53 protein-coding genes (2 of these 53 only partly in view) are annotated in these 56,643 nt (G+C 61.0%); 36 read left to right on the forward strand and 17 right to left on the reverse strand.

Annotation, left to right across the window (positions count from 1 at the left end):
• Window positions 1-176: the 3' end of an inorganic phosphate transporter gene (locus ACP7C6_RS15075; RefSeq protein ID WP_028619266.1), read on the forward strand. Its footprint begins 1,300 nt before the window's first position; 176 of the gene's 1,476 nt are visible here — the last part of the coding sequence; the start codon falls outside the window, past its left edge; it ends in the stop codon at window positions 174-176.
• Window positions 177-328: 152 nt separating this feature from the next.
• On the opposite strand, the gene ccoM is transcribed toward ACP7C6_RS15075, so the two are convergent.
• Both ccoM and ACP7C6_RS15085 read right to left on the reverse strand, forming a co-directional pair.
• Entirely contained in the window at window positions 329-445 is a 117-nt protein-coding gene (gene ccoM, locus ACP7C6_RS15080) for a cytochrome c oxidase subunit CcoM (protein WP_003172387.1), read from the reverse strand.
• A 143-nt stretch (window positions 446-588) separates the two neighbouring features.
• Window positions 589-750, reverse strand: coding sequence for a hypothetical protein (locus tag ACP7C6_RS15085; RefSeq protein ID WP_017137225.1), 162 nt, complete (start codon window positions 748-750; stop codon window positions 589-591).
• 133 nt (window positions 751-883) lie between these two features.
• On the opposite strand from ACP7C6_RS15085, the gene ACP7C6_RS15090 reads away from it, so the two are divergent.
• From ACP7C6_RS15090 to ACP7C6_RS15100, 3 genes are all read left to right on the forward strand, one after another.
• Entirely contained in the window at window positions 884-1,750 is an 867-nt protein-coding gene (locus tag ACP7C6_RS15090; RefSeq protein ID WP_028619265.1) for a LysR substrate-binding domain-containing protein, read from the forward strand.
• A gap of 90 nt (window positions 1,751-1,840) precedes the next feature.
• Complete coding sequence (locus ACP7C6_RS15095) at window positions 1,841-2,311, forward strand: RidA family protein (RefSeq protein WP_122686380.1); 471 nt, start codon at window positions 1,841-1,843, stop codon at window positions 2,309-2,311.
• On the forward strand, window positions 2,308-3,489 hold the full coding sequence (locus tag ACP7C6_RS15100) for an aminotransferase class V-fold PLP-dependent enzyme (protein ID WP_236318756.1): 1,182 nt from the start codon (window positions 2,308-2,310) through the stop codon (window positions 3,487-3,489). Before ACP7C6_RS15095 ends, ACP7C6_RS15100 begins: the two co-directional genes overlap by 4 nt.
• On the opposite strand, the gene ACP7C6_RS15105 is transcribed toward ACP7C6_RS15100, so the two are convergent.
• Window positions 3,486-3,827, reverse strand: coding sequence for a hypothetical protein (locus ACP7C6_RS15105; protein WP_016975077.1), 342 nt, complete (start codon window positions 3,825-3,827; stop codon window positions 3,486-3,488). The genes ACP7C6_RS15100 and ACP7C6_RS15105 overlap by 4 nt on opposite strands.
• A gap of 219 nt (window positions 3,828-4,046) precedes the next feature.
• Between ACP7C6_RS15105 and rapA the strand changes: the two genes are divergently transcribed.
• Window positions 4,047-6,893, forward strand: a complete 2,847-nt coding sequence (gene rapA / locus ACP7C6_RS15110) for an RNA polymerase-associated protein RapA (RefSeq protein WP_028619262.1) — start codon at window positions 4,047-4,049, stop codon at window positions 6,891-6,893.
• Between the two features lie 141 nt (window positions 6,894-7,034).
• On the opposite strand, the gene ACP7C6_RS15115 is transcribed toward rapA, so the two are convergent.
• Window positions 7,035-8,381 carry a spinster family MFS transporter gene (locus ACP7C6_RS15115; RefSeq protein ID WP_068935525.1) on the reverse strand — a complete coding sequence of 449 codons (1,347 nt, stop codon included), beginning with the start codon at window positions 8,379-8,381 and terminating at the stop codon, window positions 7,035-7,037.
• Window positions 8,382-8,632: 251 nt separating this feature from the next.
• On the opposite strand from ACP7C6_RS15115, the gene ACP7C6_RS15120 reads away from it, so the two are divergent.
• The 3 genes from ACP7C6_RS15120 (at window position 8,633) to ACP7C6_RS15130 (ending at window position 13,785) form a co-directional block, all read left to right on the forward strand.
• Complete coding sequence (locus ACP7C6_RS15120) at window positions 8,633-8,998, forward strand: YkgJ family cysteine cluster protein (RefSeq protein ID WP_016975074.1); 366 nt, start codon at window positions 8,633-8,635, stop codon at window positions 8,996-8,998.
• A 140-nt stretch (window positions 8,999-9,138) separates the two neighbouring features.
• The gene (locus ACP7C6_RS15125; RefSeq protein WP_426108943.1) at window positions 9,139-11,403 is read left to right on the forward strand and encodes a putative bifunctional diguanylate cyclase/phosphodiesterase; all 2,265 of its coding nucleotides are present in this window, start codon (window positions 9,139-9,141) and stop codon (window positions 11,401-11,403) included.
• A 204-nt stretch (window positions 11,404-11,607) separates the two neighbouring features.
• The gene (locus ACP7C6_RS15130) at window positions 11,608-13,785 is read left to right on the forward strand and encodes a hypothetical protein (RefSeq protein ID WP_068935521.1); all 2,178 of its coding nucleotides are present in this window, start codon (window positions 11,608-11,610) and stop codon (window positions 13,783-13,785) included.
• A 290-nt stretch (window positions 13,786-14,075) separates the two neighbouring features.
• On the opposite strand, the gene ACP7C6_RS15135 is transcribed toward ACP7C6_RS15130, so the two are convergent.
• Window positions 14,076-14,378, reverse strand: coding sequence for a DUF2288 domain-containing protein (locus ACP7C6_RS15135; RefSeq protein ID WP_017530446.1), 303 nt, complete (start codon window positions 14,376-14,378; stop codon window positions 14,076-14,078).
• Between the two features lie 340 nt (window positions 14,379-14,718).
• Here ACP7C6_RS15135 and ACP7C6_RS15140 point away from each other — a divergent pair, with 340 nt between their 5' ends.
• The 9 genes from ACP7C6_RS15140 to ACP7C6_RS15180 all read left to right on the forward strand — a co-directional run bounded on the left by ACP7C6_RS15140 (window position 14,719) and on the right by ACP7C6_RS15180 (window position 22,414).
• The gene (locus ACP7C6_RS15140; protein WP_028619258.1) at window positions 14,719-15,846 is read left to right on the forward strand and encodes a branched-chain amino acid ABC transporter substrate-binding protein; all 1,128 of its coding nucleotides are present in this window, start codon (window positions 14,719-14,721) and stop codon (window positions 15,844-15,846) included.
• 226 nt (window positions 15,847-16,072) lie between these two features.
• The gene (gene livH, locus ACP7C6_RS15145) at window positions 16,073-16,996 is read left to right on the forward strand and encodes a high-affinity branched-chain amino acid ABC transporter permease LivH (RefSeq protein ID WP_028619257.1); all 924 of its coding nucleotides are present in this window, start codon (window positions 16,073-16,075) and stop codon (window positions 16,994-16,996) included.
• Window positions 16,993-18,246, forward strand: coding sequence for a high-affinity branched-chain amino acid ABC transporter permease LivM (locus tag ACP7C6_RS15150; RefSeq protein ID WP_028619256.1), 1,254 nt, complete (start codon window positions 16,993-16,995; stop codon window positions 18,244-18,246). Before livH ends, ACP7C6_RS15150 begins: the two co-directional genes overlap by 4 nt.
• On the forward strand, window positions 18,243-19,010 hold the full coding sequence (gene livG / locus ACP7C6_RS15155) for a high-affinity branched-chain amino acid ABC transporter ATP-binding protein LivG (protein WP_010212365.1): 768 nt from the start codon (window positions 18,243-18,245) through the stop codon (window positions 19,008-19,010). The genes ACP7C6_RS15150 and livG overlap by 4 nt, the downstream gene beginning before the upstream one ends.
• Window position 19,011: 1 nt before the next feature.
• A complete protein-coding gene (locus tag ACP7C6_RS15160) occupies window positions 19,012-19,713 on the forward strand; it encodes an ABC transporter ATP-binding protein (RefSeq protein WP_017844798.1) in 702 nt (233 codons plus the stop codon).
• Between the two features lie 247 nt (window positions 19,714-19,960).
• Window positions 19,961-20,257, forward strand: coding sequence for a BufA1 family periplasmic bufferin-type metallophore (locus ACP7C6_RS15165; RefSeq protein WP_010212367.1), 297 nt, complete (start codon window positions 19,961-19,963; stop codon window positions 20,255-20,257).
• A gap of 23 nt (window positions 20,258-20,280) precedes the next feature.
• On the forward strand, window positions 20,281-21,159 hold the full coding sequence (locus tag ACP7C6_RS15170) for a DUF692 domain-containing protein (protein WP_426108944.1): 879 nt from the start codon (window positions 20,281-20,283) through the stop codon (window positions 21,157-21,159).
• On the forward strand, window positions 21,156-21,932 hold the full coding sequence (locus ACP7C6_RS15175) for a DNA-binding domain-containing protein (RefSeq protein ID WP_426108945.1): 777 nt from the start codon (window positions 21,156-21,158) through the stop codon (window positions 21,930-21,932). Before ACP7C6_RS15170 ends, ACP7C6_RS15175 begins: the two co-directional genes overlap by 4 nt.
• Complete coding sequence (locus ACP7C6_RS15180; RefSeq protein WP_028619253.1) at window positions 21,929-22,414, forward strand: DoxX family protein; 486 nt, start codon at window positions 21,929-21,931, stop codon at window positions 22,412-22,414. The genes ACP7C6_RS15175 and ACP7C6_RS15180 overlap by 4 nt, the downstream gene beginning before the upstream one ends.
• Here the strand turns inward: ACP7C6_RS15180 and ACP7C6_RS15185 are convergent.
• A complete protein-coding gene (locus ACP7C6_RS15185) occupies window positions 22,411-23,319 on the reverse strand; it encodes a LysR family transcriptional regulator (RefSeq protein ID WP_028619252.1) in 909 nt (302 codons plus the stop codon). The two genes, ACP7C6_RS15180 and ACP7C6_RS15185, sit on opposite strands and share 4 nt — an antisense overlap.
• A 104-nt stretch (window positions 23,320-23,423) precedes the next feature.
• Here ACP7C6_RS15185 and ACP7C6_RS15190 point away from each other — a divergent pair, with 104 nt between their 5' ends.
• The 3 genes from ACP7C6_RS15190 (at window position 23,424) to ACP7C6_RS15200 (ending at window position 26,512) form a co-directional block, all read left to right on the forward strand.
• Entirely contained in the window at window positions 23,424-24,023 is a 600-nt protein-coding gene (locus ACP7C6_RS15190; RefSeq protein WP_353631727.1) for a short chain dehydrogenase, read from the forward strand.
• 96 nt (window positions 24,024-24,119) lie between these two features.
• Window positions 24,120-24,791, forward strand: coding sequence for a COG3650 family protein (locus tag ACP7C6_RS15195; protein ID WP_028619250.1), 672 nt, complete (start codon window positions 24,120-24,122; stop codon window positions 24,789-24,791).
• A 107-nt stretch (window positions 24,792-24,898) separates the two neighbouring features.
• On the forward strand, window positions 24,899-26,512 hold the full coding sequence (locus tag ACP7C6_RS15200) for an NAD(P)/FAD-dependent oxidoreductase (protein WP_426108946.1): 1,614 nt from the start codon (window positions 24,899-24,901) through the stop codon (window positions 26,510-26,512).
• A gap of 93 nt (window positions 26,513-26,605) precedes the next feature.
• Here the strand turns inward: ACP7C6_RS15200 and ACP7C6_RS15205 are convergent, their stop codons facing one another.
• Window positions 26,606-27,700 (reverse strand): PLP-dependent cysteine synthase family protein, encoded by a 1,095-nt coding sequence (locus tag ACP7C6_RS15205; RefSeq protein ID WP_426108947.1) that lies wholly within the window; start codon window positions 27,698-27,700, stop codon window positions 26,606-26,608.
• Window positions 27,701-27,916: 216 nt separating this feature from the next.
• Here ACP7C6_RS15205 and nhaA point away from each other — a divergent pair, with 216 nt between their 5' ends.
• On the forward strand, window positions 27,917-29,104 hold the full coding sequence (gene nhaA / locus ACP7C6_RS15210) for a Na+/H+ antiporter NhaA (protein ID WP_028619247.1): 1,188 nt from the start codon (window positions 27,917-27,919) through the stop codon (window positions 29,102-29,104).
• 723 nt (window positions 29,105-29,827) lie between these two features.
• Here nhaA and ACP7C6_RS15215 read toward each other — a convergent pair.
• Window positions 29,828-30,292, reverse strand: a complete 465-nt coding sequence (locus tag ACP7C6_RS15215; RefSeq protein ID WP_003189251.1) for a glycine zipper 2TM domain-containing protein — start codon at window positions 30,290-30,292, stop codon at window positions 29,828-29,830.
• A 169-nt stretch (window positions 30,293-30,461) separates the two neighbouring features.
• On the opposite strand from ACP7C6_RS15215, the gene ACP7C6_RS15220 reads away from it, so the two are divergent.
• Window positions 30,462-30,710, forward strand: coding sequence for a hypothetical protein (locus tag ACP7C6_RS15220; protein ID WP_426108969.1), 249 nt, complete (start codon window positions 30,462-30,464; stop codon window positions 30,708-30,710).
• A gap of 36 nt (window positions 30,711-30,746) precedes the next feature.
• Here ACP7C6_RS15220 and pdxH read toward each other — a convergent pair whose 3' ends face one another.
• The 5 genes from pdxH to dinG form a co-directional block, all read right to left on the reverse strand.
• Entirely contained in the window at window positions 30,747-31,394 is a 648-nt protein-coding gene (gene pdxH, locus ACP7C6_RS15225; RefSeq protein ID WP_068931532.1) for a pyridoxamine 5'-phosphate oxidase, read from the reverse strand.
• Window positions 31,395-31,421: 27 nt separating this feature from the next.
• A complete protein-coding gene (locus ACP7C6_RS15230) occupies window positions 31,422-32,573 on the reverse strand; it encodes an OmpA family protein (RefSeq protein WP_426108948.1) in 1,152 nt (383 codons plus the stop codon).
• A 143-nt stretch (window positions 32,574-32,716) separates the two neighbouring features.
• Window positions 32,717-33,862 (reverse strand): EstA family serine hydrolase, encoded by a 1,146-nt coding sequence (locus ACP7C6_RS15235; protein ID WP_028619243.1) that lies wholly within the window; start codon window positions 33,860-33,862, stop codon window positions 32,717-32,719.
• An 82-nt stretch (window positions 33,863-33,944) separates the two neighbouring features.
• On the reverse strand, window positions 33,945-36,242 hold the full coding sequence (locus ACP7C6_RS15240; protein ID WP_426108949.1) for a beta-galactosidase: 2,298 nt from the start codon (window positions 36,240-36,242) through the stop codon (window positions 33,945-33,947).
• An 89-nt stretch (window positions 36,243-36,331) separates the two neighbouring features.
• Entirely contained in the window at window positions 36,332-38,476 is a 2,145-nt protein-coding gene (dinG, locus tag ACP7C6_RS15245) for an ATP-dependent DNA helicase DinG (protein WP_010212383.1), read from the reverse strand.
• 99 nt (window positions 38,477-38,575) lie between these two features.
• On the opposite strand from dinG, the gene ACP7C6_RS15250 reads away from it, so the two are divergent.
• Complete coding sequence (locus ACP7C6_RS15250; protein ID WP_028619240.1) at window positions 38,576-39,040, forward strand: CopD family protein; 465 nt, start codon at window positions 38,576-38,578, stop codon at window positions 39,038-39,040.
• Between the two features lie 143 nt (window positions 39,041-39,183).
• On the opposite strand, the gene ACP7C6_RS15255 is transcribed toward ACP7C6_RS15250, so the two are convergent.
• Together ACP7C6_RS15255 and ACP7C6_RS15260 are read right to left on the reverse strand one after the other, a co-directional pair.
• A complete protein-coding gene (locus tag ACP7C6_RS15255; protein ID WP_028619239.1) occupies window positions 39,184-39,942 on the reverse strand; it encodes a hypothetical protein in 759 nt (252 codons plus the stop codon).
• A gap of 160 nt (window positions 39,943-40,102) precedes the next feature.
• Entirely contained in the window at window positions 40,103-40,798 is a 696-nt protein-coding gene (locus ACP7C6_RS15260; RefSeq protein ID WP_426108950.1) for an OmpA family protein, read from the reverse strand.
• 190 nt (window positions 40,799-40,988) lie between these two features.
• Between ACP7C6_RS15260 and ACP7C6_RS15265 the strand changes: the two genes are divergently transcribed.
• The 4 genes from ACP7C6_RS15265 to ACP7C6_RS15280 are packed head-to-tail and all read left to right on the forward strand — an operon-like array spanning window position 40,989 to window position 42,661.
• Complete coding sequence (locus ACP7C6_RS15265) at window positions 40,989-41,486, forward strand: DUF6231 family protein (protein WP_028619237.1); 498 nt, start codon at window positions 40,989-40,991, stop codon at window positions 41,484-41,486.
• A gap of 4 nt (window positions 41,487-41,490) precedes the next feature.
• Complete coding sequence (locus tag ACP7C6_RS15270) at window positions 41,491-41,961, forward strand: YchJ family protein (RefSeq protein ID WP_068931526.1); 471 nt, start codon at window positions 41,491-41,493, stop codon at window positions 41,959-41,961.
• 20 nt (window positions 41,962-41,981) lie between these two features.
• Window positions 41,982-42,464 carry an LEA type 2 family protein gene (locus ACP7C6_RS15275; protein WP_311894921.1) on the forward strand — a complete coding sequence of 161 codons (483 nt, stop codon included), beginning with the start codon at window positions 41,982-41,984 and terminating at the stop codon, window positions 42,462-42,464.
• Window positions 42,461-42,661: an SEC-C metal-binding domain-containing protein gene (locus tag ACP7C6_RS15280; RefSeq protein ID WP_003189235.1), complete on the forward strand. Its 201-nt coding sequence runs from the start codon at window positions 42,461-42,463 to the stop codon at window positions 42,659-42,661. The genes ACP7C6_RS15275 and ACP7C6_RS15280 overlap by 4 nt, the downstream gene beginning before the upstream one ends.
• A 177-nt stretch (window positions 42,662-42,838) precedes the next feature.
• Here the strand turns inward: ACP7C6_RS15280 and ACP7C6_RS15285 are convergent, their stop codons facing one another.
• Both ACP7C6_RS15285 and ACP7C6_RS15290 read right to left on the reverse strand, forming a co-directional pair.
• A complete protein-coding gene (locus tag ACP7C6_RS15285) occupies window positions 42,839-44,224 on the reverse strand; it encodes an ATP-binding protein (protein WP_426108951.1) in 1,386 nt (461 codons plus the stop codon).
• Entirely contained in the window at window positions 44,221-44,931 is a 711-nt protein-coding gene (locus tag ACP7C6_RS15290; protein ID WP_028619233.1) for a response regulator, read from the reverse strand. Before ACP7C6_RS15290 ends, ACP7C6_RS15285 begins: the two co-directional genes overlap by 4 nt.
• A gap of 198 nt (window positions 44,932-45,129) precedes the next feature.
• Between ACP7C6_RS15290 and ACP7C6_RS15295 the strand changes: the two genes are divergently transcribed.
• The 9 genes from ACP7C6_RS15295 to ACP7C6_RS15335 all read left to right on the forward strand — a co-directional run.
• Window positions 45,130-47,511, forward strand: coding sequence for a TonB-dependent receptor (locus tag ACP7C6_RS15295; RefSeq protein ID WP_308908439.1), 2,382 nt, complete (start codon window positions 45,130-45,132; stop codon window positions 47,509-47,511).
• Between the two features lie 3 nt (window positions 47,512-47,514).
• On the forward strand, window positions 47,515-48,195 hold the full coding sequence (locus ACP7C6_RS15300) for a Fe2+-dependent dioxygenase (RefSeq protein ID WP_068931523.1): 681 nt from the start codon (window positions 47,515-47,517) through the stop codon (window positions 48,193-48,195).
• Between the two features lie 28 nt (window positions 48,196-48,223).
• Complete coding sequence (locus tag ACP7C6_RS15305; protein WP_068931522.1) at window positions 48,224-49,351, forward strand: ABC transporter substrate-binding protein; 1,128 nt, start codon at window positions 48,224-48,226, stop codon at window positions 49,349-49,351.
• A 131-nt stretch (window positions 49,352-49,482) separates the two neighbouring features.
• A complete protein-coding gene (locus ACP7C6_RS15310; RefSeq protein ID WP_028619229.1) occupies window positions 49,483-50,541 on the forward strand; it encodes a FecCD family ABC transporter permease in 1,059 nt (352 codons plus the stop codon).
• On the forward strand, window positions 50,538-51,323 hold the full coding sequence (locus ACP7C6_RS15315) for an ABC transporter ATP-binding protein (protein WP_198581459.1): 786 nt from the start codon (window positions 50,538-50,540) through the stop codon (window positions 51,321-51,323). The genes ACP7C6_RS15310 and ACP7C6_RS15315 overlap by 4 nt, the downstream gene beginning before the upstream one ends.
• A gap of 105 nt (window positions 51,324-51,428) precedes the next feature.
• On the forward strand, window positions 51,429-52,073 hold the full coding sequence (locus ACP7C6_RS15320; RefSeq protein WP_126569966.1) for a glutathione S-transferase N-terminal domain-containing protein: 645 nt from the start codon (window positions 51,429-51,431) through the stop codon (window positions 52,071-52,073).
• Window positions 52,074-52,290: 217 nt separating this feature from the next.
• The gene (locus tag ACP7C6_RS15325) at window positions 52,291-54,732 is read left to right on the forward strand and encodes a penicillin acylase family protein (RefSeq protein WP_426108952.1); all 2,442 of its coding nucleotides are present in this window, start codon (window positions 52,291-52,293) and stop codon (window positions 54,730-54,732) included.
• Between the two features lie 248 nt (window positions 54,733-54,980).
• Window positions 54,981-55,985 carry a ligase-associated DNA damage response exonuclease gene (locus ACP7C6_RS15330; protein WP_028619225.1) on the forward strand — a complete coding sequence of 335 codons (1,005 nt, stop codon included), beginning with the start codon at window positions 54,981-54,983 and terminating at the stop codon, window positions 55,983-55,985.
• A protein-coding gene (locus ACP7C6_RS15335) for an ATP-dependent DNA ligase (protein WP_308908437.1) crosses the window boundary here: on the forward strand, window positions 55,982-56,643 show its 5' end (the start). The gene runs 973 nt beyond the window's last position; only the first 662 of its 1,635 coding nucleotides appear in the window; the start codon lies at window positions 55,982-55,984; its stop codon lies beyond the right edge, outside the window. The genes ACP7C6_RS15330 and ACP7C6_RS15335 overlap by 4 nt, the downstream gene beginning before the upstream one ends.

The following is a 56,643-nucleotide window of genomic DNA, read 5'->3' on the forward strand; positions in this document are numbered from 1 at the left end:
TGTCGACCACCCACGTGCTGTCTTCCGGCGTGGCCGGCACCATGGTCGCGAACAAAAGCGGCCTTCAAGGCGGCACCGTGAAAACCATCCTGATGGCCTGGGTGCTGACCCTGCCGGCGACGGTAGGCTTGTCGGCCGGGTTGTTCTGGTTGGCGTCGAAGGCGCTGGGTAGTTGATAACCCTGCCGCAATAAAAAAGGTGCGATCCGCGAGGGTCGCACCTTTTTTTATATTCGTATTTCTGTAGAAACCGACTCAAATAGCAGGCAAAAAAAAGGGCGACCGAAGTCGCCCAAAATGCCTTGCGTGCTCATGTAACCTGGAAAAACCTAAGGTTTTTTACGCTTGTTTGCGTCTTTCCAGATAAAAATTCCAAACCCTACAAAAAACAGCACCATGAGGCTTACAGTCAGCACTCCGGCAAATACCACATTATCGATAAACATGACCGGCCTCCTGTGCTTGCCCTGTTGCGATAGGGCTAAGTTAATGGAGAAGCCGGATTGGAAAATTGACGGGGATCAATGTCGCCCGCGACGGGGCGTAAAGAAGGGCAATAACTGACCTGCATCAAGGGATGCAGGTTGTTTCAACGCTTTTTCGGTTTGTTCTTCGGCTTTTTCTTCACTTTGCCGAGTGGCATCGCTTGTTCAAATGCCTGGCGCACTTCATTCAGGCGCTTGTCATTGAGGTCATGCACACGCTTGGCGCGTTCGGCATTCAGGTCGATCAGCTTGTCGTCTTCACTCATGGCTTGGCTTACGTCGTGGAAGGGAATGGCTCAATAATGCGGCCTCGCCCGCTCAACGGCAAATCAGCGGGCGACAAAAGGCAGGGCATCGCACAAAATCGAGGCCTTTCCCCGAACCCGGAGACGCTCTCAGGTGGCACTGCACAAGGACCTTCCACCATTGCTGGCACTGCGTGCCTTCGAAGCCGTGGCGCGGCATTTGAGTTTTATCAAGGCTGCCGGTGAGTTGTCGGTAACCCAGAGCGCCCTCAGTCATCAGGTGCAGAAACTTGAGCAGCATCTAGGCAAACCGCTGTTCATCCGACGCACCCGCGCGATCGATCTGACCGCCGAAGGCCAACAGTACTACGACGAAATCCGCCCTGCCCTCGTTGCCATAGCCGCCGCCACGCGTGCCCAACGGGTTGCACCCAGCTCCACCGTATTGCGCATCGGTTTGCTGGCATCTTTCGCCACGCTGTGGCTGGCGCCGCGTTTGGCGGATTTTCTCAACCGTTACCCGCATATCCAGGTGGAGTTGTTGCCGGCGATTCAGTTGGCAGATGTCGCGGGCGCCGAGGTCGACCTGGCCATCCGCTACGGCAAGGGTGATTGGCCCGATGTCCAGGCCACGCGACTCATGCCCGAGGTTATCTCCCCGGTGTGCAGCCCGTCATTCAAGGCACGCCAGGACAGTCCGTTGCTGATGGCCACTTCGCACCGCCCCTTTGAATGGACCGACTGGTCTGCGCACTACCAGGTCGACCTCACCCACCATCCCCGCGTAATGCTGCACGACTACAACATCGTGGTCGAAGCCGCGGTCGCCGGACAAGGCATCGCCATGGGCCGCCATCGCCTGATCGAGCGCCGATTACAGGACGGCAGCCTGGTGGAAGCTTTCGACTGGCCGCCCTATCACAGCGACATCGGCTACTGGCTCATCGCGCCCGAAGGCCCCGCCACTGCAGCCACCGCGTGTTTCAGCCAGTGGCTGAAGGAAGCCTGCGCCGACGCGTGAGCTATTTCGATACATCGCGTGAGATCTATCCGTTTGTCGCCCCTCGATGCAGCCAACATGCTGAAACCTCCTGAACCCAGAGGATTCATCATGAGCGACTCCATCCGCGAACGCGTGCAAACCCTTGGCCTCACGCTGCCTACCCCCAGCCAGCCAATTGCCAACTACATCAACCACGTCATCAGCCAAAACCACCTGTTCGTTTCCGGGCAAATTCCGCTGGTCGATGGCAAACCCGCCTACGTCGGTCGCTTGGGCGAATCCCTCAGCGATGAAGAAGGCGCACAGGCTGCGGAATTGGCGGCTTTGGGCCTGCTGGGGCAATTGAGCAATGCCTTGAATGATGACCTATCGCGCCTGGTGCGCACCGTGCGCCTGGGTGTATTCATCGCCAGCAGCGCTGATTTCAAGCAACAGAGCGTGGTCGCCAACGGTGCCTCCAACCTGCTGGTCAACGCCCTTGGCGAACAAGGCCGACATGTGCGCACCGCCGTGGGCGTCTCCAGCCTGCCGGCCGGCGTAGCCGTGGAGGTGGATGCCCTTTTCGAGTTACGTCCGTGAGCCCGCTCGAAGTCCAGCAGCTGCGGGACGACACACCGGGCTGCCAATCCGGCATCGTGCACTTCAACCCTGCCGGCGCCTCCCTGCCCAGCCAGGCGACCCTCGATGCAATCATCGAGCAACTGCAACGCGAAGCCCGCGACGGCCCGATGGAAGCCGGCGAACATGGCGCGGTGCTAGTGGAAAAAGCCCGCCGCGCCGCCGCGCAACTGCTCAATGCACCCGCCGCCTCGATCGCCTTTGCCAGCAGCGGCTCGACTGCCTGGAGCCTGGCGTTCCAGGCATTGGCGCCTTGGCAGCCGGGCGATCGCATTCTGGTGGGCCGCCATGAATGGGGCGGCAACCTGGCCAGCATGGAGCTGGCAGTGCAGGCCGGCGCCCGAGTAGAAACCATCCCTTGCGATGAGACCGGCGCGGTCTGCCCGCTGGCGCTGGAATCGATGATCGATGCACACGTCAAGCTGATCGACCTCACTTGGCTCCCAGCCAATGGCGGCCTGATCAACCCCGCCCAGGCGATCGGTAAAGTGGCCAGGCGTCACGCTATCCCCTACTTCATCGACGCAGGGCAAGCCGTCGGCCAGGTGCCCGTGGATGTTCAAGCGTTGCAGTGCGACGTGCTCAAGTCGGCCGGACGCAAACACCTGCGTGGCCCACGGGGCACCGCGCTGCTGTATGTGCGACCGGACTTTCTTGAACGCTTGAGCCCGGCCCAGCGCGACGTGTTTTCAGCGCCATGGACCGCCCAGGGTTTCGATCTGCGCAATGACGCCCGGCGCTTTGAGACCAGCGAGACCTCCTTCGCCTTGCTCGCAGGCCTAGGCAATGCGCTACAGGAGATGAATCGCCTGGGCATCGATCGCGTCTGGGAAAGGGTGTCGCAAACCGCTGAGCGAATCCGCGACGAATTGCGTGGGATTGCAGGTATTACCCTGCATGACCTGGGCACGCAGCAATCAGGCTTGATCGCCTTCAACCTGGCCGGCTGGGATGCATTCGAACTGAAGCGGCGCCTGGGTCTGAAGCGCATCAATATCGGCGCCAACGGCGTGGCCTACACGCCATTGGATATGCAGGCACGGGGCCTGGAAAGCGTGGCGCGGATCTCGGTCAGCCCGCTCAACACCGAGCACGATATCGAGTTGCTGATGGCCGCGCTGCGCGAGTTGCGCGACTAAACCTCGACGTCCACCCACAAGCCCTGGCGCGGGGCATCTTCGATCAGCGGCACCACCGGCACGGTGTTGTCGGCGTTGAGCACATCCCCCGGAATGGCCAGGTGCTGCTCCGGGTCTTCATCGGCTTCACGCCGGCGTTTCTGTTGTTCCTGCTGACGGCGTTGTTCTTCGCGCAGCAAAAAGGCCGACGTCTCGGCGTCGCCCTTTTTCAGGTCGATAGTGCTCTCGTTGGAGCCCGGTTGAACTGGCACCACGGGCGGGATATCCGGCTTCTGTCGCACCGGATCGAGTTGTGACGTCACCGGCACAACGCTGACGGGCAGCATGGGTGGCAGCATAGTGATTATTCTCCTGATCAACAGGCTGTCGGCGGGTTGCAGGGCGACTTGAGCACAGGGTTGCCAAGCTGTGACCCAGTCGACACTCCCAAGTGCCCGCCACCCGTCGATTCGGCCTCCGGCCCCCCACGTATACGGAGTAGTTTTTGTCAGAGTCCTTGGGCGTGGGGGCTTGTTCCGTTAAGATAGTCGGCTTTTTCACGGCGGGAGTCAGGCAGCATGGCGCAGCAGTATCAACCGGGGCAACGCTGGATTAGTGACAGCGAAGCAGAGCTGGGGTTAGGCACCGTTCTGGCACAGGACGGCCGCTTGTTGACCGTGCTCTATCCGGCCACTGGCGACACCCGCCAGTATGCGCTACGGAATGCGCCCCTCACTCGCGTGAGGTTTTCGCCGGGTGACAGCATCACCCACTTCGAAGGCTGGAAAATGACCGTACAGGAAGTCGACGACGTCGACGGCCTGCTGGTGTATCACGGCCTCAATGGGCAGAACGAGCAGGTCACCCTGCCGGAAACCCAACTCTCCAACTTCATCCAGTTCCGCCTGGCCAGCGACCGTCTGTTCGCCGGGCAAATCGACCCGCTGGCCTGGTTCTCGCTGCGTTACCACACGCTTGAACACACCAGCCGCCAGTTGCAGTCCTCGCTGTGGGGCCTGGGTGGCGTGCGTGCGCAACCTATTGCTCACCAACTGCACATCGCCCGCGAAGTCGCTGACCGTATCGCGCCACGGGTGTTGCTGGCCGACGAAGTGGGCCTGGGCAAGACCATCGAAGCTGGCCTGGTGATCCATCGCCAATTGCTGTCGGGCCGCGCCAACCGCGTGCTGATCCTGGTCCCGGAAAACCTGCAGCACCAATGGCTGGTGGAAATGCGCCGCCGCTTCAACCTGCAAGTTGCCCTGTTTGACGAAGAACGCTTCATCGAAAGTGATGCCACCAACCCGTTCGAAGACACACAGCTTGCGCTGGTAGCCCTGGAGTGGCTGGTGGACGACGAGAAGGCCCAGGACGCACTGTTCGCCGCCGGCTGGGACTTGCTCGTGGTCGACGAAGCTCACCACCTGGTATGGCACGAAGACAAGGCCAGCCCCGAGTACTCGCTGGTCGAACAACTGGCCGAAGTGATTCCTGGCGTACTGCTGCTCACCGCCACCCCCGAGCAATTGGGCCAGGACAGCCACTTCGCACGCCTGCGCCTGCTCGACCCGAACCGTTTCCACGACCTCGCCGCCTTCCGCTCCGAAAGCGAGAACTATCGCCCGGTGGCTGAAGCCGTGCAGGAGCTGCTGGACAAGGGGCGTCTCTCCCCTGCCGCACATAAGACCATCCAGGGTTTCCTCGGCAACGAAGGTGAAGCCCTGCTGACCGCCGTCAACGATGGCGACACCGAAGCCAGCGCACGCCTGGTGCGCGAGCTGCTCGACCGTCACGGCACTGGCCGCGTGCTGTTCCGCAACACCCGCGCCGCCGTGCAGGGTTTCCCGGAGCGCAAGCTGCACGCCTACCCGCTGCCAAACCCGGACGAATACCTCGAGTTGCCGCTGGGCGAGCACGCCGAGCTGTACCCGGAAGTCAGCTTCCAGTCGCAGCCGGATATTGAAGAAGAAAACCGCTGGTGGCGCTTCGACCCGCGCGTCGAGTGGCTGATCGACCAGCTGAAAATGCTCAAGCGCACCAAGGTCCTGGTGATCTGCGCCCACGCCGAAACCGCGATGGACCTGGAAGACGCGCTGCGCGTGCGCTCCGGTATTCCGGCCACGGTGTTCCACGAGGGTATGAACATCCTCGAACGTGACCGCGCCGCCGCCTACTTCGCTGATGAGGAGTTTGGCGCCCAGGTGCTGATCTGCTCGGAAATCGGCAGTGAAGGCCGCAACTTCCAGTTCTCCCATCACTTGGTGCTGTTCGACCTGCCGTCCCACCCCGACCTGCTGGAACAGCGGATCGGCCGTCTGGACCGGATCGGCCAGAAACACGTGATCGAACTCCACGTGCCGTACCTGGAAACCAGCCCGCAAGAGCGTCTGTTCCAGTGGTACCACGAAGCGCTGAACGCCTTCCTCAACACCTGCCCGACCGGCAACGCCCTGCAGCATCAGTTCGGCCCACGCCTGCTGCCGCTGCTGGAGAACGCCGACGACGGCGAGTGGCAAGCCCTGATCGACGAGGCCCGTGCCGAGCGCGAGCGTCTTGAAGAAGAGCTGCACACTGGTCGCGACCGCCTGCTGGAACTCAACTCCGGCGGCGCGGGTGAAGGTGATGCGCTGGTCGAGGACATCCTGGAGCAAGACGACCAGTTCGCCCTGCCGATCTACATGGAAACCCTGTTCGACGCGTTCGGCATCGACAGCGAAGACCATTCGGAAAACGCGCTGATCCTCAAGCCCAGCGAAAAGATGCTCGACGCCAGCTTCCCCCTGGGCGACGACGAAGGTGTGACCATCACCTACGACCGCAACCAGGCGCTGTCGCGCGAAGACATGCAGTTCATCACCTGGGAACACCCGATGGTACAGGGCGGCATGGACCTGGTGCTGTCCGGCTCCATGGGCAACACCGCCGTGGCGCTGATCAAGAACAAGGCGCTGAAGCCGGGCACCGTGTTGCTGGAACTGCTCTATGTCAGCGAAGTGGTTGCCCCACGCTCGCTGCAACTGGGCCGCTACCTGCCGCCGGCCGCCCTGCGCTGCTTGCTGGATGCCAATGGCAACGACCTGTCGAGCCGTGTGTCATTCGTGACCCTCAACGATCAGTTGGAAAGCGTGCCACGGGCCAGCGCCAACAAGTTCATCCAGGCCCAGCGCGACCAACTGACGCCACGGATCAACGCGGGCGAAGAGAAGATCACCCCGCAACATGCCGAGCGTGTGGCCGAGGCCAAGCGTCGCCTGGCGGCGGACACCGACGAAGAACTGGCGCGCCTGACCGCGTTGCAAGCGGTCAACCCGACCGTACGTGACAGTGAGTTGGTGGCCCTGCGTACCCAGCGTGAGCAAGGTTTGGCCATGCTGGATAAGGCGGCGCTGCGACTGGAAGCGATTCGAGTCCTCGTAGCCGGTTAATTTACTGTAGTGAGCGGGCTTGCCCCGCGCTGGGCGGCGAAGCCGCCCCAAAACCAGACGCCGCATTCTTTCAGAGAGAATGCGGCGTTTTTTATGGGGGCGGCTTCGCCGCCCAGCGCGGGGCAAGCCCGCTCACTACAATCAGGCAGGGACGCTAGCAGCCGGCACCTCCACCCCGCTCAACCCCTCCTTCATCTTCTTGGCATCGCGCACAAAACTGCGTGACGCCTGGAACAGAAACAGCATGGTCAAGAACAGCGCCACCGGAATCAGGTACATGGCGTCATGCAACCCCACCGCTTTATAAGCTTCGGTCATCTGCTCCGCCCCAGCCGCATACATCGCCGAGTGGGCGAAATGATCGGAAAGCCCGCCCACCACGATCGGTCCCATCCCACCGCCCAGCAAATACAGCCCGGCAAAAAACAGCGCCATGGCCGTGGCCCGCAGGCGCGGCTCGACCACGTCCTGAATTGCCGTGTACACGCAGGTGTAGAAGTTATAGGCAAACAACCAACCCACGCTGAACAGCGCCACGAACACGCCAATCTCGATGCGCCCGGCGTGCAACGCCCAGGCGGTGGTCACGGTGGAGATGATCAAGCTGAACGCGGCGAACAACAGGCGACCATTGGCAACACGCTGGTGGATCTTGTCAGCGACCCAGCCGCCGAGGGTCAGGCCCACCAGGCCGGTCAGACCGACGATCACACCCGTGGCAACGGCGGCTTCCTGCAACGGCATCAGGAAATAACGCTGCAGCATCGGCACCAGGAACGAGTTGCAGGCATAGGTCGCAAAGTTGAAGCACAACCCGGCCAGCACCAGCCACAGGAAGGTCGGCACCGCCAGTACGCGGCGGATCGGGCGGTCGACGCGCTCCTGGGAGACTTGCACGGTTTCGGCGGCGCCGCGCTTGGGCTCCTTGATATAGAACATGAACACCGCCAGGATCATCCCGGGTACCGCCGCGATAAAGAACGGCGCGCGCCAGCTGTCGAACGCCTTGACCATCCAGCCGATGGTGAAGAACGCCAGCACCAGCCCCAACGGCAGGCCCAGCATGAAAATGCCCATGGCCCGCGCGCGACGGTGCGCCGGGAACAGGTCGCCAATCAGCGAGTTGGCCGCCGGCGCATAACTGGCTTCGCCAATGCCAATGCCCATGCGCACCAGCAAAAACGTCCAGAAACTGCCGACCATGCCGTTGACCGCCGTCAGCCCGCTCCAGGCAAACAGGCCCCAGCCCATCAGTTTACTGCGCGAGCCGGTATCGGCCAGGCGCCCGAGAGGCAAGCCGGCAATGGCGTAGACGATGGTGAAGGCGGTACCGATGATGCCGAGCTGGAAGTCGCTCAGGTGCCATTCCATACGGATTGGCTCGATGATGATCGCCGGAATCGTGCGATCGAAGAAGTTGAACAGGTTGGCCAGGAACAGCAGGAACAGAATGCGCCAGGCATTCGCCGCTTGGGTCGAGTTCTGCATGGGTCCGTCTCTTTTATTGTTATGAGAGCTGCGATGCCCGATGCATCCTGCCCGGTACCTGCAACATAGTCAGACGGCACCCGGTTGTCTGTAATGATTCGTAAAGCTGATAGGGCATGATTTCGCCCGGCAGCACGGGACTTCGCCTACAAAAATATAAGTTCCTGCCCCCCTTCCCAACGGCCATGGCCCGGATAGAATGGCGAGCCTTCCGTAACACCCCACTCCTACTTTTCTTATCGATGACGCCCATGTCCGAAGCCAGTCCGTGTCTGAATTGCGGTGCCTGCTGTTCACACTTCCGTGTGTCTTTCTTCTGGGGAGAGTGCGCCTCGTCGGGGGGCACGGTGCCCGATGACCTGGTGGTACAGATCAACCCCACCCGCGTGGCGATGATCGGCACCGACCAGAAACCGGCGCGCTGCTGCAGCCTTGAAGGTGAAGTAGGCCAAGGCACCCGATGCACGATTTACGAGCAACGCTCCAGTGTGTGCCGCGAGTTCGAGTCCTCCTGGTATGAGGGCGTGCACAACGCCGATTGCGATGCAGCCCGCGCCGCGTTTGGCCTGGCGCCGCTGGAAGCACCGTTCGAACTGGACCTGCCCATCAGCGCTTAGCATCAAACGCTATGGGTGGCATGACAAAATCGTAGACAAGCAAAGTGCCATTACTCCTTGGCGAATTCTCCTACACGTCTACACTCGTCCACATAGGTCATCGCCGTAGGCAGTGACGTGACTCTATGACGGGACATGCTATGGAATGGCTGGGTCTGCATTTTTTTACCGAGCTTCCAGAGAGCGGGCACTTATTACTCAATTGCAGTCATAACCCCTTCCTGGTACTGCTCGCTTATCTGGTCGCGTGCGCGGCGGGTTTCGGCACGCTGGACATGGCCGAACGCGTCGGCCATGTCGAAGACCCTACCGCGCGGCGCCATTGGCGCTGGCTCGGGGCGGGTTGCCTGGCAGGCGGCATCTGGTCCACCCACTTCATCAGCATGTTGGCCTTCCAGGCCCCGATTGCGATCCATTACGAACTGTTCATGACGTTCGCCTCCTTGCTGATCGCACTGATCGCGTCGTTGATCGCCATGCAAACCCTCAGTCACTCCAACCTGCGCTTCCACCAGTACTTACTGGCGTCGCTCTGGATGGGCATCGGCATCGCCCTGATGCATTACGTCGGCATGTCGGCCATGCGTTCCCAGGCCCAGGTGTATTTCGAAACGCGGCTGTTCTTGGCCTCGATCGGCATTGCCATCGGCGCCAGCCTGGCGGCCTTGCTGCTGTCGAGTTACCTGCGCAACGGTGCCGGAGTGTTCCACCAGTTGCTTAAATATGCCGCCAGCCTGGTGCTCGGCGCCGGCATTCTCAGCATGCACTTCACCGGCATGGCCGCCATGCGCCTGATGGTGCCGAACGGGGCGGACCTGTCGCTGCCGCTGGACAACAACCCGATTCAACTGGGCCTGTCGGTCGCCGTTATCACCCTGCTGGTGATCGGCAGCAGCATCAGCGCCGCCTTGGCCGACAAGAAGCTGCAGCACAAGGAACGTGACCTGCGCCGGGTCAATGCGCTGCTCAGCGAACTCGATCAAGCCCGCGCTTCACTGCAACAGGTGGCCCACTACGACGCCTTGACCAGCCTGCTCAACCGCCGGGGTTTCAACCAGATCTTTGCGGAAAAGCTCGCCGAAAAAACCGCCTCCCACGGCATGATGGCGGTGATTTTCCTCGATATCGACCACTTCAAACGCATCAACGACAGCCTCGGGCATGACGCTGGCGACCAATTGCTCACCGTGCTGGCCGGACACATCAAGAGCTCGGTGCGCAGCCACGCCGATGTGGTCGCGCGGTTTGGCGGCGATGAGTTCTGCATCCTGATCAGCATCCACCACCGCGACGAAGCCCGGCACTTGGCCCAGCGCATCATGCAACAGATGAAAGAACCCATCGAGCTGGCCGGCCGGCGCATGGTGATGACCACCAGCATCGGCATCAGCCTGTTCCCCGACGACGGCCTGACTTGCGAAGAGTTGTTGAAAACCGCCGACCTGGCGCTGTATCAGTCCAAGGATGCCGGGCGCAACAGCCTGAACTTCTTCAGCTCCAACCTGAAAACCCGCGCCTTCCTCGAACTGCAACTGGAAGAGGAACTGCGCGGCGCCCTGCGCACCCGTAACCAACTGGTGCTGTTCTATCAACCGATCTTCGACATGAAACTGGGCAAAGTCACGCGGCTGGAAGCCTTGGTGCGCTGGCAACATCCACAGCATGGCTTACTGGCCCCGGACCGCTTTATCGGCATCGCCGAAAGCAACGGCCTGATTGCCGAATTGGACCACTGGGTCCTGCGCCAAGCCTGTCACGACCTGAGCCTGCTGTCTGAACGGGGTTATACCGACCTGACCATGGCGGTGAACTGCTCGGCCCTGAACCTGGCCCGTGATGAGCTGGCGGATGAAATCGAAGACGCGTTGCGCTTCAGCGGGATCGGCGCCAACCGCCTGGAGCTGGAAGTCACCGAAAACGCCCTGATGGGCAATATCAGCAGCACCTTGGCGTTGTTGCGGCAGATCCGCGCGTTGGGCGTGTCGTTGGCCATCGACGACTTCGGCACCGGCTACTCGTCCCTTGCTTACCTCAAGCGCTTGCCACTCAACACGCTGAAGATCGACCGCTCATTTATCCAGGATATTCCCAAGTCCACCGCCGATATCGAGATCGTCCAGGCGGTGATTGGCATGGCCCACACCCTGCACTTGCAGGTGGTGACCGAGGGCGTGGAAACCCAGGCCCAACTCGAGCTACTGCACAAGCATGGCTGCGATTACGTGCAGGGTTATCTGCTCAGCCCGGCGGTACCGGCCAGTGACATCATCGGCGTGATGCAGGGCATCAACCAGCGCAACCCACTCCCCCCGCCTAGAGGGTCTGGTACCAAGGACGGCAGTTCGCCGCAAGACGCCTCCCCAAACCGTGGCAGCTCCACGTCCATTGTCAGGCCAATTCGCTGACGCCGAATCTTTGGCATTTCGCCATCATCTACCTAAAGAACGCCGACGAACGGCCGATTCATCAGAGTCCGGCCAGGTTTTCCCTGAAAACACTAGGGTTCATCCCACTCGACCAGGACAAGGACGCACTGTAAAGTCGCGAACTCTCATTCCGTGATGGCTATTTGATACCTTCCAGCCATCCGCCCAGGCACATGGCGCACAATGACTTCTAAAAATAACTCTGCCACCGTGGTATCTGACGTGTTGCTCCCAGCTCCTGCGGACAAGCCCTCAGGTTCAAAGTCATTGAGCACCGCCCGCCCGCTGGCCACCCAGCAATACCTGTACTTCACCGAAACCAATACCGACCGCATCCTCGACAACCTCGACGGCCTGCGCGACATGGTGTTCCCGCGCCCGCCCCACTTGGAAGGCGACAACGATCCGCGCAACGAGCAAGAATTTCCCTCGGTGTGCCTGATCGGCCTGGGCCGTTGTGGTTCGAACATCGCACTCGACGTCGCGGAGCTGGTTTACAACGCACGCAAGTTCTACCTGAACGAATTCAGCAACGAAGACAAATCGCAGGACAAGGGCTACAGCCCGGCCCAGTGGATCCGCAATAACCTGCGCCTGGGCGGCGGCAAGGCCACCAAGCCGGTGTTCCTGGTGGAACCACTGGTGATGCTCGGCGACCTGGACAAGGATATCGCCGGGCGCATCCGTTTCTCGCGCAAGGGCGAAAAAAGCGGCTTCCTGCGCGACTACAGCAAGATGAAAATCATGGACCTGTCGGAAGTCCATGCCGGTGGCGCCGGTAACGCGCCGATCCTCGGCCAGTACCTGGCCAAGATCATCCTCAATAAAGACACCCAGCGTTTTTCCAGCCCTGACTGGAAGATGATCCACTCGTACCTCATCGACTCCTGCGGCATCAAGGCTAACCAGTCGCGCCTGTACTTCTCGATCTTCAGCGCCGGTGGCGGCACCGGCTCAGGCATGGCCTCGGAGTTCGGCCTGGCCCAGCAGCACTCGTACATGAACAAGACGTTCGACACCAAGCCCGCCGACGAGCACGACAGCAAAAGCGGCCATGCCTTTGTGTTCGAACCGATCTTCACCAGCGGTATTTGCGTGCTGCCGAACATCTCCGACCACCGCAGCGAAATGTCCGAGGCGCTGCACATCAACGCCGGGCGCCTGCTGTGCAAATACCTGTCGGAAGAATGGGACTTCTCGTACAACTTCGCCAATGAAGACAGCAGCGAAGCCAGCGTGAAGGGGCGTATCCGGCCGTGGAACGCAATGATGTTGATCTCCAACGACATCATGCGTTATGCCGAAGAAAGCGATGACGGCAATATCCAGAACATTGACGTCAATGCCATGGAAAAACACGCCAACCAGTACATTTCCCAGCAGATCTTCAACATCCTCACGGCCCAGGCCGTGACCACCGACTACGACCAGAACTACTTCCGTCGCGCCGGGATCGACATTGGTGAAACCATTCGCCTGGATGCCAACGACCTGTTCATGAGCCTGGCCGGCCCTGTGGCAATTGCCTATGCCGAGTCCGTCGTCCCGGAAACCCCGGCGCCGTCGAGTGACAAGTTCAAGGTGTTCGAGAAAGAACCGCAACGCCTGAACATCGACGACCTGTTCTTCCGCTCCATCGACCTGCCACACTTCAACAAGGTCACCCAGGCCATCGAAGGCATCAGCCTGCTGCCGATCGAGTCCAAGCGCTACAAGGCGTCGCTGGAGCAGTACAAGAATTCGGGCTACGACGCGGCCGCATTGCACGACCTGCACTTCTTCAAGAACTGCTCGTCGGTGGTGTCGATTGTTTCGTTACCCAAGGACTACAAGCTGTCCTACATGGACCTGAACCGGCTCAAAACCCACCTCAACAGCCTGTTCCCCAACACCACCCTCAAGCGCTATGCCCTGGTGATTGGCGCATCGGCCAACTTGTCGCTGACCACCTTGATCGCCAAGAGCCCATGCCTGTCGGATGATTTCCTCACGCTGATCGTAGCCTTCATCAAGCGCTGCTTTGCGCGCAACCCGTACCGCTTCGATGACACGCTGGACAACTCGATCCTGGACTTCATTATCCACGAGGACTTCGACGAAGACCGTATCGACGAACTGCTCAACGAGTTCGAAAACCCGGCGAAGATCCTCGACACCAACTGGTACGCGATCAAGCCGATGTATGAGAAGAAGTACCGGGAGCTGATCAACGACAAAGACAAGTTCGTTTCGATCAATGACATTCGCCTGTCACGGGATTGCGTGAAGAAGGCGATCAAGTACCTGCGTGAGATTTACCGTCACCGGATTGGCAAGACCAAGGTTATCTCCTTGAACAACCATACCGGCAAGACGGCTTAGACCGAGCCGCGCCCATCGCAGGCAAGCCAGCTCCCACACTTGGAATGCATTTCAAATGTGGGAGCTGGCTTGCCTGCGATGACGGTCTGTATTGCAAAAAATGTATAGCCCTGCCACACCACGAAACAATTCTGCAGCCGTTTAGCCGCCCACCCAACTGTTCCCGTGACGTGCACGTCACCCTCGGCTGTGACCTTTCTCTACGGCAAGATGCCATCACCGCTTCAGCGGTTACTCCGCTACACACTTCCCTCGGCAAAAAACGCGCACCTTTTTCGTGCAGACTTTTCTCACGCCGCCCTTTCCTGGATCAGAATCCACGGCGAGACCACCACCGCCCACAGGCTCGGATCACGCTCCACCAGGTCCAATGCCCGCGTCGCAGACACTTCGCCAAGGCTACCCGCGGCCAGCCAGGCAGCGACTTTGTCACGGTTGTCCTCGGCCATTCCCTCGGCGGCTTCGATCAAATCCAGGCCGGCGTCGACCCACAATAGGGCACCCTTGGCAAAGAACGGCTCAAGCTCCTTCCAGGATATTTCGGCGGTTTCACCGAGCAGCTTGGCATAGAGGGTGCTAGGTTCTTGCGTCATGGGAGTTCACCTGAGTAAAAAACGGCGCAATCATAACGTCGTGGCTCTTGTAGAAAAACCCAGTTGCAAATGAGTTACCGAGAGAAAGTGTCAGGAAAGCCAAGGATTGCCCGAAACTCTGGCATCGCCCCGCCGCAATTCTGTCTTTTTCTTTCATTTAAGCGACACACCCGGGTTTTGCCCCCAGCAGCCAGCTTTTCAAGCGATCAACCGGCGCTCTACACTGTACCGGTACAGTTGCCAGGGCACTGCCGGGGGGATATCCGAGATATCTGATCCGGTTCTGCAGCTCACAAGGCCGCTAGAACTATAAAAAATACAACAGTAAGAGTGGAGCACTATGAATAAGGCTACTAAGCAGATTTCCAAACTGTTTGCCGCTATGGTCCTGGCTGGGGTTGCCGGCCATTCGTTCGCAGCCGACACCATCAAGATCGGTATCGCAGGTCCTAAAACCGGTCCAGTGACGCAATACGGCGACATGCAATTCATGGGTGCCAAACAAGCCATCGCCGACATCAACGCCAAGGGCGGCGTCGACGGCAAGATGCTTGAGGCCAAGGAATACGACGACGCTTGCGATCCTAAACAAGCCGTTGCCGTCGCCAACAAAGTGGTCAACGACGGCGTCAAGTTCGTGGTCGGTCACCTCTGCTCCAGCTCCACTCAACCCGCCTCCGACATCTATGAAGACGAAGGCGTGATCATGATTACCCCGGCTGCCACCAGCCCGGAAATCACCGCCCGTGGCTACAAGCTGATCTTCCGCACCATCGGCCTGGACAGCGCCCAAGGCCCGGCGGCCGGCAACTACATCGCCGATCACGTGAAGCCGAAGATCGTTGCCGTACTGCACGACAAGCAGCAGTACGGTGAAGGCATCGCCACCGCCGTTAAACAGACCCTCGAGAAGAAAGGCACCAAGGTTGCCGTCTTCGAAGGCCTGAACGCCGGCGACAAAGACTTCTCCTCGATCATCCAGAAACTCAAGCAAGCCAACGTCGACTTCGTCTACTACGGCGGCTACCACCCTGAGCTGGGCCTGATCTTGCGCCAAGCCAAGGAAAAAGGCCTGAACGCCAAGTTCATGGGTCCAGAGGGCGTCGGCAACGACTCTATCTCGCAAATCGCCCAGGGCGCATCCGAAGGCCTGCTGGTGACCCTGCCTAAATCCTTCGACACCGACCCGGCCAACAAGGCCATCGTTGAAGAGTTCGCCAAGAACAAGCAGGACCCAACCGGTCCGTTCGTGTTCCCAGCCTACTCGGCCATTGAAGTGATCGCCGGCGGTATTACCGCTGCGAAGAGCGAAGACACCGCCAAAGTGGCAGCCGCCATCCACGCGGGCACCTTCAAGACCCCTACCGGCGATCTGAGCTTCGACGCCAAGGGCGACCTGAAGGACTTCAAATTCGTGGTCTACGAATGGCACTTCGGTAAACCAAAAACCGAAGTTTCCCCTCAGTAAGCCAGGCGTTACTGGTCCAACAAGCCCACTGTGAGAGCAGTGGGCTTTGTTTTACGAGGTTTATGGGCCTGTCACCCGCGATCCGGGCGCTGGCTCACCTGAAAATCTTAAAACCGTCACCAGCGGTTCGCTGGCAAACGCTTTGTGCAACCTGGTCAAAGAACAGGGCACAGGCCGGAAATGACTCCACCAGTGAAATGCGTATCGGGTTTTTAGGAGCGCTGTAATGCCTGAGATCTATCATTTTTTCCAACAGCTGGTTAATGGCCTGACCATTGGCAGCACCTATGCCTTGATAGCCATTGGCTACACAATGGTTTACGGCATCATTGGAATGATCAACTTCGCCCATGGCGAGGTGTACATGATTGGTTCCTACGTGGCCTTTATCGCCCTTGCCGGGTTGGCCATGATGGGTATCCACTCCCTGCCGCTGTTGATGACCGCCGCGTTCCTTGCGTCGATCGTCGTGACCAGTGCCTATGGCTACAGTATCGAGCGCGTTGCGTATCGTCCCTTGCGTGGCAGCAACCGTTTGATCCCGCTGATTTCCGCCATCGGCATGTCGATTTTCCTGCAGAACACCGTATTGCTGTCCCAGGACTCCAAGGACAAGTCCATTCCCAACCTGATCCCGGGGAGCATCTCCTTCGGCCCAGGTGGCGCACAAGAAGTGCTGATTTCGTACATGCAGATCCTGGTCTTTGTCGTCACCCTGGTGGCGATGCTCGGCCTGACCCTGTTCATCTCCCGCTCCCGTCTGGGGCGCGCCTGCCGGGCTTGTGCCGAAGACATCAAGATGGCCAACCTGCTGGGCATCAACACCAACAACATTATCGCCCTGACCTTCGTGATCGGCGCCGCATTGGCAGCCGTTGCGGCGGTGCTGCTGAGCATGCAGTACGGCGTGATCAACCCCAACGCCGGTTTCCTGGTAGGCCTCAAGGCCTTTACTGCGGCGGTTTTGGGCGGCATCGGCAGTATCCCGGGCGCGATGCTCGGTGGCCTGGTGCTGGGTGTGGCCGAAGCCTTTGGCGCCGATATCTTCGGCGACCAGTACAAGGACGTCGTGGCGTTCGGCCTGTTGGTTCTGGTGCTGTTGTTCCGTCCGACCGGCATCCTGGGCCGTCCGGAGGTTGAGAAAGTATGAGCAGATATCTTAAATCGGCGTTCTTCAGCGCGCTGTTGGTTTGGGCGGTTGCGTTCCCCGTACTCGGCCTCAAGCTGAGCATTGTCGGCATCAACCTGGAAGTGCATGGCACCGGTCCCGTGACCCTGACCATCATCGCCCTGTGCTCGGTGCTGATGTTCCTGCGTGTGCTGTTCACCCAGCAGGTCGGTGCCTTGTTCAAGGGCAACCGTGGCCCTCTGGTATCGCCTAAGGTCAGTCAATTCCTGACCCTGCCGCGTACCCAGCGCTACATCATCATCGGCCTGATCGTGGCCGCGTTGATCTGGCCGTTCTTCGGCTCGCGCGGCGCGGTCGATATTGCCACCCTGATCCTGATCTACGTGTTGCTGGGCCTCGGCCTTAACATCGTGGTCGGCCTGGCCGGCTTGCTCGACCTGGGTTACGTGGGTTTCTACGCCGTAGGTGCCTACACCTACGCGCTGCTCTCGCACTACCTGGGCTGGGGCTTCTGGATCTGCCTGCCCTTGGCGGGCATGGCGGCGGCAACGTTCGGCTTCCTGCTGGGCTTCCCGGTACTGCGCCTGCGCGGTGACTACCTGGCGATCGTGACCCTGGGCTTCGGTGAAATCATCCGACTGTTCCTGCGTAACCTCACGGATATCACCGGCGGCCCCAACGGTATCAGCAGCATCCCCAAGCCGACGTTCTTCGGGCTGACGTTCGACCGTAGCGCCGCAGAAGGCATGCAGACCTTTCACGAGTACTTCGGGATCGACTACAACCCGGTGAGCAAAGTGGTGTTCCTGTACCTGGTGGCACTGCTGCTGGCACTGGCTGCACTGTTCGTGATCAACCGCCTGCTGCGCATGCCGATCGGCCGTGCATGGGAAGCGCTGCGTGAAGATGAAATCGCCTGCCGTGCACTCGGCATGAACCCGACAGTCATCAAGCTTTCGGCCTTCACCCTCGGGGCAACCTTTGCCGGTTTCGCCGGCAGTTTCTTCGCCGCTCGCCAAGGCCTGGTAACGCCGGAGTCGTTCACCTTCATCGAGTCGGCAATTATCCTCGCTATCGTGGTACTGGGTGGCATGGGCTCGCAATTGGGCGTGATCCTGGCAGCAATCGTGATGATCCTGCTGCCGGAATTGATGCGTGAGTTCAGCGAATACCGCATGTTGATGTTCGGCGCCATGATGGTGCTGATGATGATCTGGCGTCCTCAAGGCCTGCTGCCCATGCAACGTCCACACATGGAGCTGCGCAAATGAGCCGCGAGATCCTGAAAGTCGAAAACTTGAGCATGCGCTTCGGCGGCTTGCTGGCGGTCAACGGCGTGGCCCTGACCGTGAAAGAAAAACAGGTTGTGGCACTGATCGGCCCGAACGGCGCCGGCAAGACCACGGTGTTCAACTGCCTCACCGGTTTCTACAAGCCGAGCGGTGGCAGCATCCTGCTGGACGGCCAGCCGATCCAGGGCCTGGCCGGTCACGAAATCGCCCGCAAGGGCGTGGTGCGGACCTTCCAGAACGTACGGTTGTTCAAGGACATGACGGCGGTCGAAAACCTGCTGATCGCCCAACACCGTCACCTGAACACCAACTTCTTCGCAGGCCTGTTCAAGACCCCGGCGTTCCGCAAGAGCGAGCGCGAGGCCATGGAGTACGCCGAGTACTGGCTGGACAAGGTCAACCTGACCGAGTTTGCCAACCGCCCGGCCGGCACCTTGGCCTACGGTCAGCAACGTCGCCTGGAAATCGCCCGCTGCATGATGACCCGTCCGCGGATCCTCATGCTCGACGAACCAGCCGCCGGCCTGAACCCCAAGGAAACCGAAGACCTCAAGGCGCTGATCAGCGTGTTGCGTGAAGAAAACAACGCCACCGTGCTGTTGATCGAACATGACATGAAACTGGTTATGAGCATTTCCGACCACATCGTGGTGATCAACCAGGGCACACCGTTGGCCAACGGGACGCCGGAGCAGATCCGCGACAATCCTGAAGTGATCAAAGCCTATTTGGGGGAAGCGTAAAATGCTGCAATTCGAAAACGTTTCCACTTTTTACGGCAAGATCCAGGCCCTGCACAGCGTCAACGTCGAAGTGCGCCAGGGTGAGATCGTCACGCTGATCGGCGCCAACGGTGCCGGCAAATCGACCCTGTTGATGACCCTCTGCGGTTCGCCCCAGGCCCACAGCGGCAGCATCCGCTACATGGGTGAAGAACTGGTGGGCCAGCAATCCTCACACATCATGCGCAAGAGCATCGCGGTGGTACCGGAAGGCCGTCGTGTGTTCTCACGCCTGACGGTGGAGGAGAACCTGGCCATGGGTGGGTTCTTCACCGACAAGGGCGATTACCAGGAGCAGATGGACAAGGTGCTGCACCTGTTCCCTCGGCTCAAGGAGCGCTTCAGCCAGCGCGGCGGCACCATGTCCGGCGGCGAGCAGCAAATGCTCGCCATCGGCCGGGCGCTGATGAGCAAACCCAAGCTATTGCTGCTGGATGAACCTTCACTGGGCCTGGCACCGATCATCATCCAGCAGATCTTCGACATCATCGAACAGCTGCGCAAGGACGGTGTGACGGTGTTCCTGGTGGAACAGAACGCCAACCAGGCGCTGAAAATCGCTGACCGTGCCTATGTGCTGGAAAATGGCCGGGTGGTGATGCAAGGCACTGGCGAGCAGTTGCTGACCGATCCAAAGGTGCGCGAGGCATATCTGGGCGGCTAAGGTTTTCTTGCTGAAGGAACCGGCTTGAACAATGTGGGAGCGGGCTTGCTCGCGAATGCGGTGGATCAGTCAACGATGCAGTGACTGACATACCGTATTCGCGAGCAAGCCCGCTCCCACATTTGTTTTGCGTGAAGCGAAATTTTTAATTTTTTTGAAGCCGGTGTAACGAATTCCATCCCCCCCTCTCTAGTGGTACAAGCAGGCATTCAAGCCCGCCAACTCAACCCACTGCTGGAGATACACCATGACTACCAAACTGTCCGCCGCCACCCTCGTCCTGGCCCTCGGTTCCGCCCTGAGCCTGTCCACCCTGGCCACCACCGCCCACGCTGCCGACGACATGCAGAAATGTTTCGGCGTCGCTGAGGCCGGCAAGAACGATTGCGCCGCGGGTGCAGGCACTTCCTGCGCCGGCACCTCAAAAACCAAGGATCAAGCCAACGCCTGGAAACTGGTCCCGGCCGGCACCTGCCTCAAAACCCCAAGCTCCACCTCGCCGACCGGCTTCGGCCAGGAAGCAGCCTTCACCGCCAAGTCCTGAAACCTCGCAAAACCTGAGTACTGATGATGACCCTTTCATCCCTGCAAGCCGTCTCCCAGGCTCAGGCGCCCGGCCTCCCCCGTCGGGCCGGGCTGGGGCTCAAGCATGAGCATTTCATGGACGTGCTGGAGACCTGGCCCGACATCGGTTTTTTTGAAGTGCACGCCGAAAACTACATGGTGGCCGGCGGCCCGTTTCATCATTACCTGGGGTTGATCCGAGAGCAGTACCCGCTGTCCTTGCACGGCGTGGGCCTGTCCATCGGCGGCGATGGCCCGCTGGACCGTGCGCACCTGGCACGGTTGGCCGCGCTGATCGAACGCTATCAACCCCACTCTTTTTCCGAACACCTGGCCTGGTCAAGCCACGGCCCGGTGTTCCTCAATGACCTGCTGCCCCTGGCCTACGACAGCGCGACCCTGCAACGGGTATGCGAACACGTTGACCAGGTGCAGAGCACCCTCAAGCGCCCCATGCTGCTGGAAAATCCGTCGACTTATCTGCAATTCCAGCGCTCAACCCAGGACGAGACTGACTTCATCAGCGAAATTATTCGCCGCACTGGCTGTGGTTTGCTGCTGGATGTAAACAACGTTTACGTGTCGTGCATCAACCATCAACGCGATCCACTTGCCTACATCGACGCGTTGCCATTGCACGCGGTGGGCGAGATTCATCTGGCCGGTTTTGCCGAAGACACTGACAGCCTCGGTGATCGCTTGCTGATCGATGATCACGGCGCACCTATCGATAACGCCGTGTGGCAGCTGTACGAAAAAGTACTGGCGCAGGTCGGCTCGGTAGCAACCCTGATCGAGCGGGATAACCAGGTGCCGGCGTTTGGCGTACTGCTGGCCGAGGCTCAACGGGCTGACTGGCATCTGTCGCAGGTGAACCCATGAGCCTGCATGACGATTTCGCCGAGGCATTATTGGCGCCGGACCTGGCCTGTCCCGATGGCCTGTTCAGCAGCAATGGTGCCGACCCCGCCAGCCGCTTCGTGGTGTATCGCAACAATGTGCACAGCTCGTTGATCAACGCGCTGGCAACGGCTTATCCGGTGACATTGCAACTGGTGGGCGAAAATTTCTTCCGAGCGATGGCCGGCCTGTTTGTACAGGTTTGCCCACCCACCACCCCGTTGATCAGCGAGTACGGCAGTGCGTTCGCGGCGTTTATCCAGGATTTCGAGCCTGCCGCCAGCGTGCCCTACCTGGCCGATGTCGCGCGCCTGGAACGCTTGCGCGTACGGGCCTATCACGCAGCGGATACCCCGCCGATGGACCAGCAGACGGTTCTCCAAGCGCTGCAAGGCCAGACAAACCTGGGGACATTGCGCCTGCAACTGCATCCCTCCCTCGCCACTTTGACTTCAGCCTATGCGGTGGTATCCATCTGGGCCGCGCACCAGGCCGAGGGCGGCTTGGCCACTCTGAATCCCTGGCACGCCCAGGGTGCGCTGGTCATGCGTCGGGGCCTGGAAGTTCAGGTGTTAGCGATCGACCACGGCTCAGCCACGTTTATCGACAGCCTGGCCCAGGGCACGCCTTTGGAAAAAGCCGTGGAGCAGACGCTTGAAACGTCCGCCGAGTTTGACCTGCACCAATGCCTGACGCTGCTGATAAACCACAGCGCCATCACTCATTTGCATCCAGAACAAAAGGTGTCGCCATGAATACTCGTCCGTCGTGCCTGATCAACCGGGTCATCGCGCTTTTCGAACAGATCCCTTACAGCCTGATCGCTTTTCTCGCGCGCTTTTCCATCGCCGCGGTGTTCTGGAAATCCGGGCAAACCAAAGTCGAAGGCTTCGCGATTGATTTGATCAGCGGCACCTTCCAATTCGGCGAACCCAAATTGGCGGCCTCGACATTGCCGTTGTTTCGTAGCGAATACCACGTGCCGTTGCTGTCACCGGAAATCGCGGCGCACATGGCGGCATTTGCCGAGCATTTTTTCCCGGTGTTGATTCTGGTGGGCTTCGCTACACGCTTCTCAGCCTTGGCCCTGATCGGTATGACCCTGGTGATCCAGTTGTTCGTCTACCCGGACGCCTACCCGACTCATGGCACCTGGATCGCGTTGCTATTGCTGCTCGTGGCCAAAGGGCCGGGACGTCTGTCCATCGATCACCTGATCGCCCGTCGCTGCGCTTAAAGCCGATCCAGCGCCTCGCCGCTACGCTTGAACCAATCCACCAGGTAATCGGCCAACACCTGGGTGCGGCGCGGCAAACCACCCTGATAGGGATGCACCAGGTACATCGGCATGCTCCGTGTCTGATAATCGCGCAGGAGCCAGCGCAAGCGGCCGTCAGCCAATTCTGCAGGAAGCACATAGGACGGCAGCCGCGCGATACCGGCGCCCACCAGCGCGGCCTTTTTCAGCAGGTTGTAATGGTTTGAGGCAAACGTGCCGCTGACCCGCACCCGCAGCAACTCGTGCTGCTGGTGGTACAGCCACTCTTCACGCCCGCTGTAATGGCTGTTGAGCAGGCAAGTATGCGTGGCCAGGTCGGCCGGGGTCTGTGGCTCGCCATGTTGTTCAAGGTACGCCGGGCTGGCGCATGTCATCTCATGCCAGGCCAGCAGCGGCTTGGCCACCAGGCGCTCGTTTTCAATCGCGCCTGAGCGTACCCCCAAATCAAAACCATCCCGCGCCAGATCGCGATAACTGTTGTTGAGCTCCAACTCGATCTGCACCTGCGGGTACTGCTTGGAAAACTCCAGCAACAACCCGTCGAAGAAGGTCTCGCCCAACGACACCGGCACCGTCATGCGCACCGGTCCGGCCAGGTCGTCCTTGAGCCGCGCCAATGCCTGTCGGGCGCGATCCACCTGCACCACCAATGCCTGGGCCTGGGGCAGCAACGCCGCACCCGCGGCTGTCAGGCTGAGTTTGCGCGTGGTGCGGTGCAGCAAGACCACGGAAAACCGCGCTTCCAACTGGCTGATCCGCTTGGACAACTGCCCTTTGCTGCAGCCCAGTTGCTCAGCAGCCACGGTGAAACTGCCGGCCTCGATCAGCACGGCAAACGCCGCCAGGTCATCCATCTCACTCATGGATTGTTTCCATTTGAAAACCAAAGGTTGCCTATTAGCGCGTTTATCCGCAGAAAAAGCCACTCTAGACTGAACCCTCACTTACCCCCTGGAGGAACAGCACCATGAAGATCCTATTGATTGGCGCCAGCGGCACAGTCGGCTCGGCGGTCAAGGCAGAACTGGCTCAGCGTCACGACGTGATCAGCATCGGCCGCAACAGCGGCGACTTCCAGGTGGATATCAGCGACAACGCGTCGATCCGCACACTGTTCGAGCAGACAGGCAAGTTCGATGCCCTGGTCTGCGCAGCGGGTAGCGTGAACTTCGTACCGTTGGGCGACATGAGCGAAAGCGACTTCGAACTGGGCCTGCGTGACAAGCTGATGGGCCAGGTCAACCTGCTGCTGATCGGCCGCGAATACGCCAACGATGGCGCCTCGTTCACCTTCACCAGTGGCATTCTGAACCGCGACCCGATCCGCACCGGCGCCTCGGCGGCACTGGTCAATGGCGCGCTGGATGCCTTCGTCAAAGCGGCGGCAATCGAGTTGCCACGTGGCCTGCGTATCAACTCGGTGAGTCCGACGGTCCTGTTGGAAGCCATGGACAGCTACGCGCCGTACTTCCGTGGCTACAAACCGGCGCCAGGCGCCGATGTGGCGTTGGCCTACGCAAAAAGCGTGGAGGGCCTGCAAACCGGTCAGACCTTTATCGTGGGGTGATCAGGCTGCCTGTCAGAATTGCCTGAACCTCGCGGGCAGGGTTGTGGTACGGCGCAGGCCTGCGTAACGTGGCGGCACTTGTCTGGAGACTCGATGATGCGTGCCGCCCATACCCTTGCTCTACTTGCCTTGCTTCCCCTGTTTGGCGCCTGCCAGATGTTCGATAACGCTCCGGCCAAGCCTTCTACGGCCGGGCTGACCCGCATGCAGGGCGAGCTCACGGCGGTCGGCGGCAAACTGCTGTTCCAGCCGTGTGGCGACAAACGCAGCTATGTAGTCAAAGACACCGGCGGCACCAGCATCCTGCAGGAAGCGGCTTCGCTTGCCGGCGAGCAAGGCGCGTTGTTTGCCGACCTGCGTGGCCAGTTCTCCGGGGTTGCCAGCGGCACCGAGGGCAGCGTCGACCTGCAACAACTTTACCGCGTCGAGCGCTCGACTTCGGCCTGCAACGACCCGGACTTCAAACGCATGATCCTGCGCGCCAACGGCCACAAACCGACCTGGGTGATGAACGTCACCGCCAAGGGCCTGGTGCTGGAACGCGAAGGCCAGCCGCCATTGGCGGTGCCTTATGTGGAAGAGCAAATCGGCGATGGCCGCTTCAACCTGATGACCGAAGCCAATAATCAACACGTGGAATTGTGGGTCGCCCCGCAGCGTTGCGTCGACCCGGTCAGCGGCAGCCTGCAACACATGACCGCCGAGCTGCGCGTCAACGGGCAGGTGCAGCGCGGTTGTGCGTCGTTCGGCGGCTCGCGCGACGACTGACGCCACGCCGTGCTGTTTTAACATGACGGGAAACCACCATTGGGGCTTATAATCGCCGGTTTGCAAAAACTGCCGGCCTCCGAGCCCGCCGCCTACCGGATCCTGTCATGTTACGAATCACCGAACTCAAGCTGCCCATCGACCATCCCGAAGAAGACCTGCGGCCCGCCATCGTGCAGCGCTTGGGCATCGCCAGTGATGACTTGCTCGATTTCACCCTGTTCAAGCGTAGCTACGACGCCCGCAAGAAATCCTCGGAGCTGTGCTTCATCTACACCATCGACTTGAACGTGAAGGGTGAAGCCGCCCTGCTGCTCAAGTTTGCCGATGACCGCAACGTCAACCCGGCGCCGGATGTCAGCTACAAAGTCGTGGGCCAGGCGCCGGAAGGCCTGAAGCAGCGTCCAATCGTAGTGGGTTTCGGCCCGTGCGGGATCTTCGCCGGCTTGTTGTTGGCGCAGATGGGCTTCAAGCCGATCATTCTCGAACGCGGCAAGGAAGTGCGCCAGCGCACCAAGGACACCTGGGGCCTGTGGCGCAAAAGCGTGCTCAACCCCGAGTCCAACGTGCAGTTCGGTGAGGGCGGCGCCGGGACCTTTTCCGACGGCAAGCTGTACAGCCAGATCAAGGACCCGAAATTCCACGGCCGCAAAGTCCTGCACGAATTCGTCAAGGCCGGTGCGCCGGAAGAAATCCTCTACGTCAGCAAGCCGCACATCGGTACGTTCCGCCTGACCGGCGTGGTAGAGAACATGCGCGAGCAAATCATCGCCCTGGGCGGTGAAGTTCGCTTCGAGCAGCGCGTAACCGACGTGCTGATCGAAGACGGCCAGTTGAACGGCGTCGTCGTCGATGGCGGCGAGCAGATCCTGTCCAAGCATGTGATCCTGGCACTGGGCCACAGCGCCCGCGACACCTTCCGTATGCTCCACGGCCGTGGTGTGTACATGGAAGCCAAGCCGTTTTCGGTGGGTTTCCGTATCGAGCACCCACAATCCTTGATCGACGCCGCGCGACTGGGCAAATACGCCGGCCACCCAAAACTTGGCGCCGCCGACTACAAGCTGGTGCACCACGCCAAGAACGGCCGCTCGGTCTACAGCTTCTGCATGTGCCCAGGCGGCACCGTGGTCGCGGCGACTTCCGAGCCGGGCCGTGTCGTCACCAACGGCATGAGCCAGTACTCGCGTAACGAGCGCAATGCCAACTCCGGCATCGTGGTCGGTATCACGCCTGAGGTGGATTACCCGGGTGGCCCGCTGGCGGGTATCGAGCTACAGGAGCGCCTGGAATCCCACGCTTATGTCCTCGGCGGCAGCAACTACGAGGCGCCGGCGCAACTGGTGGGTGACTTCATCGCCGGCAAGCCGTCCACGGCGATCGGCAGCGTGGAACCGTCTTATAAGCCTGGCGTATCCCTGGGCGACTTGGCGCTGGCTTTGCCCGATTTTGCCATCGAAGCGATCCGTGAAGCCTTGCCGGCATTCGAGAAGCAGATCAAGGGCTACTCGCTGCACGACGCCGTGTTGACCGGTATTGAAACGCGCACCTCGTCGCCGCTACGAATTACCCGTAACGAATCGATGCAGAGCCTGAACGTGAAAGGCCTGTTCCCGGCCGGTGAAGGTGCCGGTTATGCCGGAGGGATTCTGTCGGCAGGCGTGGATGGGATTCGGATTGCCGAGGCGTTGGCACGGGATATGTTGGGCATCGAGGCCTGACACCTTCCCTTGTAGGAGCCCGGCTTGCCGGCGATGGCGATCTTGAGGACGCTACCGCCGGCAAGCCAGCCCCCCCCCGGTTTTTGCCGGGTGTCAGATATTCGCGCGCAGGATGCTGTCCGGCAACGGCTCGCCCCGCTCGACACTGGCCGCAACGGCCGCAATCAAGTCCTCCAACCCGTACCCCTGCGCTGCCAACCAGGCCTGATCGTAGTAAGTCGTGGCATAGCGTTCACCGCCATCACACAAGATCGCCACGATCGAACCCGATTCCCCCGCCGCTTTCATCTGCTGCGCTGCCACCAAAGCGCCAATCAGGTTGGTCCCGCTGGAACCACCAACTCGCCGCCCCAAGCGCTCCGCCAGGTAGTGCATGGCCGCCAGCGACAGCGCATCCGGTACCTTGACCATCGCATCAATCACCTTGGGCAGAAACGATGCCTCAACCCGTGGTCGGCCAATACCTTCGATGCGTGAACCGCAGTCCAGGCGCAAGCTGGCGTCGCCGCTCTGATAGAAATCAAAGAACACTGAACGCTCTGCATCGGCACACAACACGCGGGTGCAGTGCTGGCGATAGCGCACATAACGACCAAGGGTCGCGGTCGTGCCGCCAGTGCCGGGGCTGGAGATCAACCAGCTCGGTTCCGGATGCTGCTCGAAGCGCATCTGCTGGAAGATCGACTCAGCGATGTTGTTGTTTGCCCGCCAGTCGGTGGCGCGCTCGGCATAGGTGAACTGGTCCATGAAGTGACCGCCACTTTCCCGCGCCAGACGTTCGGATTCGGCGTAGATCTGCGTGGGATCTTGTACCAGGTGGCTTTTGCCGCCGTAGAAGGCAATCTGCGCGATTTTCTCCTGGGAGGTGGTAGCCGGCATCACCGCGATAAACGGCAAACCGAGCAAGCGCGCGAAGTAGGCTTCGGAAATCGCTGTCGAACCACTGGAGGCCTCGATCACTGGCGCGCCCGGCTTGAGCCAGCCATTGCACAACGCGTACAAAAACAGCGAACGCGCCAACCGATGTTTCAGGCTACCGGTGGGGTGGCTGGACTCGTCCTTGAAGTACAACTCGATACCCGGCAACCCCGGTAGCGGCAAGGGAATCAGGTGCGTGTCGGCGCTGCGCTGGAAGTCTGCTTCAATGATACGAATGGCTTCGCGTGCCCAGGGTCGTTGATCGCTCATGGAGAGTTTCTCTAAAGGTGTAAGCCCTGATTTTAGGGGGTTTCCTACGCCTCACACAGATACAGTGCCGACTCAATCGGACACACAATTGCTAGGCTTAGGCACAACGTCATGCCAAACAGCTGCTTATAACAAATAAGAATATAACTTTTGTTTTAACAACTAACCGTACGGGTTAGGGTACCCACCTATTGAATCTGGATTGGAGAGCATCCCTTGCCTCTGCGTAGCACTTTTACCCGTTTCTTCCAGCTGGAAGCCGCCAGCGGTCTGTTGTTGATCGCGGCTGCCGCCCTGGCGTTGATCATCAACAATTCACCTTTGTCGCACTTGTACGCTGCGTTTCTCGACGTACCGGTGGTGGCCCAGATCGGCGCGTTGAAAATCGCCAAACCGGCCTTGCTGTGGATCAACGATGGCCTGATGGCCCTGTTCTTCCTGCTGATCGGCCTGGAGGTCAAGCGTGAATTGCTCGACGGCCACCTGTCCAAGCCCTCGCAAGTGGTGCTGCCAGGCGCGGCGGCTATCGGCGGCATGGTCGTGCCGGCGCTGATCTACTGGGCGATCAACAAGGATTACCCCGCCGCACTCTCCGGCTGGGCGATCCCCATGGCCACCGACATCGCCTTCGCATTGGGCGTGCTGGCCTTGCTGGGCAAGCGTGTGCCGGTGTCGCTGAAACTGTTCCTGATGACCCTGGCAATCATTGACGACCTGGGCGCGATCATCGTCATCGCGGTGTTCTACTCCGCCGACCTGTCCGGCGCTGCCCTGGCGGGCGCGGGTGCCTGCTTGATTGCCTTGATTGCCATGAACCGCCTGGGCGTAATCAAGCTCGGGCCGTACCTGATCATTGGACTGATCCTGTGGGTGTGCGTACTCAAGAGTGGTGTTCACGCGACGCTGGCCGGTGTGACGTTGGCCTTCTGCATCCCGATGCGCACCAAAAACGCCGAACCCTCGCCACTGCTCACACTGGAACATGCGCTGCACCCGTGGGTGGCCTACGGCATCTTGCCGCTGTTTGCCTTCGCCAACGCCGGCGTATCCTTGACTGGTGTCAGCCTGGAAAGCTTCACCCATCACGTGCCCATGGGCATCGCCGCTGGCCTGCTGATCGGCAAGACCGTGGGTGTGTTTGGCCTCACCTGGTTGGCGATCAAGACCGGCCTTGCCGCCCTGCCCAGCGGCGCGAACTGGGGCCAGGTGTTTGGCGTGGCGATCCTCTGTGGCATCGGCTTTACCATGAGCCTGTTTGTCGGTTCGCTGGCGTTTGTGCCGGGTGCCAGTGAGTTTGCCGGTGAGGACCGGATGGGGATTTTGACGGGATCGATTCTGGCGGCGTGTATCGGTTATGCGGTGACGGCGATGGCGAGTCGTAAGAAGGCCACGCTTCAGGGTTGAACTGACAGACCGAAAACCAAAAAGCCGCCTCGGATTGACCGAGGCGGCTCCACTCCTCAGACCTTACAGGTCATCGAAGCTGTCTCGCAGGAACGTCCATACGTGATAAGCACGCAGGCAGTTCACTACGAGGTTCCACATACGCCGTGCAAACTTCGACATACTCGGCCCCATTACTTTGGGCCTACCTCCAGCACACTTACCGGAACACGTGGCCTTTGGATGCAGGTCAATGCATCTTTGAGGCGGCCGGGTTGATGGGCCTTCCGCGTGAATCCGGCACGGATTACTAGCCCGTGGCGGTCAGTCCGAAAATTCGCGTGCGTACCCGGCTCACCTAAAAGCAACAAATGTAGAACAGGGAAGAGCCTAACGAATATCCCGAATGAAGGTGTGACGAACAGTGATCAAATATCCAGTATTGCTTGCGAGATCTATTGCAATTTTTTGCAGTGAAATCAAAAACAGAAAAGCTGCAGGAATCGCCCTCGTGGACTATCTCCCAACCTTGCATGACCGTATGACCAGGGGTAACATCCGGCTGCAGGTCAATGCATCTTTGAGTCGCATCCCCAGCCGATAGTTGGGTATGCAATAAAAAACCGCCCTACTAAGGCGGTTTTTTATTGCCTGCGTTTTTTGCTTTTAACCTGGCCGCCGCCCATAAAACGAAAAACCCCAACCAGTCACCCGGTTGGGGTTTTGTGTTTCTACAACCCGCGCTTAGCGAGTAACGCGACTGGTACCATCAACGGTCATAATGCGCACGCGGTCACCAATGCGGAAGATTTCATTCTCCTGCACGGCCTGCACGTAGGCGCGCATGCTGCCGTCGTCTTCGCGAACGGTGATTTCCACACCCTGGGTGCGGGTCAGGCCTTCTTCGGTGGCCGAACCCAACAGGCCGCCAGCAACAGCACCGATCACGGCGGTCACGATGCTGCCACGGCCGCCGCCGATGGCACTGCCACCAACGCCGCCAATGACTGCGCCAGCAGCGCCACCAATTGGGGTCTTGGTGCCTTCGATTTTCACCGGACGCAGGGATTCGATGGTCCCCATGCGCACGGTCTGTACACGACGCGCTTCGTCACGGGAGTACGAGTCGCCGGTCAGACTCGAGGCGCAGCCACCCAGCAGCAACGACAGGGTGGTAAAGCAGGCAACCAGTAAAACGGACTTACGCATAGCATCAACTCCAAAGGACAGGTGGTCATTAAACGCTGCAGCTTGACGCCTGTCACGGCAAGCACCGCAGAAAATTGCTTTCATTCAGCCTCAGTACAGACTGCCCGCACCAGAAAAATCGACGAACGGTGGCACTTAACGTCCAACCAGGATCTTCATGGATTAGTTCATCATTGTAGTCACAACCCTTGCCGGCCTGTATTTCCATGGCTGGCTGTACCTGCGCATCAGGCGCTGGGTGGATCGCGATCTGGCGCTTTCCCTGGCGGGCAATGATGCGCACAAGCGTGCCTTCATGCTCAGGCAGCTGGAAAAGGCCCGCAACTTGAAAATCAAACGGTCCGACCTACCGCATTGGCTGAAGAATGCCGCGCAGCAGTACACGCCCGAAGCCTCTGGTGTAGAGACTTCAGGGTGACGGGCAACATTCAGGTGAAGTGACGAAAGGTGCAGCTCAGGGTGCCAAGCGCTCGCGCACCCAATCGGCCCCTTGCAGGCGATAGTTCAGCCGGTCGTGCAAGCGGCTGGCACGACCTTGCCAGAACTCGATGCGCTCCGGCAGCAAGCGGTAGCCACCCCAATGCTCGGGGCAGTCGGGCTGGGTATCGCTGAAACGCTGTTCGGTGGCCTTGAGCAGGTCCTGCAGCTCTTCGCGGTCGCGGATGACCTGGCTCTGCGGAGACGCCCAGGCGCCCAGGCGGCTGCCCAGCGGGCGGACCTGATAATAAGCGTCCGACTCTTCAGCCGTGACCTTCACCACCCGCCCTTCGATACGCACTTGGCGCTCCAAGGTCGGCCAGAAGAAGGTCATGGCCGCAAACGGCCGCGCCGCGAGCTGCTGGCCCTTGGCACTCTGATAGTTGGTGAAGAAGGTAAAGCCCTGCGCATCCAGCCCCTTGAGCAACAGGATGCGGCAGTGCGGACGACCATCCTGGTCGACGGTGGCCAAGGTCATGGCATTGGCTTCCACCGGTGGCTGCTCGGTTTTCACCGCGTCAGCAAACCACTGATGGAACAAGGCAAACGGCTCGCTCGGGGCCTGGGCCTCGCTCAAACCATCCCGTGTGTAGTCACGGCGCATATCGGCCAGTGCCTGGGTCATGCGGCTTTATCCTTGTGGTTCAGCGGATCAGTTTTTTGCCTGGTCGTTGGCCGGGGCTGCAGCCTTGGCTTTGGCCGGTGCTGGCTTTTTGGCAGCAGGCTTGGCCGGGGCTTTTTTGGCGGCTGGCTTGGCAACGGCTTTCTTGGCGGCTGGCGCCTTTTTAGCGGCGGCTTTGGCCGCTGGGGCCGGTGCCGGAACGTCCTGCACTGCAACCATCTCGGCGACAGGCGGGGTTTTGCCCGACTGATATTTGCTCAACAGCGCCAGCATGGTGGTGCGCTGAGTGAACATGATTTCCATACGACGGTTCAGGGCACGGCCCTGGTTGCTGTCGTTGGCGGCACGTGGCATCAGGTCGCCCATGCCACGCAGCATCAGACGGTCCTGCTTCAGGCCGCTGAGGCTGAAGATCGACGCGATGGATTGTGCACGTTCCTTGGTCAGCGCCTGGCTGGCTGGGGCGGTGCCCGTTGCGTCGACGTGGCCCAGTACCAGTACGGCGGTCTTCGGATCGGCTTCAACGGCCTTGGCGACGCGGGTGAACGGACCCAGGGTGACCGGCAGCAACATGGCTGGGCGTTTCGGGTTGTAGGAACCGTCTACCGGCGCGATCACGACGAGCACGTTGTCACGACGTTCCAGTTGCAGGTTGCTGTCCTTGATGGCGGCGCGCAGGCGTGGCTCATAGTCATCCAGCCAGGCCTGAGTGATTTTCGGGTCAGGCATCGGCACGTTGGTCACGTCGACCTTGGCCAATGGCTTGGGTTTGCTTTCGAACGGCCACCACCATTTGGTTTCGGTGTCGTTCTTGGCGACGGCTGGAGTGGCGGCAGGTGCGGGCTCGGCGGCCTTGAGATCGGCTTTCAGGTCGGCCTTGGCATCGGCGGCCTTTTCGTCGGCAGTCTTGGACGAGAACGGCCACCAGCTGGAGCCGGTGTCAGCCTTGGCGGCTGGGGCGGCAGCGGCGGCTACCGGGGCGGCAGGCTTGGCGCCGGCAGCGGGCTTGGCGTCCGGTTTAGCCTCCGGCTTGGCATCGGTTTGGGTCACTGCGTCCTTGGTCGCGGCCTTATCAGATCCAAATGACCACCAATGCCCGCCCTCGGCATCATTTTGTGGAGTTTGTGCGCAGCCGGTAATAGTGAGGCATAGCGCCAGTGCCAAGGACTTGTTCGATAACATGAGATATCCACAAAATGAGAAAAGAAACGGGGGTCTGGATGACCCGTTAAACAGACGCTTACAGAACATTAAAGTTACATCATTTCGTTCAGCGCCTTCTTATAGTTGCCTTTGTAACAAAAAAACGTGAAACAGCAAGGGGTTTACAGACAACCGGCCAATATTCCGACCAACTTCTGTGCCCGTGGGTCCATAAGTACATAAGGGCCCAATGTATTAGTGACGAAACCAAACGCTACATCATGCTCTGGGTCGGCAAAGCCTACCGAGCCGCCTGCGCCGGGATGCCCGAATGCACGCGGGCCAAGGCCGAAGGTGGCATTGGGCAGCTGCGGTTGGTCCAACATGCAACCCAGGCCAAAACGGGTTTGTGTCAATAATGTTTTATCCGGCCCGATACTGTGTTCGCGGGTCAATTGTTCAAGCATGTCGGCTTCGAGCAAACTACCGTCCAATAAGCCGCTATAAAAGCCCGCCAGGCTGCGTGCATTACCGTGACCATTTGCCGCTGGCTGCTGCATACGGCGCCATTCAGGTTTGTTAGTGCTGGTCAGAATAGACGGTGGATTAGCAAAAGCACGCGTCGTCATGGCCGCAGGTTCACGCATCATTACTTGCAGTAAACGCTGTGCCGCTTCATCGCCCATATTGCCTTTGCTACGCGCTATATGTGCCACGCGATAAAACTCTTCATCCGCCAGGCCCACATGGAAGTCCAGCCCCAATGGCCGCGCAACCCGCGCCACGATGGATTCTCCCGGCCCACGCCCATCGGCGCGACGGAGCAATTCACCCACCAGCCAGCCGTAGGTGATCGCCTCGTAGCCATGACCTTGGCCGGGCGTCCACCACGGGGCTTCGGCCGCCAGGGTGTCGACCATCAGTTGCCAGTCGTACAGCGCCTCGGTCGGCAGCATCTCGCGGATCGCCGGCAACCCGGCCTGGTGGCAGAGCAACTGGCGCAGGGTGATGGACTCTTTCCCCGCCGCCGCAAATTCCGGCCAGTAGTTGGCAACGGGTACGTCCAGCTGCAACTTGCCTTCGGCCACCAACTGCAAGGCCGTGACGGCGGTAAACGTCTTGGTACAGGAGAACAGGTTGACGATGGTGTCACTGTGCCAAGCCTCGGCACCGTCCTTGTCGGCGGTGCCGGCCCACAGGTCGACGACGGTTTCGCCGCCTATCTGGATACACAGCCCGGCACCACGCTCCTGCGGGTCATCGAACAACGCGGCAAAGGCTTCACGTACCGCTTCGAACTGGAGTTCGTAATGACCCTGGATCTGCACCTGAACACCCTCGGACAACACAGCAAAAAGTGGCCGACATTGTTCCAGTACTGGTGGGTTTTGTGAACCCGTCAGCCCTCAATCAATGACCATTCCCTGAGTGCCCGCCCGCATGCCCGGCGCCCTGCCCCGGGCCTTTGCCTTCGTGCCCGGCCCTGCCGCCTTCGCTTTCACGCACGGCGCCCGCCGCCTTGGCCTTTTCTGCTTCCTTGCCCAGTTGATCGACCGCCGCCAGGTTGCTTTTGCGCACGCTGTCGACAAAGCCCTGGAACGGCACATCGGTGATACCCACCAGGCCAAAATGGCCGTTTTCACCGTCCAGCAAACGCCCGGTTGCCGGCTGATCCAGGTACTGGAACCAATGCACGCCGACAATCGACGGCTCGGCCATGGCCTGCTTGAGGAAGTTGCCGTACGCCACACCACGGTCCTCTTCCTTGGCCAGTTGGGTCACTCCCCCCCAGAACGGCCCACGGTCAGCCGAGCCAAAGTTGAATTCGGTGATCAGCACTGGCTTATCCAGCGCACGCAGGGTGGCGAAGTCATAACCGTCCTGCGGCTTGAGGGTGTACATGTTGAAGCTCAGCACATCGCAATACTGGGCACAGGACGCCACGGCTTCCGGCGTGCTCACCGCAAAACGACCACCCAACAACAGTTGGTTGGGTGCATGCCACTTCAGCGAGTCGGAAATGGTCTTGAAGTAGGCATCGGCAAAGGTCTTCTGGAAATACTTGAAGTCCGCTTCGATTTCCGGGTGTTCGGGGTTGGGCATCGGCGGTTCAAAGCCCGGGTCTTCCATCAGCTCCCAGCCCTTCAGTTCGATGCCCCAGGCTTTCGACAGCCCTTCTTCGTTACGGTACTTGTCGCGCAGTTGCTTGAGGAACGCGCGCTTGGCCGGGACATCGGTGGTCATGCGCAAGGTGCCGTAGGCCAAGGCATAGCGGGACTTGGGATCATCACCTGGGCCGGCCCAGGCCAACTCGTTGTCGGCAAAGAAACCGATCAACCACGGATCATCACGGTGATCGCGGGCAGCGATGGCCACGGCGCGCTCGGTGGCCATGGCGAAGCGCGGGTCGAACGGATCGGGCATGCCACCCCACCAGTCGGTGCCGGTGCTGATGCTGGTGTAGTCGCCGACGATCGACAGCGGCAAGGTGTAAGGCACGCGATCGGCACGGGCGAGATCGTCGTCGCTCCAATTGCCCACGGTGTTGAAACCCCAGGCTTGCAGGCGGTCGAGGGTGTGAGTGGTCCAGCGGGTCTGGTCAAACCCGTCACCGCCATAAGTGCGTTGCAGGTTGGCGCCGTAGAAATCGTACCAGCGCCCGGCGCCAAAGCTGCGGCCTTCACCCGCGCCGTTGCCGGTGCGGTTGTCGCCGCTGCCGTAATACTTGTCGAACGGTTCGCCGGCCTTGGGCAGCACCGCGAACATCCATTCACGGCCGGACACGTAGGTCTGGTTGTTGTCCGGGGCCACGGTATTGACGCCCAGCGAATAGAACGGATGCCCCTCCGGCGTCACCAGGTACCAGCGCCCATCGCGTTTCTCGGTGCGGAAAAACCCGCTGGCGTCGAACGCCGGACCTTTGTTCCAGCCACCGTACTTATCCAACGAGGACTTTTCCCGCGTGGCCAGCCAGCCCTGGAGCTGCTGTTGCTCCTTGGCAGCGGCGGCCTTGAGGTGTTCGTCGCTGCTGACTTTTTCCGGCCAGCGCGCACGGGTGGATTGACCATAGGCATCCACCAATTCGCTGTAGGCAGCCTTCAACACCGGCTCGCTGTCCTGCACGCCAAAGCGCTCCAGCAGGATGCTTTGGGCGGCGTTGGGCTTGATCATCGACAACGTCACCGAAACCACCTGGCTGCGGTCGATTTCACCCGCGCTGCTGGCCAGCAAGACACGCTGGCCGTCTAGGGTGATCGGCATCGGCGGGCCGGCCTTCATGCCCTGGCTCAACGGCGAGTTGGCCTGCAACGGGACCAACAAGGTTTGCGCCGGGCCCGCCGGAAGGTCGATGCGACTGACCAGGGTACGGCCGTCGCTGCTCTGCACCTTGACGTAGAGCGTCAGCGCCCAATCCATCGCACTCTGGATGCGCAGACTCATGGCCCCCGACTGGGACCAGTCCCAGGCGCCCGTCTGTGGGCTGAGCACCAGGCTGGGTTCGGCAGCCGGGTTGAACGTGATGCGGCGCAACACTTCGCCTTCGGGGGTCTGCTCGGCGTTGTACTGCGGCAGGCTGGCGTCCTGGGTCGCCACCTTGACCACATCAGCGGGCCGGACGAAGTTGAACAAGGTCTGTTGCCCGGCAGGCGCGGCCATCAAGGGCGCGGCGAACAGCAGGGCAAAAAGGGCGGGCAGCGTGCGAATCATACGAGCAAGGTTCTCCCAGACGGCCGATGAATGGCCTGATGAAATACAGTGAGATAGACCACGAAGTGGGCGAATCCGCCCACGGTGGCTTAAGAAATTTCGCGCCTGAACGGCGGCAAGGCATTAAGAATAGCCTTGCCATAGCGTTGGGTGACCAAACGGCGGTCGAGCAAGGTGATGGTGCCTCGGTCCTCTTCGGTACGCAGCAAGCGACCGCAAGCCTGGACCAGCTTCAAGGAAGCGTCCGGCACCGAGATCTCCATGAACGGGTTACCGCCCCGCGCTTCGATCCATTCGGCCAACGCCGCCTCGACCGGATCATCCGGTACCGAGAACGGGATCTTGGCGATCACCACGTGTTCACAGTAGGCGCCCGGCAAGTCCACGCCTTCGGCAAAGCTCGCCAGGCCGAACAGTACGCTGGAGTCCCCACCATCGACGCGCGCCTTGTGTTTGTTCAGGGTTTCCTGCTTGGACAGGTTGCCTTGGATAAACACTTGTTTGCGCCAGTCGCGGTCGAGGCCGTCGAACACGTCCTGCATCTGTTTGCGCGACGAGAACAGCACCAGCGTACCGCGTGAACCTTCCACCAGCTCCGGCAGGTCACGGATGATCGCGGCGGTGTGGGCCGCCGCATCCCGTGGGTCGGCCTTGAGGTCCGGCACCCGCAGCACACCCGCGTCGGCGTGATGGAACGGGCTCGGCACCACTGCTGTGACGGCCTTTTTCGGCAGGCCGGCACGCATACGGAAGCGGTCGAAGGTGCCCAGGGCGGTCAGTGTGGCCGAGGTAACCAGGCAGCCGTAGGCCACGTTCCATAGGTTGCGGCGCAGCATTTCGGCGGCCAGGATCGGGCTGGCGTTGACCTCGATGTCGAACAGCGCACCGCTTTCCGACAGGGTCAGCCAACGCGCCATCGGCGGGTTGTCTTCCGGGTCTTCAACGGTGAAGGCCGTCCACAACTCCCAGTTGCCCTGGGAGCGGGACAGCAGGCTGCCGAACAGCGGGTACCATTCCTCGGCCTGGTTGCTGGCGATGCCGATGTTGACCTCGCCATCCATGCCTTCCTTAAGCAGGTCGGTGAGGCGGGTGAACAGGTCAGTCAGGCGTGAAAAGCCCTTCTTCAGCTCGATGCCCATTTCGCGCATGTGCTCGGGAATCAAACCGCCGACGAACCGATGACGCGGCCGCTCGCGGCCCTCGACGTCTTCACCGGGTTTGAAGTCGGCCACCTGCTCGCAGGCGCTGAACATGAATTGCTGCTGGGTCTTGATCTCCCGCGCCAGCTCCGGCACCTGTTCGATCAGCTTGCCCAGGTCGCCGGGCAGCGGGTGCTGGGCCAGCAACTTGGTGAGGTTCTTCGCGGTGGTTTCCAGCCAGTCGGCAGTGGAACGCAGGCGCGTGTAGTGAGCAAAGTGGCCGATGGCCTTGTCGGGAAGGTGATGGCCTTCGTCGAAAACGTAGAGGGTGTCACGCGGGTCCGGCAGCACGGCGCCGCCGCCCAGGGCCAGGTCGGCCAGGACCATGTCGTGGTTGGTGACGATCACGTCGACCTTGCCCATACCTTCGCGGGCCTTGTAGAAGGCGCACTGGCCGAAGTTCGGGCAATGACGGTTGGTGCACTGGCTGTGGTCGGTGGTCAGGCGCGCCCAGTCGGCGTCTTCGAGGGCGGTGGGCCAGCTGTCGCGGTCACCGTCCCATTTATTGCCGGCCAGTTTCTCGATCATGCTGGTGAACAGCTTCTGGCTGGCCTCATCGACCTCGATCTTGAAGCCTTCTTCTTCGAACAGTTGGGCCGTCGCGGTTTGCGCGTGGCCTTCCTGCAGCAATACGTCGAGCTTGGACAGGCACATGTAGCGCCCACGGCCCTTGGCCAGGGCGAAGGTGAAGTTCAAGCCGCTGTTGCGCATCAGGTCGGGCAGGTCTTTGTAGACGATCTGCTCCTGCAGGGCGACGGTGGCGGTGGCGATCACCAGGCGCTTGCCGGCGGCCTTGGCGGTAGGGATCGCGGCCAGGCTGTAGGCCACGGTCTTGCCGGTACCGGTGCCGGCCTCGACGGCCACGACCGCGGGCTCACCCTCGCGGCGACCTTCGTCGTCGGTGTCGATATCCCCGAGGACCTTGGCCACTTCGGCGATCATCAGGCGTTGGCCATAGCGCGGTTTCAAGCTCTTGGCTTCGAGAAAACGCGAGTAGGCGCCCTGGATCGTGGTTTTGAGTTCAGTGCTGATCATGGATAGTCGGGCGCAAAAAACGCTGGATAAATTTTCAGTGGTTCGGATCGGCGGCTATCATACCCCGCTAATGAATCCCGCGCAGAACGGAGTACCACAATGACCGCGTTTAGCCTCGCTTACACCCTGCATGTCTTGGCCGCCCTGGTATGGGTCGGCGGTATGTTTTTCGCCTGGATGATCCTGCGCCCCGCCGCTGTGGCGGCACTTGAAGGCCCTGCCCGACTCAAGCTGTGGGCAAATGTGTTTCAACGTTTTTTCGTGTGGGTATGGATCGCGGTGGCGATTTTGCCGATCAGCGGCATCGGCCTGCTGCAATTGCGCTTCAATGGGTTTGAGACGGCGCCGCGTTATGTGCAGGTGATGATGGGCTTGTATCTGGTGATGACGGCGTTGTTTATCCGTATCCAGGCGTTGAAATTCCCGGAATTGCGCACGGCGGTGGCGGCTGAGGACTGGCCGGCGGGGGCTGCGGTGCTGGGGCAGATCCGCCGGTTGGTGGGGATCAATTTGATCGTGGGGTTGGTGGTGGTGGCGATTGCTTCGGCTCGGCCGATGTTGTAGTGAGCGGGCTTGTTGTGGTGAGCGGGCTTGCCCCGCGCTGGGGGGCGAAGCCGCCCCAATCCAGCCACCGCGTGTGTGCAGTGAGAAACAGGTCGTACGGTTTTAGGGCGGCTTCGCCCCCCAGCGCGGGGCAAGCCCGCTCACTACAACCGCTGAATTGTCACAGTGCCTGCAGGCCCCGCCGGCCCCGGCTGCCCTTCCAACCCTGGGCGGCCCTTCTCGCCACCATCGGCGCGGTACACTAGGCAGCCTTTGGACTGGCCACCCTTGCCAGGCTTGCCCGCCGTGCCGGCCAAACCACCGGGACCACCGTCCACCCAGACCTTGATCTGCTGCGCCGGGAAGTCCTGCGGCAACTCGACCCGCACCTGCGCGCCAGACGCGCCAGGCAAGCCATCACCGCCGTTATCACCATTGGCGCCGCGACCGGCCGAACCCCAGGTGCAGCCTGGATCCACGCCATTGGCTCCGTCCAACCCGGAATAACCCTGTGCACCAGCGCCGCCACGGGCGTCTACCGAGAGTTCTTCAGCGGTCAATGAGTTGATGCGCAACGTCAGGTCACGCCCGGCCTTGGCCGGTTTTTCGTGGGTGCCGGGCGCGCCGCGCGAGGTGATCTGGCTGCCGTGGTCCAACTGCGCGTGGCGCACCTGCAATTGCAGCGCGGTGTTGCCGGGCACAATGGCGATGCGGGCGTCGCGGCCCAGGTGCAGCTCATCCACCGTGACCTGGCTGATGGTGGCGGGGATCAGCAAGGTGCCGTAGTCCGCCACCTCCAACCGCTCCAGTTGCAACACGCTGGTACTGCTGGGCAGGCGCATCAACGAGTTGGTTTCCACACTGACGCTTTGAGCCAGGGCAACAGGGCTGACCAACAGGGCCAGCAGTAAAACCTTACGCATCGTGGAGCTCCCCTGAAAATTTTCAAAAAATATTTCTAGTTTTTCTTTGGATGCACAGTAACGACTTCCACAGGCGCTTTGCCAGTGAAGGATCAAAAAAGTTGATAAAGGGGGCGGATTGGCAGCAATGCCCCTGTGGATCGCACAGGGGCAAGGGCCGTCAGCGGTTGATCTGAATTTCCGTGCGGCGGTTCAAGGCGCGGCCTTCGGCGGTTTTGTTATCCGCGACCGGATGGCTTTCACCTGCGCCGGTTACCGCGACAAAATTGCTGCGCGGCACGCCGGCACCGATCAGATAGTCCGTGACCGAATGGGCGCGTTTTTCCGAGAGTTTCTGGTTGTAGGCGTCTTTGCCGACGCTGTCGGTGTGGCCACTGACCCGCAACTGGGCGCTCGGGGCTTCCTGTTTCAAGCGCGTGGCGATGGTATCGAGCTTGGTTTTGTCCGCCGCCGTCAGCTTGGCCGAGTCGAACTGGAAGTGCACATCGCGGATCACGATGGTTTCTTCCTTGACCACGACGACTTCCTCAACCACGGCCGCTGGCGGTGTCGGTGGGCAACCATTGGCATCCACCGGCACACCTTTTGGCGTGCCTGGGCACGTGTCACGGCTGTCCGGCACACCATCGCCGTCTTCGTCGCCATCGCCGTGCACCCAGCAATAGGCGCCGGCCATGCCGCCGATCAGCAGCGCACCCGCGCCCGCGTAGGCCGAGCTTTCAGTGGCACCGATCGCCGCACCGGTCACACCGCCAAGGGCGGCGCAGGTGGGCCAGTCGGTTTTTTGCAAACCTGCGCAACCTGTCAATACTCCGGTTAGCAGAACCAAGGGTAGAGCTGTCCGCATGATGCTCATCTGATTTCTCCTGAGGGGATCGGCGGGGGCCGATGGGTGGAGTAAAGACGGCTCTTTTCATCTGCGCCACTACGCCGCGCCCCTGTATTCATTGAGGATCGCCGCATTCGTAGGACTTTTCACAGCCGCCCGCTCTAGGCCCGCACGCTCAGCCGCGCTAGTCTCTACGGTCCTGATGTGAGGATCTCTGATGACCGCCGGTATTTCTGCCCGTACCCCCCAGCAAGCCTTGGCCGCCTTGCTCGATCTGCACCAGCCCAAACGCCTGCTGCTGTTGGGCGCCAGCCAGTTTCCGGCGCTGGAGGCTTTTCAAAAAGCCCACCCGGATACCCAGGTGTCCATCGCGGCACCGGGCGCGTTGCCTACAGAGCTTGCCGCACAGCGGTTTGACCTGGCGCTGGTGGTGGACTGCCTGGAGCACCTGTCAAAACCGCAAGGCCTGACCCTGCTTGGCGGCATCCGTAACCTGAATGCCAGCCGCATTGCGGTGCTGGTGGACCTGGGCGCCTGCGACTGGAAGGACACCGACTTCTTCTCCCTGGCCCTGCAGGCCGGCGAGCGATTCCAGCGTGATGAGCAGGTTCTGACGCTGTTTACCTACGATCTGCTTGACTATAAACAAGTGCCGGACTGGCTCAACGCCCGCTTCTGGGCCAACCCGGAAAACTTCGGAAAGTATTGGTGGTAACCCGATGAGTACATCCATTTGCCCCTGCGGCAGTGGCAACCTGCTGGATGCCTGCTGCGGTCATTATCACGCCGGGCATCCGGCACCTTGCGCCACCGCGTTGATGCGCTCGCGCTACAGCGCCTATGTGCTGGGCTTGGTGGACTACCTGGTCGCTACCACCCTGCCCGCGCAACAGGCTGGTCTGGACCGAAATGCCATAAGCGCCTGGAGCGCCCAAAGCACCTGGCTCGGCCTGGAGGTAGAAAGCTCCGAGGTGTTCGGCGGCCAGCCGGAACACGCCTTCGTGACCTTCACCGCACGCTGGCACGACAGCAACGGCGAACATAGCCACCGCGAGCAGTCTTCTTTCGTACAGAATAACGGGCGCTGGTACTTCATCGACCCGACGGTGGAAGTGAAGGCCGGACGCAACGATGCCTGCCTGTGCGGCAGCGGGCAGAAATTCAAGAAGTGCTGTTCCAGCTACCTCTAACAACTCTAAGGATTAACGCCATGCTTCGGATGTACAGCTTGATGCTGGCGTTAGCCCTCGGTTTGAGCGGCTGCGCGTCGTGGTTTGAAGACGACTCCCCACCGCCCCACGTGTCGCTGGTGAAAGTCGAAGTGGTGCGCGCCAAGCTGCTGGAGCAGAAATTCAAGCTGTACTTTCGCGTAGATAACCGCGACGACGCCGACCTGACTGTGCGCGGTTTGATCTACAAGGTCACCCTGGGCGACTTCGTGCTGACCGAGGGCGAGTCCAATGAGTGGCTCACCGTGCCGCCGCGCAGTCATAAATTTTTCCGGGTGTCGGTGCGCACCAACCTCTGGCCGCAGATCCGTGATGTGGTGCAGATGCTGAAAAATCCCGCCCAGCCCGTGCCGTATCGCTTGGATGGCGAGCTGAAAACCGGATTATTCATCGGTTATGACGTGCAGGTGAACCACAATGGCGAGATAATCCCCGGCGATTTTATTCCGGAGCGACATCGATGACTCAGCAACCCCATGTCCATGGTCCTGACTGCAACCACGATCACGATCACCATGATCACGACCACGGCCATGTCCACGGCCCGAACTGCGGCCACGCTCACCAGGAGCCGGTGCGCAATGCCTTGAAGGACGTGGGTCGCAATGATCCTTGCCCGTGCGGCAGCGAGAAGAAATTCAAGAAGTGCCACGGGGCTTGATGCCCCAACCTGTGGCGGGCTTGTTGTGGTGAGCGGGCTTGTCCCGCGCGGGGCTGCGAAGCAACCCTAAAAACTGACAACGCGTTGTATCTGTAATACTGCCGCGGCCTTAATGGGGCCGCTGCGCAGCCCAGCGCGGGACAAGCCCGCTCACTACATACCCCCCCTGCGCGAGCCTCAGGATCGGCGTTGGAACTGCAGCTCCACTTCCAGCCCTCCTCCCTCCCGATTACGCAACCTCAACCGCCCGTCATGCGCTTTGGCGATGGTGTGAGCGATGCTCAACCCCAAGCCATACCCGCCGGTCTCGGCATTGCGTGAGCCTTCCACCCGGTAGAACGGCTCCATCACCTGTTCCAGCTGTGCCTGGGGAATCCCCGGCCCTCGGTCGCTGATGAGAATTCTCAAGCTATCCGCCTGGTCCTCCACCCGAACCACCACCTCACTGCCATAACGCACCGCGTTTTCCAGCAAGTTCTGCACACACCGCTTGAGGCTGCGGGCGTACCCTGGCAGTGGCTGTTTGGCCCGGCCTTCAATCACCACGTTCTCGCCCACGTCTTGCAGGTCCGCTTGCAGACTCTGCAACAACGCATTGATATCGATGTTCTGTCGCGCCTCGTTGATTTCGCCACTGCTGACAAAATCCAAGGTGCTGGAAACCATGTGCTCCATTTCCTCCAGGTCACTGCGAAAACGCTCCTTCGTGCGATTGTCCTCGAGCATCTCGGTGCGCAGACGCAGGCGTGTGATCGGTGAACGCAGGTCGTGGGAAATGGCCGCAAGAAACCGCGTGCGCTCGGCAATGTTGGCGATCAGCCGCTGTTGCATCGCATTAAAGGCTTGGGCTGCGCGGCGCACTTCGGTGGGGCCGTCCACTGACAACGGCGGGCGCTGGATATCCCGGCCCAAGGCCTCGGCCGCCTTAGCCAGTGCATTGAGCGGGCGGATGGCCAGGCGTACGGCGACCAGGGCAATCACCACCAGCACCAGCACCCGCAACAGATAAATGCGCATGACGTAGTCGAACAACAGGTCCAGCGGCGAAGTGCTGGTCCAGCCCTGTTCCTCGCTGGCATCCACCTGCAACCAGCGGCCGTCGGGCAGGCGCAGGTCGATCAGGAATTGCCCCACCACCGGCTTGGAGCCGAGCAAGGTCGACAGCCCGGCGGTGTGCCCATCGCCATCCACCAGGGACAGGCGCAACAAGATCAGGGTGTGGGCGTACCCGGTTTTTTCCGACAGCACTTTCTTGATCAGCCGTTCGGTGGGCCGGTCGCTGTCCTTAAGGGTGCTGGGCGTATTACTGGCCTGGTCGCTGACGGTCAGGCGGAAGGTCGGCGTGTCGAGCAGCTTGATCAGCAGGTCCGCCTGTTGCGGGTCGCTGTGCACCAGCCGCACCACGTCCGCCAGGCGCGTGGCGATCAAGCGCGCAGGGATTTCCAGCACCTGCCCATGGCGCCGGTCGTACCAGATGCTGCTGGTCAGCGCCTGCGCCGCGAGCATGCCGCTGACCAAAATCAGCACCAACCGCCCGAACAGCGAACGCGGCAGCAGTCTCACGATTCCAGTACCACATCATCGGCGGTGAGCATGTAGCCTTCGTTGCGCACGGTCTTGATCAGCCCCGCCGGCAGTTGCGAGCGCAGGCGGCTGACACACACATCGATGGAACGGTCGAACGGCGTGCTGTCCTTGTCGAACACGTGATTGAGCAGGAAGTCGCGGCTCAGCGGGCGATTGGGGTGCTGCAACAGCAGGCGCAACACGCGGTAATCGGAGTTGCCCAGGCTGACCACCACACCCTCCGGCGACAGTAACTGCCGCGCCCGCGTGTCGAGCTGCCAGCCGGCGAAACGGATGCTCGGCGCTTCATCCAGGCGCGCGCGGTCGGGAAAGCTCTGCACCCGGCGCAACACCACCTTGATCCGCACCAGCAGCTCACGCGGGTCAAACGGTTTGGGCAGATAGTCGTCGGCGCCGATTTCCAGGCCGACGATGCGGTCGATCAACGAGCCTTTTGCCGTGAGCATCACCACCGGCGTGTTGGAGTTCACCCGCAGTTCGCGGCACAGGCTCAAGCCGTCTTCACCGGGCAGCATCAGGTCGAGGACGATCAGGTCGATGACATTCAGCGCCAGGCGGCGGCGCATTTCCTTGCCGTCGGCCGCAGTGGAGACCTGGAAGCCGGCGTCGCTCAAGTAGTCGCAGAGCAACTGGCGGATTTGCGGATCGTCATCAACGATCAGCAGGTGGTCTTGCTTGGCCATGGGCAGTCAATCCGAAAAACAATGAAACGCAGCAAATAGCCGAAAGTTCAGCCAGCCGTGCAGGCAAATGTAATGGAATGTTGTAGGAAACCATAATCACGCATCAGCGATACAAACCTGGGGTATGGCAGGGAAAAACGCTCTTTAGACTACCGAACCTAAATGAGAGTAATTGTAATTTAGACTCGGAAGTTGCCCATGTCATCGCCCACATCTCGCAGCCACACGCTGCACACCACCCTGGCACCGATGTTCGGCCTGCTGGCTGCCGGCAGCGTCGCCCCGATTGCCTTTGCCGATGCGCCACCGGCCAAGTCCAACGATTCGGTGCTGAGCCTGCCGGAAATCAAGGTCGATGCTGAAGCCACCTCCACTTTCAAAGTGGACCGGGTGACCTCGGCAAAAATCAGCCAACCGCTGCTCGACGCCCCGCAAAGCGTGACCATCGTGCCGCAGCAGGTGCTCAAGGAGCAGAACGCGCAGACCTTGCAGGAAGTGTTGCGCAACGTGCCGGGGATTACCTTCATGTCTGGCGAGGGCAACCTGGGGTGGGGCGACCTGTTTTCGATTCGCGGGTTTTCTTCCGAGCAGAGCCTGACCGTCGACGGCGTGCGCGATGCGGGCATGTCCACGCGTACCGACACCTTCAACCTGCAACAGGCGGAAGTGTTCAAGGGCACCGGGTCCATCGAGTCCGGAGTGTCCGCCGTGGGTGGCAGCGTCAACCTGGTCAGCAAGGAAGCGCACCTGGGCGATGCCAACAAAGTCTCGGCCGGGATCGGCACCGACAGCTACCGCCGCCTCACGGCCGACCTTAACAAGCAGCTGAACGACACCACCGCCGTACGCGTCAACCTGATGAAGCACTACAACCAGGTGGCCGAACGTGACGACGTGGACTACGACCGCTGGGGCATCGCAACCTCGTTCGGCTTCGGCCTGGGCACCGACACGCGCTTCTTCGTCGACACTTTCTATCAGAAAGACACCAACACCCCGGACGGCGGCGTGCCGATTCAGCGTGGGACGAACGGCGATCGCATGCCCGGCGTGAAGCGCTCCAACTGGTACGGCGACTCGAGCCTCTACACCCAAGAGAACAAAACCACTTCGCTCACGGCGCGCTTCGAGCATGACTTCGACTGGAATGACGCCAACCTGCGCAACCAGACGCGTTGGGAACGCAGCGACAATTTTGCCGTGCTCTCCCCGGCGCGCTTCTTCGCCGCCAACGCCAACGGCCAGAAGACCTGCACCGGCACCCGTTGTGCGACCTTGGACTACACCGGTGTAGGACCGATCAGCCAAGTGCCGGGCAGCACGGTGAATGCCTACACCGACTACGTGAATAACAGCAACACCGCCTACGGCATCCTGCGCGGCAGTGACTTCGGTTTGTCCAAGCGCTACACCATCCTCGACAACCAGACCGACTTCAACTTCAACCTCACCACCGGCAGCCTGCAGCACGCCGTGGTCAGCGGCTTGGAGTTCTATCACGAGACTTACGGCGGCCTGAAACGCAACGCCAAGGTGCCGGCTGGCAACATGCTGTTCGACCTGAACGACCCCAGCCACAGCTTCGCCAGCACCTACGTGACCAAAGGCGAAGGCGACCCGCGCTCAGTGATCGACAACGCCGGGATCTACCTGGGCGACACCATCACCCTCAACGATCAGTGGCAAGTGCTGGGGTCGCTGCGCTATGACAACTGGCGCGCACAAACCAGCCAACGCGGCCAGGCGACAATCAGCAGCACCGACGGTGCCGTCAGTGGCCGGGTCGGCGCGGTGTTCAAGCCATTGCCCAACGGCAGCCTCTACGTGTCCTACAGCGAGGCGGCGCAGCCGTCGGCACTGGGCGCGTCGACCAACAACCAGATCTACGGCGCGGCCAGCACCAGCAACTACAGCCCGGCCAAGTCCAAGACCTATGAACTGGGCACCAAGTGGGACATTGCCCACGATATGCTCAACGTCACAGCAGCGATCTTCCGCACCGAACTGGACAATGCCTGGGAATACCAGGACGGCGAATCCGCCCCGGTACGCGCGCTGCCCGCCAAGCGTGTAGACGGCATCGAACTGGGCCTGCAAGGCAATATCACCCCGCGCTGGACCGCCTACAGCGGTTTCTCTGCACTCAAAAGCACCCAGACCAAAGGCATCAACAAGGGCGCCGAAGCCAAGAACGTGCCTGACCTGACCGCCAACCTGTGGACCACCTACGCCGTCACTGACGCCCTGAGCCTCAGCTACGGCGAGCAATACGTGGGCCGCCGCCGTTACACCGACAACAAATACGTCGGCGGCTTGAACAACAACAGCAGCTACGCCAACGGCCCGTCCGGCGTGTATGCGATCTACACCCGCGACCACGAAAAAGCCCCCGGCTACTGGCTGAGCAACCTGGCCGCGCAATACAAGGTGAACAAGGACACCACGGTCAACCTCAACCTCAACAACGTGTTCAACAAGTTCTACTACAGCCAGGTCGGCGCGTCCCTCGACGGCTTCCAGCTCTACGGCATCCCAGGTGCCGGGCGCACCCTCACCGCCAGCGTCGACTATGAGTTCTGAACCGTGCTGATCGAAATCCCGGCATTGCTCAGTGCCAGCGAAGTCGACACCACCGTGGCCGCCTTGCTCGATCAGCCCTGGGTGGACGGCAAGGTGACGGCCGGGCAGCGCTCGGCCATGGCGAAAAACAACCGGCAACTGACGGAAGATTCACCGATGGCCCTGCGCATCGGTGAGCAGATTCTGGCGCGGCTGTCGGACAACGCGCTGTTCATGTCGGCGGCCTTGCCCAAGCGCATTTACCCGCCGCTGTTCAACCGCTACAGCGGTGGTGAAGCCTTCGACTGGCATATCGACAACGCCATTCGCGGCATCAAGGGCGTGCGCGAACGGGTGCGCACCGACATCTCCGCCACGCTGTTCCTGGCCGACCCGGCCAGCTACGACGGCGGTGAACTGGTGATCCGCGACACCTTCGGCGAGCACGCGGTGAAGCTGCCCGCCGGCCACCTGCTGATCTACCCCGGCAGCAGCCTGCACAAGATCAACCCGGTCACCCGCGGTGAACGCATCGCGAGTTTTTTCTGGATCGAAAGCCTGGTGCGCGAAGACAGCCAGCGCCAGTTGCTATTGGACATGGACGTCGCCATCCAGACCCTCACCGCCCAAGACGCCGACCACCACGCGCTGCTGCAACTGAGCGGCGCCTACCACAACCTGTTGCGGCGCTGGAGCGATGTCTGATGCGCCGCCTGCACCTGGAGTCCCTGCCATGTTGAAACCCCGTCACCTGCTCAAGCTGGGTGTGCTGTTCGGCGCCCTGGTCCTTGGCCACGCTGAATCCGCTGCCGCCCATGAAGTCACCGACGTACTGGGCCGCAAGGTCGAAGTGGCGGACACCGTAAAGCGCGTTGTCCTAGGTGAAGGCCGGCTGATTTCGGCGTTTGCGTTGCTGGACAAGGACGCGCCCTTCCAGCGCATCGTCGGCTGGCAGAATGATTTGCGCCTGCTCGACCAACACACCTACAACGCCTACGTGGCGAAATTTCCCACAGTGAAAGACATCCCGCTGATCGGTCAAGCGTCGGAACAAAGCGTCAGCGCCGAGGAAATCCTTTCGCTGAAACCTGACCTGGCAGTGTTCAGCATTTCCGGTCACGGCCCGACCGAACACAGTCCGGTCGCCGATGTGCTGGCCAAGGCGGGCATTCCGGTGGTGTTCGTCGACTTCCGCATCAACCCGGTGCAGGGCACTCACACCAGCATGACTGCGCTGGGCCAGGCATTGGGGCGTGAAGCCCAGGCCAAGGCGTTCCTGGGCTTCTATGACCAGCACATCAAGGTGATCACCGATGCGGTCGCCACCTTGCCGGCGGGGCCGCGCCCGAGTGTGTTCCTCGAACTGCTGGCCGGCGTTTGGCAAGCGCCGGGGCATACCACCGGCAAGAGTGGCATGGGCGAACTGATCGCACTGGTCGGCGGGCGCAATATCGCGGCTGGCGTGGTGCCGGGTGCGCTGGGCGATATCAGCGTCGAATACGCGCTCAAGGCCGACCCGGATGTGTATATAGCCACCGGCAACCGCAAGCCCGGCTTGATCTTGGGCGCGGGTGTTGGCGCAGATGAAGCCCACGAGGCGCTGGACCGGGTATTGGCGCGTCCCGAATTCGCCAATCTTCGTGCAATCCGCGAAGGCAATGCCCACGGCCTGTGGCATGACTTCTATAACTCACCGTACAACCTGCTGGCGATTGAATCGTTGGCCAAATGGGTGCACCCAGAGCTGTTCGCCAAGCTGGATCCGCAGGCGACCATGAACCAGATCAACGCGCAATTCCTGGGGATGCCGTTGCAGGGTGCCTATTGGATCGACAGCAAGCCCGCTGTAGAAACGCGGTAAAAACTGTGGGAGCGGGCTTGCTCGCGAATGCGCAGTGTCAGTCAATGAATATGTCGACTGATACACCGCATTCGCGAGCAAGCCCGCTCCCACATTTAGATCTTTATTGTTTTCGAAATTGTGTGAGCACAATGACCACTCAAACCCTCGACCTTGCCAACGCCACCGACGGCTACCGTCGCCTGTTGGCGCGGCGCGCCTGGCTGCTGGGCCTGCTCGGTACGGCGCTGGTGTGCGCCATCCTCGTGGACCTTGCCAGCGGCCCCTCGGGTATGGGCCTGCTGGCCTTGCTCGACGGTATCCTGCACCCGTCGCATCTGAGCGCCACCGACCAAGTAATCATCTGGAACGTGCGCCTACCCTATGCACTCATGGCAGTGCTGGTGGGCTGCGCGCTGTCATTGGCCGGGGCCGAGATGCAGGCGATCCTGAACAACCCGCTGGCCAGCCCGTTCACCCTGGGCGTGTCGTCGGCCGCAGCGCTGGGCGCGTCCCTGGTGATTGTGTTTCCGGTGACGACGCTGTGGGTGTCGGCCAATACGGCGATTTCCCTCTCAGCCTTCATCTTCGCCGCGGCTTCGGTGTTCTTGCTGCAAGCCATGTCGCGTTTGCGCGGCGCCGGGGTGGAAAGCCTGGTGCTGTTCGGCATCGCCCTGGTGTTCAGTTGCAACGCGGTGGTGGCGCTGCTGCAACTGGTGGCCACCGAAGACGTGTTGCAACAGCTGGTGTTCTGGACGTTGGGCAGTGTGACCCGCGCCAACTGGGACAAGCTCGGCATCCTGGCGCTGGTGGTCGCGGTAGTGCTGCCGTTTTCCTTTGCCGCCGCACCGCGCCTGACCCTGTTGCGCATGGGTGAGGACCGTGCGCAAAGCTTTGGCGTGGACGTGAAGCGCCTGCGGTTTTTCTCACTGTTGCGCATCAGCCTGCTGTCGGCCACCGCCGTGGCCTTTGTGGGCACAATCGGCTTTATCGGCCTGGTCGGTCCGCATATCGCGCGGATCCTGGTGGGCGAAGATCAACGTTTCCTGTTGCCGGCCAGCGCCCTGACCGGCGCGTTGCTGCTGTCGCTGTCGTCGATTGCCAGCAAGTTGATCATGCCCGGCGTGATTGTGCCGGTGGGCATCGTCACCGCGTTGGTGGGCGTGCCGATTTTCGTGGTGCTGGTGTTTAAGCGGGGGAGGCAGTTATGAGCGAAGGTTTGAGCGTACACAACGCCCAGGTGAGTTACGGGCGTCGGCAGATCGTGCACGACCTTAGTCTGCCCACCCTGCCCCACGGCAGCCTGACCGCTCTGATCGGCCCCAACGGCGCGGGCAAGTCCACCCTGCTGCGTGCCGTGGCCGGGCTGGAAAAGATGCAAGGCGTTGTACGATTGGGTGACCTTGACCTGTCGGCCATGTCTGTTGCCGAGCGCGCGCGGCGCGTGACCTACATGCCGCAGAACCTGCCGCCAGGCTTGAGCCTCAGCGTGATGGAAAGTGTGATCGCCGCCCTGCGCGTGGCCAATGTCGAGGGCATCCCGTTGTCCAGCGACGCCTGCCTGCGTGAAGCCTTCGACGCCTTGCAACGCATTGGCATCGCACATTTGGCTGATCAGCTGTTGAGCACGCTTTCCGGTGGCCAACGCCAATTGGTCAGCCTCGCCCAACTCATCGCGCGTCGCCCGCAGGTGATGCTGCTGGACGAACCCACCAGCGCCCTAGACCTCAATTACCAACTGAAAGTCATGGATTGCGTGCGCGATTTGGTGCGCGAACACAACCTGATTGCCGTGGTGGTGCTGCACGACATCAACCTCGCCGCGCGCTTCGCCGACCATATTGCCGTGCTGCGCCAGGGACGCTTGTATGCCAGCGGTGCAGCGGACGACGTGCTTAACCCACTGCTGTTTGCCGAGGTGTATCGCGTGCGGGCACGCATCGAGCGCTGTTCGCAGCAGACCGTGCAGGTGTTGGTGGACGGCGCCTTTTAATTTGCTTCTAAGGGTATGCGCAAATGTTTCATTGAATTTTCGCACACCCAACATTACCTATACCTACAGGCATTCGCTCAAGCATCACCACTTTTGGAGAGCTTCATGATCGACCTGTACTACTGGACTACCCCCAACGGTCACAAAGTATCGCTGTTCCTGGAAGAAGCCGGCCTACCCTATAAGGTGCACCCGATCAATATCGGCCAGGGCGAACAGTTCAAGCCTGACTTCCTGAAGATCGCTCCCAACAACCGCATTCCAGCCATCGTCGATCAGGATCCGACCGACGGTGGCGCGCCGATTTCGCTGTTTGAATCCGGCGCGATCCTGCTGTACCTCGCGGAAAAAACCGGCCAGTTCCTTCCAAAAGACCTGCGTGGTCGTCAGGAAGCGCTGCAATGGCTGTTCTGGCAAATGGGCGGCCTGGGGCCGATGGCGGGTCAGAATCATCACTTCAGCCAGTTCGCACCAGAGAAAATCCCTTACGCGATCAAGCGCTACGTGGATGAAACCGCCCGCCTTTACGGCGTGCTCGACCGACGCCTGGCGGACCGTGCGTTCGTGGCGGGCGAGGCCTACAGCATCGCCGATATGGCGATCTACCCGTGGATCGTTTCCCACAAGTGGCAGAGCCAACGCCTGGAAGATTTCCCACATCTGCATCGCTGGTTCAACAGCATCAAGGAACGGCCAGCGACGGTCCGGGCGTATGAGCTGGTGCAGAAAGTGAACCCGCCCAAATCCTGAGCCTGGCCCTTTGTAGGAGCCGGCTTGCCGGCGATGGCGATTGAACAGTCGCCATCTTCGCTGAGGCTGACGGCTTCATCGCCGGCAAGCCGGTTCCTACAGTTATTACGCGTTTTACAAATCAATCGATAAATAAGCATCGACTCCCGCTTGCGTCGTTTCGCCGCGCTCACTAACGTAGCGCCTTTACTGACGCTACCCCCGCAGGAGCTTTGCCATGGCCTCGCCAGCCCTCTCACATTTTCTTCCCCGGTTCGGCGTTGCCGCGGCAGTGGCCAGTGCGTTAAGCCTGGCCGGTTGCCAGCTCCAGAGCACCCAGGACTCCCTGCCCCCGGTTGCCGGCGTGCAGCCGATCAAAGGCCTGGCACAGAATGTGTCCGTGCGCCGCAATGCCCAAGGCATGCCGTTGATTGAAAGCAACACCTTCCATGACGCGCTGTTCAGCCTCGGTTATGTGCACGCCAGTGACCGCATCACGCAGATGGTCACCCTGCGCCTGCTGGCCCAGGGCCGCCTGGCGGAAATGTCCGGGCCGGAGGTGCTGGATGTCGACCGGTTCATGCGCGCGGTCAACCTGAAAAAAAGCGCCGGCGAGCTGTATAACGCGTCAAGCCCGCGCCTCAAGCGCTTCTTCGAAGTGTATGCGCGTGGCGTCAACGCCTACCTGTTCCGCTACCGCGACAAGCTGCCGCCGGACCTGGCACAGACCGGCTACACGCCCGAGTACTGGAAGCCGGAAGACTCGGCACTGCTGTTCTGCCTGCTGAATTTCAGCGAATCGGCCAACCTGCAGGAAGAAATTTCGTCGCTGGTGCTGGCGCAGAAAGTCGGCGTCGACAAACTCGCCTGGCTCACGCCCAGCGCACCGGATGAAGCGATCCCGCTGGCCGAGGCCGAGAAACTCAAGGGCGTGAACCTGGGCCAGATCACCGGTCTCGCCGGCCTGGATACGGTCAGCCAACAACTGAGCAGTCTCAATTCACTGGCAGTCACTACCTCGAGCAACTGGGCCATCGGCCCGCAACGCAGCCGCAGCGGTAAGAGCCTGTTGGCAGGCGACCTCGCCGCCCAGCCGCAAGCGCCGTCGCCGTGGAGCTACGTGCAGATCCGTGCGCCGAAATACCAGGCCGTGGGCGCCTCGATTGCTGGCTTGCCGATGCTGTTGTCCGGTTTTAACGGCAAGGTCGCGTGGAGCATGAGCACGGTCAAGGGCGACACCCAGGACCTGTTCCTGGAAAAGGTCAAACGCCAGGGCAGCGCGTTGTACTACGAGAACAACGGCAAATGGCTACCCGCCGGTGTGCGAAACGAAACCTTCTTCGTCAAAGGCCAACGCTCGATTCGCGAAGTGGTGTACGAAACCCGTCACGGCGCCCTGCTTAACAGCAGCCAGGCGCTGACCACGGGCCTGGGTTTGGCGCTGCAAACCGCCGACTTCAAGGACGACAAGAGCCTGGACGCGTTCTTCGACCTGTCCCGCGCCCAAAACGCGGGCAAGGCCTCGGACGCAACCCGCGAAATTCGCGCCATTGCGCTGAACATGATCTTCGCCGACGCCAGCAATATTGGCTGGCAAGTCACCGGGCGCTTCCCTAACCGCCGTGAAGGTGAGGGCCTGCTGCCGTCGCCGGGCTGGGACACGCGTTTTGACTGGGACGGTTACGCCGATGCGATGCTGCACCCCTACGACCAGGACCCGGCTCAAGGCTGGATCGGCACCGCCAACCAGCGCACCGCGCCGCGCGGTTATGGCATGCAACTGTCCAACTCCTGGGATGCCCCGGAGCGCAGCGAGCGCCTGGCGCAACTGGCCAATGCCGGCAAGCATGACAGCCGCAGCATGATCGCCATGCAGTACGACCAGACGACGACCTTCGCCGCCAAGCTCAAGACCCTGTTCCAGGCACCGGGCATGGCCCAGCCGCTGAAACAGGCGATTGACGCGCTGCCGGCGGCCGAACAGGTCAAGGCACGTGAAGCACTGGGCCGCCTGATGGCCTTTGATGGCCGCTTGGTATCCACCTCCGCCGACGCGGCGATCTATGAACTGTTCCTGCAGGAAAGCACCAAACAGATCTTCCTCGACGAACTCGGCCCGGAAAACAGTGCCAGCTGGAAGGCGTTTGTCAGCAATGCCAACCTGTCCTACGCCGCCCAGGCCGACCACTTGCTGGGTCGCGAAGACAGCCCATTCTGGGATGACGTGCGCACCTCGCAGAAAGAAGACAAACCGGCGATCCTCGCCCGCAGCCTGGCCGCCGCGATCACTGCCGGTGATAGCCAATTGGGAGCCGATCACAAGGCCTGGCAGTGGGGCAAACTGCACACCACCACTTGGAAAAACACCAATGGCCAGGTGATTCGCGGCCCACTGGCGTCCGGTGGCGACCACAACACCTTGAACCCGGCGCCGTACAGCTGGGGCCAGGACTTCACCACCACCCAGGTACCGGCGCTGCGCATGATCGTCGACTTTGGCCAGGTGGAACCGATGATGGGCCAGGGCGGCATCGGGCAGTCCGGCAACCCGGCCAGCCCGAACTATGCCAACGGCATCGACCCGTCGCTCAAGGCGCAATACCTTAGCTTCCCGATGCAACCGCAGAACTTCGAAAAGGTGTATGGAAAGGCTCGGTTGACCCTGACGCCGGGCAAATAATCCGGCAAGTGTGGGGCGGGCTTTTACTGTGGTGAGCGGGCTTGCCCCGCGCTGGGTGGCGAAGCCGCCCTAAAACCAGGCGACCTGTTTCTGACTGGAAGCATGCGTTGACTGGATTGGGGCCGCTTCGCGCCCAAGCGCGGGGCAAGCCCGCTCACCACAACGAGCCCGCTCACTACAATAGTTAATCGAACTTCTCATCGCCCGCCCGCCTCCTACCTGATAAGCCCATCGCCCCCGGCACGCCCATGGACCTTGTCATTGCCCGCCCCGAAGGCCTCTACTGCCCCGCCGGAGATTTCTACATCGACCCCTGGCGCCCGGTGGAGCGCTCGGTCATCACCCACGCCCATGGCGACCACGCGCGCACCGGCAACCAGCACTACCTGGCGGCAGCCCCCGGCGAAGGCATCCTGCGTTCACGACTGGGCCAGGACATCAACCTGCAGACCCTGGCCTACGGCGAGCCACTGGTCCACCACGGCGTCACCTTGAGTTTTCACCCTGCCGGGCATGTCTTGGGTTCGGCCCAGGTGCGCCTGGAATACCGGGGCGAAGTCTGGGTCGCGTCCGGTGACTACAAAGTCGAGCCCGACGGCACCTGCGCGCCCTTCGAACCGGTGCGCTGCCATACCTTTATTACCGAGTCGACCTTCGGCCTGCCGATCTACCGCTGGCAGCCCCAGGCGCAGATCTTCGCCGGGATCAACGATTGGTGGCAGGCGAATATCGCCGCCGGCAAAGCCAGCGTGTTGTTCTGTTATTCCTTCGGCAAGGCCCAGCGCATCCTGCATGGCATCGACGCCAGCATCGGCCCGATCCTCAGCCATGGCGCGGTCGAGCCGTTGAACCGGGTGTACCGTGAGGCCGGCATCTATATTCCTGAAACCCTCTACGCCGGTGACTTCAAGAAAACCGACCCACTGCTGCGCCAGGCCTTGATCATCGCCCCACCCTCGGCCGGCGGCAGCAGTTGGATCAAGCGCTTCGGCGACTACAGCGACGCCTTCGCCAGCGGCTGGATGCGCCTGCGCGGCACCCGACGCAGGCGCGGCGTGGACCGAGGTTTTGTGCTATCGGACCACGCCGATTGGCCCGGCCTGTTGTGGGCCATCGAGCAAACCGGCGCCGAGCGGGTGATGGTTACCCACGGGTCTGTCGGAGTATTGGTACGCCATCTGCGGGAAAAAGGCCTGGATGCCCAGGGCTTCACCACTGAATACGGTGACGACGAAGAAGAGGCCAGCGCATGAAGGCCTTTGCCGAGCTGTACGCCAACCTCGACGCCACCACCTCCAGCAACGCCAAGCTGGCCGCGCTGCAAGCCTACTTCCGCGATGCTGCGCCGGAAGATGCGGCCTGGGCCGTGTATTTCCTTTCCGGCGGACGCCCTCGGCAACTGGTGCCGACGCGCCTGCTGCGGGACATGGCCACTGAAGCATCGGGTATCGAGCCATGGTTGTTTGAAGAAAGCTACCAATCAGTGGGCGATCTGGCAGAAACCATTTCCCTGCTGCTGCCGGAATCTACCTACACCTCGGAGGACGGCCTGGCGGTGTGGCTGGAGGAAAAACTCCTACCCCTGCGTGGCTTGCCGCCATTGGAATTGGCCGAGCGTCTACCTGCGTTATGGGCGCAACTGGATCAACCCAGCCTGATGGTCTGCATCAAGTTGATCACCGGCAGCTTCCGTGTGGGCGTGTCCAAGCTACTGGTCACCCGCGCCCTCGCCGCAATGGCCGATCTGGACAGCAAGCGCGTGGCGCAACGGCTGGTGGGCTACACCGATCTGTCTAACCGTCCTACGCCGCAGGGTTATCTCAAGCTCATCGCCGCCGAATCGCCCGACGAACATGCGCAACGCGGCGGGCAGCCTTATCCGTTTTTTCTCGCCCATGGTTTGGCGCAACC

It is taken from the genome of Pseudomonas sp. TWR1-1-4, from assembly GCF_049897165.1.
In the GTDB taxonomy this organism is placed as follows: Bacteria; Pseudomonadota; Gammaproteobacteria; order Pseudomonadales; family Pseudomonadaceae; genus Aquipseudomonas; species Aquipseudomonas canadensis.

Excerpts from the sequence above, each read along its gene's own strand:
- ccoM (WP_003172387.1), bottom strand. The coding sequence starts at position 445 with ATGTTTATCGATAATGTGGTATTTGCCGGAGTGCTGACTGTAAGCCTC.
- ACP7C6_RS15085 (WP_017137225.1), bottom strand. The coding sequence starts at position 750 with ATGAGTGAAGACGACAAGCTGATCGACCTGAATGCCGAACGCGCCAAG.
- ACP7C6_RS15095 (WP_122686380.1), top strand. The coding sequence starts at position 1,841 with ATGAGCGACTCCATCCGCGAACGCGTGCAAACCCTTGGCCTCACGCTG.
- ACP7C6_RS15105 (WP_016975077.1), bottom strand. The coding sequence starts at position 3,827 with ATGCTGCCACCCATGCTGCCCGTCAGCGTTGTGCCGGTGACGTCACAA.
- rapA (WP_028619262.1), top strand. The coding sequence starts at position 4,047 with ATGGCGCAGCAGTATCAACCGGGGCAACGCTGGATTAGTGACAGCGAA.
- ACP7C6_RS15115 (WP_068935525.1), bottom strand. The coding sequence starts at position 8,381 with ATGCAGAACTCGACCCAAGCGGCGAATGCCTGGCGCATTCTGTTCCTG.
- ACP7C6_RS15120 (WP_016975074.1), top strand. The coding sequence starts at position 8,633 with ATGTCCGAAGCCAGTCCGTGTCTGAATTGCGGTGCCTGCTGTTCACAC.
- ACP7C6_RS15125 (WP_426108943.1), top strand. The coding sequence starts at position 9,139 with ATGGAATGGCTGGGTCTGCATTTTTTTACCGAGCTTCCAGAGAGCGGG.
- ACP7C6_RS15130 (WP_068935521.1), top strand. The coding sequence starts at position 11,608 with ATGACTTCTAAAAATAACTCTGCCACCGTGGTATCTGACGTGTTGCTC.
- ACP7C6_RS15135 (WP_017530446.1), bottom strand. The coding sequence starts at position 14,378 with ATGACGCAAGAACCTAGCACCCTCTATGCCAAGCTGCTCGGTGAAACC.
- ACP7C6_RS15140 (WP_028619258.1), top strand. The coding sequence starts at position 14,719 with ATGAATAAGGCTACTAAGCAGATTTCCAAACTGTTTGCCGCTATGGTC.
- livH (WP_028619257.1), top strand. The coding sequence starts at position 16,073 with ATGCCTGAGATCTATCATTTTTTCCAACAGCTGGTTAATGGCCTGACC.
- ACP7C6_RS15150 (WP_028619256.1), top strand. The coding sequence starts at position 16,993 with ATGAGCAGATATCTTAAATCGGCGTTCTTCAGCGCGCTGTTGGTTTGG.
- livG (WP_010212365.1), top strand. The coding sequence starts at position 18,243 with ATGAGCCGCGAGATCCTGAAAGTCGAAAACTTGAGCATGCGCTTCGGC.
- ACP7C6_RS15160 (WP_017844798.1), top strand. The coding sequence starts at position 19,012 with ATGCTGCAATTCGAAAACGTTTCCACTTTTTACGGCAAGATCCAGGCC.
- ACP7C6_RS15165 (WP_010212367.1), top strand. The coding sequence starts at position 19,961 with ATGACTACCAAACTGTCCGCCGCCACCCTCGTCCTGGCCCTCGGTTCC.
- ACP7C6_RS15170 (WP_426108944.1), top strand. The coding sequence starts at position 20,281 with ATGATGACCCTTTCATCCCTGCAAGCCGTCTCCCAGGCTCAGGCGCCC.
- ACP7C6_RS15175 (WP_426108945.1), top strand. The coding sequence starts at position 21,156 with ATGAGCCTGCATGACGATTTCGCCGAGGCATTATTGGCGCCGGACCTG.
- ACP7C6_RS15180 (WP_028619253.1), top strand. The coding sequence starts at position 21,929 with ATGAATACTCGTCCGTCGTGCCTGATCAACCGGGTCATCGCGCTTTTC.
- ACP7C6_RS15185 (WP_028619252.1), bottom strand. The coding sequence starts at position 23,319 with ATGAGTGAGATGGATGACCTGGCGGCGTTTGCCGTGCTGATCGAGGCC.
- ACP7C6_RS15190 (WP_353631727.1), top strand. The coding sequence starts at position 23,424 with ATGAAGATCCTATTGATTGGCGCCAGCGGCACAGTCGGCTCGGCGGTC.
- ACP7C6_RS15195 (WP_028619250.1), top strand. The coding sequence starts at position 24,120 with ATGCGTGCCGCCCATACCCTTGCTCTACTTGCCTTGCTTCCCCTGTTT.
- ACP7C6_RS15200 (WP_426108946.1), top strand. The coding sequence starts at position 24,899 with ATGTTACGAATCACCGAACTCAAGCTGCCCATCGACCATCCCGAAGAA.
- ACP7C6_RS15205 (WP_426108947.1), bottom strand. The coding sequence starts at position 27,700 with ATGAGCGATCAACGACCCTGGGCACGCGAAGCCATTCGTATCATTGAA.
- ACP7C6_RS15215 (WP_003189251.1), bottom strand. The coding sequence starts at position 30,292 with ATGCGTAAGTCCGTTTTACTGGTTGCCTGCTTTACCACCCTGTCGTTG.
- pdxH (WP_068931532.1), bottom strand. The coding sequence starts at position 31,394 with ATGACCCAGGCACTGGCCGATATGCGCCGTGACTACACACGGGATGGT.
- ACP7C6_RS15230 (WP_426108948.1), bottom strand. The coding sequence starts at position 32,573 with ATGTTATCGAACAAGTCCTTGGCACTGGCGCTATGCCTCACTATTACC.
- ACP7C6_RS15240 (WP_426108949.1), bottom strand. The coding sequence starts at position 36,242 with ATGATTCGCACGCTGCCCGCCCTTTTTGCCCTGCTGTTCGCCGCGCCC.
- dinG (WP_010212383.1), bottom strand. The coding sequence starts at position 38,476 with ATGATCAGCACTGAACTCAAAACCACGATCCAGGGCGCCTACTCGCGT.
- ACP7C6_RS15250 (WP_028619240.1), top strand. The coding sequence starts at position 38,576 with ATGACCGCGTTTAGCCTCGCTTACACCCTGCATGTCTTGGCCGCCCTG.
- ACP7C6_RS15255 (WP_028619239.1), bottom strand. The coding sequence starts at position 39,942 with ATGCGTAAGGTTTTACTGCTGGCCCTGTTGGTCAGCCCTGTTGCCCTG.
- ACP7C6_RS15260 (WP_426108950.1), bottom strand. The coding sequence starts at position 40,798 with ATGAGCATCATGCGGACAGCTCTACCCTTGGTTCTGCTAACCGGAGTA.
- ACP7C6_RS15265 (WP_028619237.1), top strand. The coding sequence starts at position 40,989 with ATGACCGCCGGTATTTCTGCCCGTACCCCCCAGCAAGCCTTGGCCGCC.
- ACP7C6_RS15270 (WP_068931526.1), top strand. The coding sequence starts at position 41,491 with ATGAGTACATCCATTTGCCCCTGCGGCAGTGGCAACCTGCTGGATGCC.
- ACP7C6_RS15275 (WP_311894921.1), top strand. The coding sequence starts at position 41,982 with ATGCTTCGGATGTACAGCTTGATGCTGGCGTTAGCCCTCGGTTTGAGC.
- ACP7C6_RS15280 (WP_003189235.1), top strand. The coding sequence starts at position 42,461 with ATGACTCAGCAACCCCATGTCCATGGTCCTGACTGCAACCACGATCAC.
- ACP7C6_RS15290 (WP_028619233.1), bottom strand. The coding sequence starts at position 44,931 with ATGGCCAAGCAAGACCACCTGCTGATCGTTGATGACGATCCGCAAATC.
- ACP7C6_RS15295 (WP_308908439.1), top strand. The coding sequence starts at position 45,130 with ATGTCATCGCCCACATCTCGCAGCCACACGCTGCACACCACCCTGGCA.
- ACP7C6_RS15305 (WP_068931522.1), top strand. The coding sequence starts at position 48,224 with ATGTTGAAACCCCGTCACCTGCTCAAGCTGGGTGTGCTGTTCGGCGCC.
- ACP7C6_RS15310 (WP_028619229.1), top strand. The coding sequence starts at position 49,483 with ATGACCACTCAAACCCTCGACCTTGCCAACGCCACCGACGGCTACCGT.
- ACP7C6_RS15315 (WP_198581459.1), top strand. The coding sequence starts at position 50,538 with ATGAGCGAAGGTTTGAGCGTACACAACGCCCAGGTGAGTTACGGGCGT.
- ACP7C6_RS15320 (WP_126569966.1), top strand. The coding sequence starts at position 51,429 with ATGATCGACCTGTACTACTGGACTACCCCCAACGGTCACAAAGTATCG.
- ACP7C6_RS15325 (WP_426108952.1), top strand. The coding sequence starts at position 52,291 with ATGGCCTCGCCAGCCCTCTCACATTTTCTTCCCCGGTTCGGCGTTGCC.
- ACP7C6_RS15330 (WP_028619225.1), top strand. The coding sequence starts at position 54,981 with ATGGACCTTGTCATTGCCCGCCCCGAAGGCCTCTACTGCCCCGCCGGA.